The sequence below is a fragment of the Bacillota bacterium genome (genome assembly GCA_012727955.1).
Lineage (GTDB): Bacteria > Bacillota > Limnochordia > DTU087 > JAAYGB01 > JAAYGB01.
This window is the reverse complement of record JAAYGB010000053.1, coordinates 1-57,671: the sequence shown is the minus strand read 5'-3', so window position 1 is coordinate 57,671 and position 57,671 is coordinate 1. Positions and strand designations below refer to the sequence as shown.

60 protein-coding genes and 1 riboswitch (1 of these 61 running past the window's edge) are annotated in these 57,671 nt (G+C 54.3%); of the genes, 52 read left to right on the top strand and 8 right to left on the bottom strand.

Features of this window, described 5'->3' with window-relative positions; translation table 11 throughout:
• Positions 1-39, bottom strand: partial view of a CBS domain-containing protein gene (locus tag GX030_09345; GenBank protein NLV92579.1) — the beginning only. 603 nt of this gene lie to the left of the window's left edge; only the first 39 of its 642 coding nucleotides appear in the window; it begins with the start codon at positions 37-39; its stop codon lies beyond the left edge, outside the window.
• A gap of 195 nt (positions 40-234) precedes the next feature.
• Between GX030_09345 and GX030_09340 the strand changes: the two genes are divergently transcribed.
• The 13 genes from GX030_09340 (at position 235) to GX030_09280 (ending at position 15,220) form a co-directional block, all read left to right on the top strand.
• Complete coding sequence (locus tag GX030_09340; GenBank protein ID NLV92578.1) at positions 235-1,842, top strand: EAL domain-containing protein; 1,608 nt, start codon at positions 235-237, stop codon at positions 1,840-1,842.
• A 99-nt stretch (positions 1,843-1,941) separates the two neighbouring features.
• Positions 1,942-2,053, top strand: a riboswitch (SAM riboswitch).
• An 87-nt stretch (positions 2,054-2,140) separates the two neighbouring features.
• Positions 2,141-3,181 carry a methionine ABC transporter ATP-binding protein gene (locus tag GX030_09335; protein NLV92577.1) on the top strand — a complete coding sequence of 347 codons (1,041 nt, stop codon included), beginning with the start codon at positions 2,141-2,143 and terminating at the stop codon, positions 3,179-3,181.
• A gap of 16 nt (positions 3,182-3,197) precedes the next feature.
• A complete protein-coding gene (locus GX030_09330; GenBank protein ID NLV92576.1) occupies positions 3,198-3,830 on the top strand; it encodes an ABC transporter permease in 633 nt (210 codons plus the stop codon).
• Positions 3,831-3,882: 52 nt separating this feature from the next.
• On the top strand, positions 3,883-4,674 hold the full coding sequence (locus GX030_09325; GenBank protein ID NLV92575.1) for a MetQ/NlpA family ABC transporter substrate-binding protein: 792 nt from the start codon (positions 3,883-3,885) through the stop codon (positions 4,672-4,674).
• A gap of 926 nt (positions 4,675-5,600) precedes the next feature.
• On the top strand, positions 5,601-6,302 hold the full coding sequence (locus GX030_09320) for an FMN-binding protein (GenBank protein NLV92574.1): 702 nt from the start codon (positions 5,601-5,603) through the stop codon (positions 6,300-6,302).
• 197 nt (positions 6,303-6,499) lie between these two features.
• Entirely contained in the window at positions 6,500-7,300 is an 801-nt protein-coding gene (locus GX030_09315; protein NLV92573.1) for an S-methyl-5'-thioadenosine phosphorylase, read from the top strand.
• Positions 7,301-7,394: 94 nt separating this feature from the next.
• Complete coding sequence (gene vanZ / locus GX030_09310; GenBank protein NLV92572.1) at positions 7,395-7,754, top strand: VanZ family protein; 360 nt, start codon at positions 7,395-7,397, stop codon at positions 7,752-7,754.
• Positions 7,735-8,919, top strand: a complete 1,185-nt coding sequence (locus GX030_09305) for a hypothetical protein (protein NLV92571.1) — start codon at positions 7,735-7,737, stop codon at positions 8,917-8,919. Before vanZ ends, GX030_09305 begins: the two co-directional genes overlap by 20 nt.
• A gap of 33 nt (positions 8,920-8,952) precedes the next feature.
• Positions 8,953-9,675 (top strand): response regulator transcription factor, encoded by a 723-nt coding sequence (locus tag GX030_09300; protein NLV92570.1) that lies wholly within the window; start codon positions 8,953-8,955, stop codon positions 9,673-9,675.
• Positions 9,676-9,745: 70 nt separating this feature from the next.
• Positions 9,746-10,036 (top strand): DUF192 domain-containing protein, encoded by a 291-nt coding sequence (locus tag GX030_09295; protein NLV92569.1) that lies wholly within the window; start codon positions 9,746-9,748, stop codon positions 10,034-10,036.
• A 128-nt stretch (positions 10,037-10,164) separates the two neighbouring features.
• Positions 10,165-12,372: an ATP-dependent RecD-like DNA helicase gene (locus tag GX030_09290; protein ID NLV92568.1), complete on the top strand. Its 2,208-nt coding sequence runs from the start codon at positions 10,165-10,167 to the stop codon at positions 12,370-12,372.
• A gap of 44 nt (positions 12,373-12,416) precedes the next feature.
• Positions 12,417-14,279 (top strand): DEAD/DEAH box helicase, encoded by a 1,863-nt coding sequence (locus tag GX030_09285; protein NLV92567.1) that lies wholly within the window; start codon positions 12,417-12,419, stop codon positions 14,277-14,279.
• A gap of 281 nt (positions 14,280-14,560) precedes the next feature.
• A complete protein-coding gene (locus GX030_09280) occupies positions 14,561-15,220 on the top strand; it encodes a hypothetical protein (GenBank protein NLV92566.1) in 660 nt (219 codons plus the stop codon).
• Between the two features lie 61 nt (positions 15,221-15,281).
• On the opposite strand, the gene xylB is transcribed toward GX030_09280, so the two are convergent.
• Positions 15,282-16,808: a xylulokinase gene (gene xylB, locus GX030_09275; protein ID NLV92565.1), complete on the bottom strand. Its 1,527-nt coding sequence runs from the start codon at positions 16,806-16,808 to the stop codon at positions 15,282-15,284.
• Positions 16,809-16,956: 148 nt separating this feature from the next.
• Between xylB and pfkB the strand changes: the two genes are divergently transcribed.
• The 13 genes from pfkB to GX030_09210 all read left to right on the top strand — a co-directional run bounded on the left by pfkB (position 16,957) and on the right by GX030_09210 (position 25,674).
• Positions 16,957-17,907, top strand: coding sequence for a 1-phosphofructokinase (pfkB, locus tag GX030_09270; GenBank protein ID NLV92564.1), 951 nt, complete (start codon positions 16,957-16,959; stop codon positions 17,905-17,907).
• Between the two features lie 125 nt (positions 17,908-18,032).
• Positions 18,033-18,296: a hypothetical protein gene (locus GX030_09265; protein NLV92563.1), complete on the top strand. Its 264-nt coding sequence runs from the start codon at positions 18,033-18,035 to the stop codon at positions 18,294-18,296.
• A gap of 61 nt (positions 18,297-18,357) precedes the next feature.
• The gene (locus tag GX030_09260; protein ID NLV92562.1) at positions 18,358-19,131 is read left to right on the top strand and encodes a ComF family protein; all 774 of its coding nucleotides are present in this window, start codon (positions 18,358-18,360) and stop codon (positions 19,129-19,131) included.
• Complete coding sequence (locus GX030_09255; GenBank protein NLV92561.1) at positions 19,128-19,562, top strand: MerR family transcriptional regulator; 435 nt, start codon at positions 19,128-19,130, stop codon at positions 19,560-19,562. Before GX030_09260 ends, GX030_09255 begins: the two co-directional genes overlap by 4 nt.
• 119 nt (positions 19,563-19,681) lie before the next feature.
• Positions 19,682-19,975: a flagellar biosynthesis anti-sigma factor FlgM gene (gene flgM / locus GX030_09250; GenBank protein ID NLV92560.1), complete on the top strand. Its 294-nt coding sequence runs from the start codon at positions 19,682-19,684 to the stop codon at positions 19,973-19,975.
• Positions 19,976-19,999: 24 nt separating this feature from the next.
• Positions 20,000-20,545 carry a flagellar protein FlgN gene (locus GX030_09245; GenBank protein ID NLV92559.1) on the top strand — a complete coding sequence of 182 codons (546 nt, stop codon included), beginning with the start codon at positions 20,000-20,002 and terminating at the stop codon, positions 20,543-20,545.
• Positions 20,546-20,618: 73 nt separating this feature from the next.
• Positions 20,619-21,851, top strand: a complete 1,233-nt coding sequence (gene flgK, locus GX030_09240) for a flagellar hook-associated protein FlgK (protein NLV92558.1) — start codon at positions 20,619-20,621, stop codon at positions 21,849-21,851.
• A gap of 51 nt (positions 21,852-21,902) precedes the next feature.
• Positions 21,903-22,073 carry a hypothetical protein gene (locus tag GX030_09235; protein ID NLV92557.1) on the top strand — a complete coding sequence of 57 codons (171 nt, stop codon included), beginning with the start codon at positions 21,903-21,905 and terminating at the stop codon, positions 22,071-22,073.
• Between the two features lie 6 nt (positions 22,074-22,079).
• Entirely contained in the window at positions 22,080-23,012 is a 933-nt protein-coding gene (gene flgL / locus GX030_09230; GenBank protein ID NLV92556.1) for a flagellar hook-associated protein FlgL, read from the top strand.
• Between the two features lie 57 nt (positions 23,013-23,069).
• The gene (locus tag GX030_09225; GenBank protein NLV92555.1) at positions 23,070-23,633 is read left to right on the top strand and encodes a hypothetical protein; all 564 of its coding nucleotides are present in this window, start codon (positions 23,070-23,072) and stop codon (positions 23,631-23,633) included.
• 12 nt (positions 23,634-23,645) lie between these two features.
• A complete protein-coding gene (locus GX030_09220; protein ID NLV92554.1) occupies positions 23,646-24,092 on the top strand; it encodes a flagellar assembly protein FliW in 447 nt (148 codons plus the stop codon).
• 39 nt (positions 24,093-24,131) lie between these two features.
• The gene (gene csrA / locus GX030_09215; protein ID NLV92553.1) at positions 24,132-24,389 is read left to right on the top strand and encodes a carbon storage regulator CsrA; all 258 of its coding nucleotides are present in this window, start codon (positions 24,132-24,134) and stop codon (positions 24,387-24,389) included.
• 124 nt (positions 24,390-24,513) lie between these two features.
• A complete protein-coding gene (locus GX030_09210) occupies positions 24,514-25,674 on the top strand; it encodes a hypothetical protein (protein NLV92552.1) in 1,161 nt (386 codons plus the stop codon).
• Here GX030_09210 and GX030_09205 read toward each other — a convergent pair.
• The gene (locus GX030_09205; GenBank protein ID NLV92551.1) at positions 25,646-26,641 is read right to left on the bottom strand and encodes an aldo/keto reductase; all 996 of its coding nucleotides are present in this window, start codon (positions 26,639-26,641) and stop codon (positions 25,646-25,648) included. The two genes, GX030_09210 and GX030_09205, sit on opposite strands and share 29 nt — an antisense overlap.
• 321 nt (positions 26,642-26,962) lie before the next feature.
• On the opposite strand from GX030_09205, the gene GX030_09200 reads away from it, so the two are divergent.
• The 10 genes from GX030_09200 to GX030_09155 all read left to right on the top strand — a co-directional run bounded on the left by GX030_09200 (position 26,963) and on the right by GX030_09155 (position 36,104).
• Entirely contained in the window at positions 26,963-27,850 is an 888-nt protein-coding gene (locus GX030_09200) for a hypothetical protein (GenBank protein ID NLV92550.1), read from the top strand.
• A gap of 43 nt (positions 27,851-27,893) precedes the next feature.
• Positions 27,894-28,442 (top strand): hypothetical protein, encoded by a 549-nt coding sequence (locus tag GX030_09195; protein NLV92549.1) that lies wholly within the window; start codon positions 27,894-27,896, stop codon positions 28,440-28,442.
• Between the two features lie 126 nt (positions 28,443-28,568).
• The gene (locus GX030_09190) at positions 28,569-29,789 is read left to right on the top strand and encodes a hypothetical protein (protein NLV92548.1); all 1,221 of its coding nucleotides are present in this window, start codon (positions 28,569-28,571) and stop codon (positions 29,787-29,789) included.
• Positions 29,790-29,852: 63 nt separating this feature from the next.
• Positions 29,853-31,070 (top strand): type II and III secretion system protein, encoded by a 1,218-nt coding sequence (locus tag GX030_09185; protein NLV92547.1) that lies wholly within the window; start codon positions 29,853-29,855, stop codon positions 31,068-31,070.
• Positions 31,071-31,073: 3 nt separating this feature from the next.
• Entirely contained in the window at positions 31,074-32,492 is a 1,419-nt protein-coding gene (locus GX030_09180; protein ID NLV92546.1) for a hypothetical protein, read from the top strand.
• Between the two features lie 73 nt (positions 32,493-32,565).
• Entirely contained in the window at positions 32,566-33,093 is a 528-nt protein-coding gene (locus GX030_09175; protein NLV92545.1) for a prepilin peptidase, read from the top strand.
• Between the two features lie 95 nt (positions 33,094-33,188).
• Positions 33,189-34,376, top strand: a complete 1,188-nt coding sequence (locus GX030_09170) for an MFS transporter (protein NLV92544.1) — start codon at positions 33,189-33,191, stop codon at positions 34,374-34,376.
• Positions 34,377-34,517: 141 nt separating this feature from the next.
• Entirely contained in the window at positions 34,518-34,889 is a 372-nt protein-coding gene (locus GX030_09165; GenBank protein ID NLV92543.1) for a flagellar protein FlaG, read from the top strand.
• A 40-nt stretch (positions 34,890-34,929) separates the two neighbouring features.
• Positions 34,930-35,346 (top strand): flagellar export chaperone FliS, encoded by a 417-nt coding sequence (gene fliS, locus GX030_09160; protein NLV92542.1) that lies wholly within the window; start codon positions 34,930-34,932, stop codon positions 35,344-35,346.
• A gap of 11 nt (positions 35,347-35,357) precedes the next feature.
• Positions 35,358-36,104 (top strand): N-acetylmannosamine-6-phosphate 2-epimerase, encoded by a 747-nt coding sequence (locus tag GX030_09155; GenBank protein ID NLV92541.1) that lies wholly within the window; start codon positions 35,358-35,360, stop codon positions 36,102-36,104.
• Between the two features lie 141 nt (positions 36,105-36,245).
• On the opposite strand, the gene GX030_09150 is transcribed toward GX030_09155, so the two are convergent.
• Positions 36,246-37,337, bottom strand: coding sequence for a uroporphyrinogen III decarboxylase (locus GX030_09150; GenBank protein ID NLV92540.1), 1,092 nt, complete (start codon positions 37,335-37,337; stop codon positions 36,246-36,248).
• A gap of 175 nt (positions 37,338-37,512) precedes the next feature.
• On the opposite strand from GX030_09150, the gene GX030_09145 reads away from it, so the two are divergent.
• The 12 genes from GX030_09145 to GX030_09090 all read left to right on the top strand — a co-directional run bounded on the left by GX030_09145 (position 37,513) and on the right by GX030_09090 (position 49,112).
• Entirely contained in the window at positions 37,513-38,757 is a 1,245-nt protein-coding gene (locus GX030_09145; protein ID NLV92539.1) for an MFS transporter, read from the top strand.
• 41 nt (positions 38,758-38,798) lie between these two features.
• Entirely contained in the window at positions 38,799-39,791 is a 993-nt protein-coding gene (locus GX030_09140; GenBank protein ID NLV92538.1) for a class I mannose-6-phosphate isomerase, read from the top strand.
• Positions 39,792-39,943: 152 nt separating this feature from the next.
• Entirely contained in the window at positions 39,944-40,357 is a 414-nt protein-coding gene (locus GX030_09135) for a VOC family protein (protein ID NLV92537.1), read from the top strand.
• Positions 40,358-40,371: 14 nt separating this feature from the next.
• On the top strand, positions 40,372-40,893 hold the full coding sequence (locus GX030_09130) for a nitroreductase family protein (GenBank protein NLV92536.1): 522 nt from the start codon (positions 40,372-40,374) through the stop codon (positions 40,891-40,893).
• A 114-nt stretch (positions 40,894-41,007) separates the two neighbouring features.
• Positions 41,008-42,006, top strand: coding sequence for a Gfo/Idh/MocA family oxidoreductase (locus tag GX030_09125; protein ID NLV92535.1), 999 nt, complete (start codon positions 41,008-41,010; stop codon positions 42,004-42,006).
• A 22-nt stretch (positions 42,007-42,028) separates the two neighbouring features.
• Positions 42,029-42,775 (top strand): sugar phosphate isomerase/epimerase, encoded by a 747-nt coding sequence (locus GX030_09120; GenBank protein ID NLV92534.1) that lies wholly within the window; start codon positions 42,029-42,031, stop codon positions 42,773-42,775.
• A 108-nt stretch (positions 42,776-42,883) separates the two neighbouring features.
• The gene (locus GX030_09115; protein NLV92533.1) at positions 42,884-43,432 is read left to right on the top strand and encodes a methylated-DNA--[protein]-cysteine S-methyltransferase; all 549 of its coding nucleotides are present in this window, start codon (positions 42,884-42,886) and stop codon (positions 43,430-43,432) included.
• Between the two features lie 110 nt (positions 43,433-43,542).
• Positions 43,543-44,853: an MFS transporter gene (locus GX030_09110; GenBank protein NLV92532.1), complete on the top strand. Its 1,311-nt coding sequence runs from the start codon at positions 43,543-43,545 to the stop codon at positions 44,851-44,853.
• A 128-nt stretch (positions 44,854-44,981) separates the two neighbouring features.
• On the top strand, positions 44,982-46,340 hold the full coding sequence (locus GX030_09105; protein ID NLV92531.1) for a flavin oxidoreductase/NADH oxidase: 1,359 nt from the start codon (positions 44,982-44,984) through the stop codon (positions 46,338-46,340).
• 114 nt (positions 46,341-46,454) lie between these two features.
• Positions 46,455-47,504: an iron-containing alcohol dehydrogenase gene (locus tag GX030_09100; GenBank protein ID NLV92530.1), complete on the top strand. Its 1,050-nt coding sequence runs from the start codon at positions 46,455-46,457 to the stop codon at positions 47,502-47,504.
• 27 nt (positions 47,505-47,531) lie between these two features.
• Positions 47,532-48,182 (top strand): methyltransferase, encoded by a 651-nt coding sequence (locus GX030_09095; protein ID NLV92529.1) that lies wholly within the window; start codon positions 47,532-47,534, stop codon positions 48,180-48,182.
• A 201-nt stretch (positions 48,183-48,383) separates the two neighbouring features.
• Entirely contained in the window at positions 48,384-49,112 is a 729-nt protein-coding gene (locus GX030_09090) for an outer membrane beta-barrel protein (protein ID NLV92528.1), read from the top strand.
• A gap of 129 nt (positions 49,113-49,241) precedes the next feature.
• Here GX030_09090 and GX030_09085 read toward each other — a convergent pair whose 3' ends face one another.
• The 4 genes from GX030_09085 to GX030_09070 form a co-directional block, all read right to left on the bottom strand.
• Entirely contained in the window at positions 49,242-50,381 is a 1,140-nt protein-coding gene (locus GX030_09085; GenBank protein ID NLV92527.1) for a Gfo/Idh/MocA family oxidoreductase, read from the bottom strand.
• 107 nt (positions 50,382-50,488) lie between these two features.
• Positions 50,489-51,337, bottom strand: a complete 849-nt coding sequence (locus tag GX030_09080) for an aldo/keto reductase (protein ID NLV92526.1) — start codon at positions 51,335-51,337, stop codon at positions 50,489-50,491.
• 108 nt (positions 51,338-51,445) lie between these two features.
• Complete coding sequence (locus GX030_09075) at positions 51,446-51,754, bottom strand: DUF4363 family protein (protein NLV92525.1); 309 nt, start codon at positions 51,752-51,754, stop codon at positions 51,446-51,448.
• 68 nt (positions 51,755-51,822) lie between these two features.
• Positions 51,823-52,521, bottom strand: coding sequence for a DUF421 domain-containing protein (locus tag GX030_09070; GenBank protein NLV92524.1), 699 nt, complete (start codon positions 52,519-52,521; stop codon positions 51,823-51,825).
• Positions 52,522-52,691: 170 nt separating this feature from the next.
• Between GX030_09070 and GX030_09065 the strand changes: the two genes are divergently transcribed.
• The 4 genes from GX030_09065 to GX030_09050 form a co-directional block, all read left to right on the top strand.
• Positions 52,692-53,432 carry an SIMPL domain-containing protein gene (locus tag GX030_09065; GenBank protein ID NLV92523.1) on the top strand — a complete coding sequence of 247 codons (741 nt, stop codon included), beginning with the start codon at positions 52,692-52,694 and terminating at the stop codon, positions 53,430-53,432.
• Between the two features lie 57 nt (positions 53,433-53,489).
• The gene (locus GX030_09060; GenBank protein ID NLV92522.1) at positions 53,490-54,488 is read left to right on the top strand and encodes an aldose 1-epimerase; all 999 of its coding nucleotides are present in this window, start codon (positions 53,490-53,492) and stop codon (positions 54,486-54,488) included.
• Positions 54,489-54,659: 171 nt separating this feature from the next.
• Positions 54,660-56,774, top strand: coding sequence for a DEAD/DEAH box helicase (locus GX030_09055; protein NLV92521.1), 2,115 nt, complete (start codon positions 54,660-54,662; stop codon positions 56,772-56,774).
• Between the two features lie 40 nt (positions 56,775-56,814).
• Positions 56,815-57,671, top strand: an 857-nt coding sequence (locus GX030_09050) for a M20 family metallopeptidase (protein NLV92520.1), incomplete at its 3' end; no start/stop codon positions are given.

Genomic DNA, 57,671 nt, shown 5'->3' with positions numbered 1-57,671 from the left:
CGTTACGGGGTTGGCGGTCATTCTGTCTCTAACAAACATCAGGGTTTCCTCCTCTAGACCAAATTGGAGCAGTGCCCTCTGGTAGTATGGACTTTCTCTACAGGTGTTTTGTCTCCTGCTAGGTACATACCCGACTCAGGCATCGGGCTAACTTGAATTCTTCAAACCTTCACAAACATATGATATTCTCTTTGTTAGGCAGACTAGCCAAACCGGGGACCGGGGGTGGAGCAATTGCCGATTCCAGGCAGGGTCTTAAAGCCGGCGGGGAGGAAAACCCAGCCGGCAAATGTTGGAAGTGAAGCTCGTAGGATCATTCTTTGGTATCTGATCATCGGCTCACTTTGGATTCTCATCTCCGATCATTTAGTTCTTTTTTTCTTCACCGAAGCGGAGCATATCAAATGGGCCCAATCCTATAAGGGCTGGTTCTATGTCGCTACCACCGCACTGATTTTCTATTTTATCGTTAACAAACGAATCTCACTGTATCGGGACGTGGTGATTCAGCAAACTCGAATGGCCGACGAGATGTACTTATTAGCCTATTATGATAGCATTACTGGACTGCCTAACCGAGCGATGCTGAAGGAGCAATTGCGGGAAGCAATCTCTGCCGGCGGCGAGGACCTCCGGTTCGCCTTTGTAGTCATTGACATCGATGACTTTAAGCACATCAACGATACCAAGGGGCATACCGTTGGGGATACTTTCCTGCGGCAGCTAGCGGAAACCCTGCTTCGGGAAGTCCGGGCTCCCCATCTAGTGGCGAGACTTGAGGCCGATGAGTTTGCGGTTGTCTTGATGGGGATGGAGGATGGGCCGCAGCTGGTGGCGGAATTGGAGCACCTGCGCAGGGAACTGCAGCGAACTTGGCGCTTGAATAACGAGAGCTTTGTTCTCACGGTGAGCATGGGAGTGGCCATCTATCCCCTGCACGGAAGGGATTACCCAACCCTGGTTCAGAATGCCAGTACCGCCATGCACCATGTCAAAGGCAATGGCAAAGATGGGTTTAGTGTCTTTGATCCTGAGATGCGGGCCAAGAGTATCCGCTATCTGGTGATGCAGGAGCAGCTCAATTTAGCCCTTCGCAACGGGGAGTTTACTTTGTATTATCAGCCCCAGATAGACTTGAAAACCGGTTATGTTCGGGGAGTGGAAGCCCTCACCCGGTGGCAGCATCCCGTGAGGGGCAATATCCCCGCGGGGGAGTTCATTCCCTTTGCCGAAGAAACCAATTACATCGGGAATATCGGAGAGTGGGCCATCGCCAGTGCCTTTGCTCAAAAACAGCAGTGGGAGTCCCAGGGTTATAACGACATCAAGATTGCCATCAATGTGTCGGGAAGTAATTTAACGGAAGCCGCCGTGGTGCGCTGTATTCGAGACAATATACGGAAATACCCCGTGGATTATAGCGGCATAGAGATTGAAGTGACGGAAACCACCGTCATCGAAAACATTGAAAGCGCCATTGTTGCTCTGCAGCAGTTAAAGGAGATGGGGATTAGTATCGCCCTCGATGATTTTGGGACCGGTTATTCCTCCTTGACCTACTTGCAGAGACTGCCCATTGATATCGTGAAAATCGATCGGGAGTTCATCTCCCGGGTCAGCAGCGACAGCGAAGAAGCCCACATCCTCAAGACGATTATCCAATTGGCCCACAAACTGGGACTCAAAGTGGTGGCCGAAGGAGTGGAGACCAAGGAGCAATTGGCTCTGCTGCGGAAATACAAATGTGATTACGGCCAGGGGTATTTCTTTGCTCGCCCCATAGCCGCCGGGGATTTGCCCCAGTATTTTGCTAAGAATTTCTATAGTCAACTTCCATCGTAATCCGATTAATTTCTGTTGACGGGTCCTATGAATATGTATATACTAGTGCTTACAAAGGTAAATTCCTGATTTGGGAATCACTGCCTACATATAGTGCAGAGCTCATCAAGAGAGGTGGAGGGACTGGCCCGATGAAACCCGGCAACCGGCGCTGAAGCAGCGCAAGGTGCCAATTCCTGCTGGGAGGACTGGTTACCCAGAGAGATGAGGTTAAGGTATAGTACTGCTTTGTGTGGTGCGTTCTTGATCCTCTTCCTGTCTTCTGGGAAGGGGATTTTGTTTTGTAGGGGGGAGCTAATTGATTCAACTTAAGGGCCTGACTAAGGTCTTTACAGATGGTAAGCACCGGGTGACGGCCTTACAGGACGTAGACCTGGAAATTAGGGCAGGGGAGATCTTCGGGATTATCGGTCTCAGTGGGGCCGGCAAGAGTACCCTAGTCCGTTGTATGAACTTACTGGAGCGGCCCCAGCAGGGTGAGGTTTTCGTCGATGGTGTTAATATGACCGCCCTGTCGAAGCAGGAGCTGCGGGAGGCCCGCAAGCAAATCGGGATGATCTTTCAGCACTTTAATTTACTTAGCTCCCGGACGGTCTACGGCAATGTGGCCTTTGCCTTGGAGATTGCCGGCAAGCCCAAGGCAGAAATCCGTCCCCGGGTCCTGGAGCTGTTGGAGCTGGTGGGGCTGTCGGATAAGGTCGACGCTTATCCGTCGGAGTTAAGCGGCGGGCAGAAACAGCGGGTGGGCATTGCCAGAGCCTTAGCCAACGACCCCAAGGTCCTGCTGTGCGACGAAGCCACTTCTGCCTTAGATCCTGAGACCACCCAATCGGTGCTGAATTTGCTGCAGGATATCAATCGGCGGATGGACTTGACCATCGTGATTATCACCCACGAGATGCAGGTGATCAAAGAAATCTGTGATCGGGTCGCGGTGATCGAATCCGGCCAAATCGTGGAGTTGGGGTCGGTGCTGGACGTATTTACTGCTCCCAAGACCGCGATTGCCAAGCGGTTGATTCGCGGCGTCATTGACTTGAAAATCCCCGAAGAATTGATCAACTCCAAGGGGGTTAACTCCTCGGAAGGTGGCAGCGATGGGCGGATCTTAATCAAGATCTCCTTTATCGGCGCCTCCGCTGGCAAACCGGTGATTTCTACCCTGGTAAAAGAATGCAATGTCACCGCCAACGTCCTCTTTGGTAAGATCGATCACATCAGGGAAACTCCCTTTGGCACTTTGGTGGTGGAGCTTACCGGCGAAGCCGACGACGTACAACGGGCCCTGGTAGTACTTCGGGAGCAGGGTTTGGAATGGGAGGTGCTCAACGGTGCTTAGTCCAATTGTCTGGCAGATGTTGACTCAGTCGCTCAAGGAAACGGTATACATGGTGGGAATATCCGTGGCTTTGGCGGAGTTAATCGGAATTCCCCTGGGAGTGATCTTGGTGATTACCGCCAAGGATGGAATCGCTGAGAATCCCTGGCTCAATCGATTGCTATCGGCGATAGTGAATATTGCTAGATCCATCCCCTTCATTATCCTGTTAGTGGCAATTATTCCCTTTACTAGGATGGTTGTAGGTACCTCCATTGGCACGGCGGCAGCCACCGTCCCCCTCACTGTGGCAGCAATTCCCTTTGTTGCTCGGGTGGTTGAGACCGCTCTCAATGAAGTGGACCCTGGAGTAGTGGAGGCAGCGGCTTCAATGGGAGCCTCTACCTGGCAAGTGATTACCAAAGTGCTCTTGCCGGAAGCCCGCCCTTCCCTGGCAGCAGGGGTAACTCTAACAACGATTAACCTCATTGGTTATTCGGCAATGGCCGGTGCCGTCGGTGGTGGAGGCCTAGGTGACTTGGCAATTCGCTATGGCTACCAGCGCTTTCGCGGGGACATTATGTTTTTGACGGTGCTGGTGTTGGTGTTACTGGTGCAGCTGCTGCAAATGGTGGGGGATATCATCGTAGCTCGGCTCAGTCACAAATGAAGGTGACTGCCTAGATAGTTTCAGCATCTTAGAATCAAAGGAGGACAACAAAGTGAAAACTAGAGTGTTGACAGTTCTCAGTTTGGTCGCATTAGTCTTTGTAGTTGCCATTGGTGCAGTCTCAGCCGCAGAAAGGGTTAGGGTGGGAGCCACTCCGGTACCCCATGCCGAGATCCTGGAGTTCATCAAACCTGCGATGGCTGAGCGGGGCTATGAGCTGGAGGTCGTGGAGTTTACCGACTATGTGCAGCCTAACCTAGCCCTTAATGATGGGGATCTGGATGCTAACTTCTTCCAACACATTCCCTATCTTGAGGATTTTGCTGCTAGCCACCGATTGAATATTACTTACAACGCCAAGATTCATATTGAGCCCATGGGCGCCTATACCAAGCAGCTGCAGAGCATTGATGATCTAAAATCCGGAAGCACCATTGCCATTCCCAACGACGCGGTCAACGGCGGGCGAGCCCTGCTGCTGTTGCAGAGTAAAGGGCTGATCAAGCTGGATCCGGCAGCTGGAATTACCGCTACCGTCTTTGATATTGTCGACAATCCCCTGCGGTTGCGGTTTGTCGAACTGGAGGCTCCTCAGCTTCCTCGGTCCCTGGATGATGTGGCCTTGGCCATTATCAACACCAACTTCGCCCTAGAGGCTAATTTGGTTCCCACAGAGGATGCTCTCTTCATCGAAGATAGTCAATCTCCCTACGTGAACGTAATTGCCGTCCGTCAGGGCGATGACCGTGAGGGAATTCGGGTTCTGGCTGAAGTACTGCAAAGCGATGCTGTGCGCGAGTTCATTCTCAACAACTATGACGGCGCTGTAGTTCCCGCTTTTTAAAACAAAACAGCATGGGATAACTTTTTAGGGATACCGGCGACCTGCCTTTAGACAGGTTGCCGGTATTTTTGGTTTGCCCCGGATGGGTATAGTCTAACGGGTGAAAGTCTCGAACACGTTCTGATAGTGGTAAGTGTATAGCTGAAGGCAAGGGTGTCCTTCGCGAGGAGGAATCTGCATGAAGTCGTAGGCAAAGCTCTGGTCTAACGGACAGAAATCAGCATGCCGGGTAAGGTTGCCAAACAAACTGAAGCCGATAACTATCCGAAGGTATGCTGTGCAAATGTGGCAGATAGGTGGAGCGAAAGACTATACGCCTTAACGGGGAAGGTCAGTATGGACGCTTTGCAAGGCGATGATGATATATTCGCCTCTTAGTAACCTCCATATGAAAGGTGGAGCTGAACATGCAGAAGTCAGTTCGAGTCGTAGTACCGTAGAAACTGGTGAAAGCCAGCGGAGGAAAGGACTCGATGGCGGCAGTTGCTCGGGCGAGGTTGCTTATCTGAAAGTAGGTTGGAAACCGAGGACGAAGGATAAGAACGCTTAGTGACCGAGGATAGACTGTGCAAGACATAAGTTAGGTTTACTGAAGGCGAACCGCCGCTTGCGAGATCTGCATGAGCGGTGGTGTGAGAGGACTGGGGTTAGCCACCCCCTCCTACTCCATTTATCCTTGGAACAAAATGACTATGTACACCTAGTAGATCCTGTGGTATTATCTAGGTGTGTTTGAACTAAATGTTTAGACTAGGTGTTTGTGGTAGGCAAACTTCGCCTCAGTTTGTGAAGTTTGTTGCTACCCCTAGTAAATACTCCTGTCGGGGGTATTCATCACTGGGCGTCAAGGGATGGGAAGAGGGTGGAATGCTGCCGGGTAGTATCGTGTCTTACTAACTTTTTTACATCAGGAAGGGGAGTTTCTAGTGAAGAAAGTTATTTCTATCGCCTTGGTAGTCATGCTGCTGGCTGCTACCAGCGTTGCCTTCGCCGGTGAGAAGTATCGCGATGGTTCCTTTATTGGTTTTATCGGTAATGCCAGAGGCGACATTATTGTCGATATCAAGATTAAGAATGATCGCATCGTCGGCGCTGAGATTCTAAACCCGGTCAAGCCCGAGGGAACCTATAGCTATCAGCTAGGTGTCGATGCCTTTGCGAAGTTCCCCAGCGAAATTATCGCTAAGCAGGGCCCTGCCATGGACCTGATCACCGGTGCTACCGGTAGCGTCAATGATTACAACAAAGCTACCGCTCTGGCCTTGGCCATTGCTTCCGACAGTTACACCGGTAACGTTTTCTACGGTGTAAGCCGTAACTATGCTCACGGTCACACCGTGGCCAGGGTTGTCGTTGACAAGGAAGCCAACCGCATCGTCGATGTTCAGTTGGTTCCTGCCCAGAACACCGGTGCCAATGAGACCCGGGAGGCCAATAAGCCGGCAACTGGCTATCCATGGCCCCAGGCAGTCCAAGCCTATAAGGAAATTCCAGCTAAAATCGTGGCAGAACAGAAGCTAAATGTTGACGTTATTGCCGGTGCTACCCACAGCTGTGAAGCCTACGCTGCTGCCGTGAAGCACGCTCTGCAGCAAGCCGGGATGAATCCCGACAACTTCATTAAGTAAATTGCCAAACTGGCAAGAATAATACTATAGGGGTATTTCCCCCCTCTTTCCCAATTGACTGAAAAGCCTTGGAATGTATTCCGAGGCTTTTTCCCTATCCTGCTCTGGGAAGGAGGTTTTCGCTGTTTGGTCGAAGCTAAAATCGATTCTCATTCATAGGGATTTCAATTCAGAAGCCCTGTTAGGAGGCTCAGGTAATGCGACCGAAAATCGAAATCGGTGTCTTTGGTGGTTCTGGATTCTATGAGTTCTTGGATGATGTTGAGGAACATTGGGTAGATACTCCCTATGGAGCCCCCAGTGACAAAATTGCCGTGGCTACCGTTGCTGGACGGGCGGTAGGCTTCTTACCTCGCCATGGCAAAGATCATCAGTTACCGCCCCACAGAATCAATTACCGGGCCAATCTTTGGGCGATGAAGCATCTTGGTGCGACCCAAGTGATCGGTCCCTGTGCTGCTGGTAGTCTGAAACCAGAGATTAAGCCAGGAGATTTTGTCGTTACCGATCAGTTCGTCAACCGGACCTGGGGAAGGGAAGATACCTTTGTCGAAGGGCCGGTGGTGACCCACCTGACCGCGGCGGAACCCTACTGTCCTCGGCTGCGTCGACTGGCAGTGGAGGAAGCCCAGAAGTTGGGAATTACCGTTCATCCCCAAGGCACCGTGGTAGTGATTCAAGGCCCCCGTTTTTCCACCCGGGCCGAGAGCAAGGAATACAGCAGTCATGGTTGGGACGTAATTAATATGACCCAGTACCCCGAGGGGATCCTGGCCCGAGAACTAGGTCTGTGCTACGTGAATATAGCTTTGGTTACCGATTACGATGCCGAGTTGGAAGGGCATCCTGACATTGCTCCCGTCACCCATGAAGCTGTACTTAAGGTCTTTAGTGAAAACAACGATAAGTTGAAGCGGTTGCTGATGGCGATGATTACCAACATGCCCCAAGAGCGTGATTGTGACTGTTCCACGGCGGCAGGGGCCCTGGTAGATTAGGTGAATCTAATTGAAAACCTTGCTGAGCAGGATCCATGCAGCTATTTATCAGCGGAGGGTAGCCTGGGTATGGTGGGTCCTGACCGCTGCCTATATGGGTTTGATCTTCTATCTGTCGGAGCAGCCGGGATCGGAGATCCACCTCCCGGCTCCCGATTATTTGCTCCACGCCCTTGCCTTTGGCGGTCTCAGTTTCTGTCTCTACTCGGCGCTGCGAAGCAGTGGGGCTAGCTTGTTGGTTGCCCATGGAGTGGCGGTGCTGGGCACACTGTTATATGGTATTAGTGATGAACTGCACCAAATGGTGGTTCCCGGGAGAGTGGCCTCGGTTAGCGATGTGATTGCAGACTTGGTGGGAGCCTTAGTTGTGCAGACAGGGTTGTGGCTCCTGACTCGGGTGGTACCTAAAGAAAAAAGGGGTGGGCCAAAGGAAAGTGACATCCATATCCGCTAAGGACATCTTTGGGGAAACCCTTGATCAACTGTTGGAGACTGCCTTCCGCACCTTGCAGGAGGTTCGGGAACAGGTCTTTTCTCTGGCGGAAAACGCCAGGACCGAGTATGACCAATTGCAGCAGCAAGTGAAAGAGATTAGGGAGCAGGTGTCGGATCACGCTGAGTACATGGCTGCCTTGGAGGAGAAGTGGCAGCGGACCCAAGAGGCATTGACCGATGTGAAGGACCACCCCGGTAAGAATCAAGGGTCGGCCCTCGTCCAGACTTATCAGGATGCCCTTCAACTTCAGGCCTCCCTGGAAGAGGCCAGAAAAATCGGGAGGATGCTGGGGCAGCGGCAAGGGCAACTGGAGCAGGACCTGCAGAATCTGGCGAGTTTGCTGCGCCGGGCAGAACGTACCGTAGGCCAGGTGGGATTGGCTGCAGAGATTTTGACCGGGGGTGGAGATGCTGCCAGTTTGCAGGTCTCGGATCTACGGAAGCGGGTGGAGATTGCTGCCCACGTGACCGAGGCCCAGGAGGCAGAGAGAATGCGCATCGCTCGGGAAATTCACGATGGGCCAGCTCAACTGATGGCTAACATTGTCCTGCGTTCGGAAATCTGCCAGAAACTATTGGAGCGCAATGAAATCTCTCAGGTGCTGGCAGAGTTAGAGGAATTGCGCCAGGCGGTGAAGATATCTCTGCGGGAAGTTCGGCGCATCATCTTTGATCTAAGGCCCATGGCCCTAGACGATCTAGGGTTAGGTCCGGCCCTACGACGATATATCGAGCGATTCAACGACAGTGAACCCGGTATTCAGGCTAACATTACCCTGTCTGGACTGAAGGGGCGGTTGCCTCAAACCCTGGAGATTTCCGTTTTTCGCCTAGTGCAAGAGGCCCTCAACAATGTGCGCAAACATGCCAAGGCTACCGTGGTGCAGGTATCGGTGGAAATAAGTGGAAATGAATTAAAGATCAGGGTCAGTGACAATGGCATCGGATTCGATGTGACCAAGGTAAGGGCTCACCAGCAAAATGGTGACCACTACGGACTGATCTCGATGATCGAGCGGGTAGAGTTGTTAACGGGAACAATCATCATCGACAGTTCGCCGGGATTAGGTACGACGATTAACATCCGGCTCCCTCTCAAAGGGGGGAGGGGACCTATTAGATAATGGTTGTTGGCCCTGGAAGGGTGGTAGTAAGCTGTGATTCGAGTCTTGATTGCAGATGATCATCCATTGCTGCGCAGTGGACTAAAGCAGATTCTCAGCCTAGAGTCAGATATTGAGGTGGTAGGTGAAGCAGGGGATGGTCAGGAGGCAGTGAGCAAAGCGATGCAGCTGCGTCCCGACGTCCTAGTCCTGGACATTAACATGCCGAAAATGAATGGCATTGAGGCCACACGCTGGCTCGCTGACCGATTGCCGGAGACCAAAATCATTGTCTTGACGATCCACGACGACAAGGAGTATCTGCGGGAGGTAATGAGCAACGGTGCTTTGAGCTACCTGCTCAAGGATTCCGAACCCGGTAAAGTCGCCGACGCCATTCGGAAGGCAGCCCAGGGAGAGCCCTATTTGTCTGGAAAACAATTGGACGCCGTTCTAGAGGATTATCGGGATTTGAGTCAGCGCTATGAAGCCCCGCAACGGGTGAAGGAAACCCGGGAGCAATACACCGCGGTGATGGATGGGGGCAAGTTGGGGCTCTTGACGGAACGGGAGTTTGAAATCCTGGAGCGAATCGTCGCCGGTTGCACCAACCGGCAGATTAGCCAAGACCTATATATTAGCGAGAACACGGTCAAAAATCATCTCAGCAGTATCTTTCGGAAACTAGACGTCAATGACCGCACCCAAGCGGCTATCTATGGAATCCGGCATGGAGTAGAGCCAAAGGGGATGGAGAAAGACCCATGGGATAAATAAGGCCAGGTCCCAAACCTTTGTCAAGGTATGGAACACTACTACTGGAGAGCTGATTGGAGATCGGATTAGGTTGGCGGATTCCTTTCTCACTCGTCTAGTGGGTCTGCTGGGGACCTCGCACCTCAATCCCGGCGAAGGTCTTTTGCTCACGGGATGCAACGGTATTCACAGTCTAGGGATGAAATTTGCCTTTGACGTGGTCTTTCTCGCTGCCGACGGGACTGTCCTCCGGAGCGTCAGGAATATCCGTCCCAACCGATTGGGACCGGTGGTCTGGCGGGCCAAATACGCTCTGGAGCTGCCGCTTAATACGGCGCAAGTTGCCGTCGGAGAGCGGCTCGCGTGGGAAGTTGTCAATTGAATTCTTCCAACTTTGGTGCTCGCCATCGGTGTGGCGAGTTTTGTTTTTAGCAAACAGCGCCTACGGCAGGTACCGCAGGGAAGGCGGGGAAGTATTGACACTACCGGTCAAAGGGGGAGGTGTTGGCAATGACGGAAATTCGAGGGATGGTGGAGCGAATCACCTACCGCGATGAAGCTACTCTGTACACCGTAGCCCGATTCCGGGAAGAGGGCAAACCGGGAGTCACCACCGTGGTGGGTAATTTCCCGGCGATTAGTGTCGGCGAGCACCTGGTATTGACCGGAGAGTGGATTAATCACAGAGAGTATGGGCGCCAGTTTCAGGTAAGCCAGGCACAACCCATGGTACCGGTATCCATAGCTGGGATTGAAAAGTATCTTGGGTCCGGGTTGATCAAGGGCATCGGGCCCGTCACGGCCCAGAAGTTGGTCGCCCATTTTGGCGTCGATACCCTTGAGATCATCGATCAGGCCCCGGAGCGGTTGATGGAAGTTGAGGGAATCGGGAAAAAGAAGGCCCAGGCCATTGCCACGGCCTGGCAGGCGCAGCGGGATATTCACGCCATCATGGCCTTTCTGCAAGGATGTGGAGTAAAACCCAGTATCGCGGTCAAGGTGTATCAAAGGTACGGTCCTGACGCGATCAGGATAGTTAAGGCTGATCCCTATCGGCTGGCGTCGGAGGTCTTTGGTATTGGTTTTAAGACCGCAGATGAAATCGCCGCCAGTCAGGGCCTGGCACCCACTGCTCCAGCTAGATTGGCCGCAGGATTGAAGTATGCTTTGACCCAGAGTGCCGGCGAAGGCCACACCTTCTTGCCCCGACAGGAGCTGCTCCAACGGGCCGCCGCGGTTCTCAACGTCCCCGAGGACAGTTTGGATCCAGTTCTGGATGAGCAGATCCAAGGGGGGCAGCTGATTCAGGAATCCTTGGCCGATGCCAAGGAGCAGATGGAGTGTGTTTATCTGCCGGCCTTTTGTGGAGCGGAAAGGATGGCTGCTCAGCGGGTGGTTAAGCTCCTGCGGGATGTCAGGGAGCAGCAACTTCCTCTCATCGGTGATCTTCGCCAGCAAATTCAGGAGGTGGAGGCTCAAACGGGGCTGACGCTGGCCCCGGGACAGCGGCGGGCGGTGGAAGCTGCTTTGCTGGGACAGGTAGTGGTGATCACCGGGGGCCCCGGTACCGGTAAGACCACAATCGTTAAGGTTCTACTGCAAATGCTGGAGCATCAGGGCCAACGGTGCCTGCTCGCGGCTCCCACGGGAAGGGCAGCAAAGCGCCTGAGCGAGGCCACCTCCCGTCCGGCCAAGACCATCCACCGGTTGCTGGAGTTTGGAGTGTCAGAAGGGGGGACGATGGGTTTTCAAAAAAACGAGTCCGATCCCCTAGCCGCCGATGCGGTGATCGTCGATGAGGCCTCGATGTTGGACATCATCCTATTCAATCATCTCTTGAAGGCCCTGCAGCCGGGAACCAAGCTGGTGCTGGTGGGGGATGTGGATCAGTTACCTCCCGTTGGTGCCGGTCAAGTGCTAAAGGATCTGATTAACAGCAATTCTGTGGTTGTGGCCCGATTGACGGAGGTCTATCGCCAAGCTGCGACCAGCCTGATTGTGACCAATGCCCACCGGATTAATCAAGGGGAATATCCCCGGCTCAATCAGTTCGATGGTGACTTTTTTTGGATCGATGCCGAGGATGGGGAAAGGGCAGCCGACACCATTGCGGAGCTGGTCACCACCCGATTGCCCAACTATTACGGATTGGACCCTATGGAGGATATCCAGGTCTTGACTCCCACCCGCCGCAGTGTCATCGGAACGGAAGCGCTGAATCAGCGATTGCAAGGGGTGATCAATCCCTTGGGCCCCGGACAGGCACAACTGCAGTATGGCGAGACGAGTTTTCGTATCAAGGATAAAGTGATGCAGTTAAGAAACGAGTATGAAAAGGGAGTCTTCAACGGTGACGTCGGTACTGTCATCGCCCTATCGGAGGAAGAGGGAGAGCTGACGGTGGCCTTTCCCGATGGCGATGACCTGCGAGAAGTTGTCTACGACCGGGTAGAGCTAGATCAGCTGTCCCTGTCCTATGCCATCTCGGTGCACAAAAGCCAAGGAAGCGAGTACCCAGCGGTGGTGATGCCCATTACCTTTGTGGCACCGACCCTGCGAACCCGCAATCTGCTGTACACGGCAGTGACCCGGGCCAAGGGGCTGGTGGTCTTAGTGGGTTCCCAGCGGGCCCTGCGGTCCTTTATCGGCAACGTTGATGAATCCCGCCGTTACTCCGGCCTTGACCTGAGAATCAAGGCAGCTATGCTAGCAGAGTAAGCCTTCAGCCATGCCCTTCTCACAACTGGTGGGGAGGGAGTCCTGTGTCTCAACTTTATTACCTCTATGTGTCCTTAGATTGCAACGACAGCCTTTTGTGGCATCCGGTGCGGACACCGCTGGTATGGGAGATTTTCCAAGGGATGCTCGCCAGGAAGTCCGGGCACTCACCAAAGCCTCTGATGGTCGCGGGACCGCTGCCGATGTGGGCGGTGTGGAATTTGATGGCCCATTTACAGCAGGCAGGATACCGAAATTCTCGGCGAAGGAGTCACTGGAGGTTGTCCAGGTGGCTGCGCCGAGAGGCCAAGGCGTCCCTGCGAGTCTTGGGCCTGAAGGCCTCGGTGTCTGCGGGATCTTGGCCGGGAAGACTCCCTTCCATCGCGGCTGGGGACTGGGACACCACGGGTGTCCCTACCGGTGAAGACCTTGCGGCTGAGGTGGAAGGATTAGTTAGTCTCCTTTATGGTCGGCGCCTGTTAGAGGATGAAGCCCTCGGCCAGATCCGCCGGCAGGGGATTGATACTTCCTTGCCGGTGCCCTATCTCTTGGAGCTGGCGGGATTGCTGGGATTGGTGAGGCAGGAGCCAGGGGTAATGCTATCCCCTGGGGTACAGTGGCAGTGCAGCCGCTGTGGGTCCACCACGGACTTAGTTGTTAGTCCAGGCCGGTGTCCCACCTGTGGAGCCGTTGGTTGTCGCCGGTGTCGAGCCTGTGTCAACTTGGGCCAGGTCTGTGCCTGTCGACCCCTCTACGACTTTTCCCGGTTGCCTTCGGGGAGGGCAGCGCAGCGGAGCTGGGCTTCGGGGAACGAGGAGAAGGGTGGCAAGGAGCCAGTTCTGGCCTTTACCCTAACGGGACCCCAGGCCGCGGCCTATGACGACTTGGTTAGATTTGTCACCGAGCCTGGAGCCCCAGATAACTGCTTAGTGTGGGCGGTGTGTGGGGCCGGGAAGACCGAGGCCTGTTTTGGCGCGATAGCTGCCACCTTAAGCCAGGGCAAGCGGGTGCTCTTTGCAGTGCCCCGGCGGGAGGTGGTTTTGGAGCTGGTGGACAGAATTCGCCGGGCCTTTCCCCAGCGTCGGGTTTCCCTGCTGGTGGGAGGGCAATCCCAGGTAGGTCCCCTGGGACAGATCGTTGTGGCTACCACCCATCAGACCCTGCGGTTTGCGGCGGTTTTCGATTTGGTGGTTTTAGATGAAGCCGATGCCTTTCCCTATCAAGGTGATCCCATGCTGGCCCGGGCCTTGAGCCGGTGTTTTGCCCCAGGCGCCCAAGGGATAACCATGACAGCCACCCCCAGTGAGTACCACTGGCAGCAGGTGCATCAGGGAAAGTGGGCCATGGTGGTAATCCACCAACGCCATCATGGACAACCCCTACCGGTACCCCAGGTGTGGCTCCAGGGAAATGGGCGGCAAAGTTCGGTGGGTAGTCCCCAGCTGTTTCCCCCGGAATTAGAGGAACGCATTCTGCGCAGGGAACTATCTCCTTTACTGATTTTTGTTCCTACGGTGGTCGCAGGTAAAACCTTGACGCGGTATTTGCAGCAGCGCTGGCCCGACTTGCGGCTGGATCTCGTTCATGCCGGAAAACAAGAAAACCGGAAACTACTGGAAGGACTGCGGAGCGGCCAACTCGATGCTTTGGTTACCACCACCCTTTTGTCCAGGGGGATAACGATTCCAGGGGTGAACGTGATCGTAGCCCAGGCCGATACCGAAACAATCTTTTCCTGTGCCACCCTAGTACAAATTGCCGGCCGAGTGGGGAGAACTCCTGAGCAACCCTCGGGAGAGGTCTGGTTCCTGGCTGCCAAAGAAACTAAAGCCATGACGGCAGCTGCGGCAATGATCCGGGAGGCCAATGCCCGGAGCCAAGGAGCACTCTCATCCTGGGTTCGCTAAACAAGGAGATTACCCAAGCAACACCGAACAAATCCTACAACCATCGGGGTTGTCAATTTCTGGGATTACGCAGGAGTGCTTGATGGAGAAACAAGGGGTTTTCTGCAATCAAAGCGAAGGATTTCCCAGAGAAGGGAAATTGTATCGCCACCGGATGGGCTTTGGCGGCCGATGCCGGCGTCGAGATCCCAACGTCCCCAGGAAATTGGCAAGGTAGAGGGAGAGGCAGAGTTGATCCGCGACCAAGATTTTATGTCGTTAACAGAAGAGGGGGGTAGCGGTTGCGGCTATTTGACAAGATTTTCTATGTGAATCAAAGGATAGAGCTCACCTGGCTGGGAGCCGAAAAACGCCGCTATCTCAGTCGCATTGAGGACATCGGGGCCGACACCGTTACAGTAGCTGCTCCTATGCAGCAAGGTAATTTGGTCTATACTCCAGTGGGAACGAGAATCACAGGGTACATTCTCAGTGAGGGCAGTCGCTACAGTTTTACAGGGAAACTGCTGCGAACCAGCATTGGCAAAATTCCCTACTGGGAATTGGAGAAACCCAGGGAATTGATACCCGTCAACCTTCGGGAGTTTTTCCGACTGGAGGTAAACCTGCCGGTCCAAATCGCTCCCGTGGAGTCCGCGGAGGTGGAAGAGGAGTGGCTCGATGCCACCGTTGTGGATCTAAGTGGTAGCGGAATGTTGTTGGCCATCGATGCCAATCTCTGGAATTCCGTGCCTGCTTTGGCCATCGCTTTGCCGCTGTCCGGTAAGCATTTGTTGCGATTGACGGGAAGGGTAGTGCGCACGGAACTGACCGGCAATTTCTCCGGAGGAATTGCCCGGGGCGCCGTTGCCTTCGAGGATATCAGCACACAGGAACAGGACCTCATCGTCGGATTCTTGTTCGAGGAGCAGAGAAAACGCAGAGCTCGCGGGTTAGTATGATCAGCAAGGACAGAGAAGGGGCAAAGGGTGCCTATCTCTGTCCTGTATTCTTTTCTGTTGATTAGGATAGCTGCGCCATGCGGGCAAAGGAGTCCCTGAGGACTGGGTACAATGCACGATATTCCCGGTAGTAAGCTTCATAGACGGCCACGGCCTCTGGATTGGGAGTAATGATTGCGGTAGTGGTGATGGACGCCTCCGCTGCCTCAGCCACAGAAGCATGGACCCCGGCGGCGACGCCGGCCAGTAACGCGGCACCGAAGGCAGGCCCTTCGTCCACGTTGAGGGTGGCGATCTTCACGTTCATCACGTCGGCCTGAATTTGGCTCCACAGTCTGCTCTTGGCCCCTCCGCCGATGGCCCGAATTTCGTCGACGGTGGTCCCCAGCTCCTTAATAATCTCTAGAGAATCCCGCAGCGCAAAGACAACGCCTTCCAAAATGGCCCTAACGATATGGCCCTTGGTATGTCTGGGGCTTAGTCCACACAGCACGCCTCTGGCATTGGCGTCTCCGTGGGGTGTTCTTTCTCCCGTTAAGTAGGGAAGGAACAGGAGGCCCTCAGCGCCGGGAGGGATGTCTTCGGCCTGGGCCGTTAACAGGTCATAGGCATCATAGCCCGACAATGCCTCCACTTGTTTTTCCAGGTGACCGAGGTTGTCCCGAAACCATTTGAGGGATAGCCCCGCGGACAAGCTGACTCCCATGTTGTACCACCGGTGGGCAATTCCATGGTTGAAGGTATGAACCTTGGCTTCAGGATCGGGATTGGGATTGTCGGTCTGCACCAGGACTACTCCCGATGTACCGATACTAGAGAGAGCTCTTCCTGTTTTGACAATGCCGGCTCCCACGGCACCACAGGCGTTATCCGCGCCCCCGCCGGCTACGGCGATGCCCGCGGGTAGGCCTGTGCGGGCGGCTACTTCTTGGGTCAGATAGCCACAGCAATCGCCGGATTCCTTGACCTCCGGTAGAATGTTTGGATCAATATTTAGGCGGGATAGGACTGCCTCCGACCAGCGACGGTTGGCAACGTCGAAAAGCAAAGTGCCCGCGGCATCGGAGACCTCTGTGTAGATCTCTCCCGTTAACCGCATCCGTACGTAGTCCTTGGGCAGCATTAGCCACCGAACCCTGGCGTAATTCTCCGGTTCCTCTTCCCGCAGCCAGATAACTTTGGGCGCGGTAAAACCTTCCAAGGCCTTGTTGGCGGTGTGGCTAATCAGCTGGGCTTGGCCCACCTCTTGGGTAATCCACCGACACTGGCGGGCAGTGCGCCCATCATTCCACAAAATGGCTGGTCGGATTACCTGTCTGTTCCCGTCGAGGAACACCGAACTGTGCATCTGCCCCGAAAGGCCGATTCCTTTGATTTCGCTAGCTCTACTTCCCAGTTGGCCGGCGACATCCTGTAAAGTCTCTAGCGTCGCTTGCCACCAGTCCTCGGGATCTTGCTCAGTCCAACCAGGCTTGGGCTGACTGAGGGGATATTCGCGAAAGGAGCGGGCGCAAATCTGGCCCGATTCGTCAACGGCAATCGTCTTGACTCCTCCTGTCCCAACGTCGATCCCAACTAACAGTGCCATAAGCAACCCTCCTCTTGCATGTTTCTTCCGGATCGCGGCGGTTCTTCCTGCTTAAGTGTAGTCTGGGCAGGAAGGAAAAGAATCTGTTGGGAAAGATCAAGGAGGAGAAAATCGCCAAGGAGGTGTCGGACCCTTTGGTCCAATTCCTATGATTTATACAGTAACCCTTAATCCCGCAGTGGATCGTACTCTGTTATTGCCATCCCTTCGTCCCGGAGAGCTAAACCGAGTCCGGCAACGGATCGATAACGCCAGTGGCAAGGGAATTAACGTATCTTTGACCTTAAGAGAACTGGGAGCCGAGACCACCGCCCTGGGTTTCCTTGGCGGAGACTCCGGCCGGTGGATCAAGGCGGTGCTGGCCGCCAAGGGGATTGGTGGAGCCTGGGTCGAGGTTCAGGAAGAGACCCGGATGAACATCAAGGTGAGGGATCTGCAGTCAGGCGAAACCACGGAATTGAACGAACCCGGTCCCCAGATTACCTCCGACGAATGGGCCCAGTTGGTGGAGTTGCTGCAATCCCTGGGCACCTCATCAGTAGAGAAAAAGCAGCGGGACATCATTGTGTTCGCCGGCAATCCGCCCCGGGGGCTGCCTAAGGATGTCTACGTCCAGCTAATTTCCCTGATGAAGGAGCGGGGTTGGTACACGGTACTAGATACCAGCGGAGACTACTTGGCAGAGGGTATCAAGGCGGCTCCCGACGTGATTAAACCTAATTTGGAAGAGTTAAGCGATCTAGTGGGTCACAGGTTAGAGACCCTGGAAGAGGTGGAAGGGGCAGCCCGCGAGATCCTGAATGAGGGTGTTTCCTTGGTGGTAGTATCCCTGGGGTCCCAGGGTGCGCTGTATTGTCAAGCCACGGAAAGTCTTCTCGCCCGACCGCCCGCGGTGACGGTGCGGTCCACCGTAGGTTGTGGCGATGCGTTGGTTGCTGGCACCGTGTATGGGATCTGGCAAGGCTATTCCCTGGCCGATGTGGCCCGGTGGGGAACTGCCTGCGGCAGCGCTACGGCCACCACCGAGGGGACGGAACCCGGCAGTCGAGATCTAATCGAAGAGCTGCTTCCTCAGGTTGAAATCGAGGGCGCTAACTAGGTCCTTTGAACTAGGTCTTTGGTCAAGTTTGAAGGATTTGACCAGTTTGCAGGGAATAGTCATTGCGATCAGAAGTATAGGGCGAACCCAACGTACTCCTACCTCGAGGGAAGGAGGGCTGCCCCATGTTTGTTCTTCGGTTTGAGCGCAGAGATATTTCCCGACACTTGCTTCGTTTCTTGGAAGCGGAAAACGCAGGTCATGTTAGCGCCGTGGAGTTCGAAGTGGCCAAGGAGCTAAAGGGGATGCCCGCCGGAGTCAAATTGCTGCGATTCGATGACCAGATGATGTTCGTAACGGGACCGGGCGAGGACTTGATTCGCATGTTCCCCATGGCCCACGTGATTAAGGTAAGGATAGAGACCGCTCCGGCCGATCAGTTGCAGTGAACCTGCCACACTCCAGCCATCGCCGAAGGGCACAGAATGTGTCTCTGGCAGAGGTGGGAGGGTGGTTGTTATTCTGTCTCCATGGCAGAGATGGTTGACGGCACTCAGGCAGTGGTGGGATGAGCTTCGGCTTCCCCAGGATCGCTGCTTGGTTTGTGGAAAAGCTTTACCCCCGTTGGTGACAGTGTTCCTTTGCCGCAAGTGCTTTCTCCAGATACCCTTAGTAGGCACCAGTTATTGCCATCGGTGCGGACGCCCGGTGCAAGAGCGACGACTGTGTTATCATTGTCAAGGGGCTTGGCCGCGCTATTATGCTCAAGTTCGCGCCCTGTGCCTTTACGATGATCCAGTCCGAGACTGGTTGCATGCCATGAGGTATTTGGGGCAGTGGGAATTGGCCTATGCTTTAGGAGAGCTCATGGCTCTGCGACTAGCTGACCACCAATTCCCTGTAGACTGTGTGATCCCTGTCCCTTTATATCCTCAGCGCTTGCGGCAGCGGGGGTATAATCAAGCTGAACTCTTGGCAGAACGCATAGCCGTCGGTAATTGGTTGCCGCTGTATTCCCAGGTGGTGGGGAGAATCCGGGATACGAGACCCCAAGCAGGATTAAGTGGTGGTCAACGGCGAAACAATGTCAAGCAGGCCTTTGCAGTGTTTGAACCGACCCTGATTCGTGGTAAGACTATACTGCTTGTCGATGACATTTATACTACAGGAGCTACGATTAATGAACTTGCTCGGGTATTGTTGCGGTCAGGGGCCAGTAAGGTCTATGGTTACTGCCTGGCGGTGGATGCCAATGACCACGACTTGGAGGTAGGAGACACATGAGTCTACGGAATTGTAATCGCTGTGGCGTCGTCTTTAGCTCGAGGGGTTCGCGGATCTGTCCCCGCTGTTTACAACGGGAGCAAGAGGAATTTGAAATAGTGCGGGATTACATCCGGAAAAATCCCGGAGCTACGGTGGCTGAGACCAGCATTGCCACCGAGGTACCGGTGGAACAAATCAATCAATTTGTGCGGGAAGGTCGGCTGATTTTGTCTCGACCGGAATTGCAGTGCCAGTCCTGCGGTGACTTGATTGCCAGTGGAAGGTTCTGTACCAAGTGTCTTGCTGCCATGAGAAGAGACTTGGGCCGGTCTCAACCCCAATTCCAATCCCAAGGGAAATCCGAACCGACGGTAGGGAAAGGAGATCCCCCGTCGAAGCGGGAGCGCTTCCACAGCAAGGCTGCCATCATTCGTAGGCAGGATCGATGATTACTTATCCCGAAGCCAGGAGGTTGGTTTCGGGGTTTTTTCTTTTATGCTAAAGACTGATCCAGAAGGTGACGATACTACTAATAGGTCGAGCAACAAGCTTTGATGAGGTGACTTCGATGAAGGTTGTGCCAGGACAGGTTTCCCGGATTGCCAAGCTGTATCACAAGAGACAAATCGAGTACGGAGGAAAACCGGGACAAGTTTCCTTGGGCAAAGATTCCGTGGACTTGTCCACCGAAGGGAAACGGATTCAGGCTCTGAAACAGCATATTTCGCAGTTGCCGACAGTGAGAGAAGAGAAGGTAGCCCAGTTGAAGGCAAGGATTCAGGCGGGAACCTACCAGGTATCGGCGGAGAAAGTGGCGGAAAAGATGGTCGAGGAATTCCTTGCCGCTAAGAGAGGAAATTGAGTATTCGGGAGCGATCGTGACCCCATGGAATATAATCGGCATTTAGCAACAACAAAGGACAGCCAGGTGTATACCACACTGGCTGATATTTTATCCCAACAAGTTGAGGTATTAGCAGACCTAGTGCAACTGGGGCAGGCCAAAACCGAAGCCCTTACTCAGGACGATCCCGTTACCCTGGAGAGGATTGCCCTGCAGGAGGCAGCTAAGGCCCAAGAGCTAGAAGGAATCGAAGAGCAAAGGCATCGACTGATTACCGCCTTGGAGCAGCAGGCGGCGGACTTAACAGGGCAACGGATTGAGCTGACCTTGGGGGATTTTATCTCCCTGGCTCCGGCGCCCTGGAATGAGAGGCTAGAGGAGTTGCAAACACAACTTACTACTCTAGTTACCGAGATAAAAGAGACCATGGAGTTCAACCATCGGCTGTTGCTTCATTCCTTGGCCTTGGTCAACTTCTCCCTAGAAGTTCTCACCGGGGGAGAGGAAGAGGCTGCCACCTACGGAAAGCCGGGAGAGGGCAAGGGAGTTCAGAAGACTGCAGCCCGTGTACTTGATGCCAAGGCCTAGGCCGAAGGGGGCTCATCACCGGCTGGTTTAAGCCAGCGGGCAGGGCCATGGGAAGAAGGAGTGGGGATTTGACATGAGATCGACCTTTTCAGGAATCTACGTTGGGTTAAGCGGAATGAGAGCCCAACAGGCGGGTTTGGATATTACCGGACATAACATCGCCAATGCCAATACCCCGGGATATTCCCGGCAAAGGGTAGTGCTGACACCGAATAATCCCTATACCGTTCCGGGACTGAATCGGCCAATTTCGCCGGGGCAAATTGGCACGGGAGTGCAAGTAGGCGCGATCCAGCGGGTGCGGGATCAGTTCGTAGAAACCCAGCTGAGAACGGAAAACGCCACCACCGGCCAATGGCAAACGATTCAGGCGGGCTTGGAAAAGCTGGAGATGATTTTCAACGAGCCATCGGAGAGCGGGATCAGTATGGCTTTAGATGAGTTCTTCCAGGCACTGCAGACCTTGAGCCAACGCCCCGATGATGCCTCGGCTCGCGCAGTGGTCAGACAAAGTGCTGCGCTGTTGACGGATTCCTTCAACCACGTAGCCCGGCAGACCCGTGAGTACCAGCAGGAGCTCAACGCGGAGCTGGCGGTAAAGATCGGCACCGTTAACCAATTGGCCGAACAAATTGCCGATCTGAACCAGCGAATTGTGGCCATTTCGGTTACCGGGGACAATCCCAACGACCTATTGGATCAACGGGACCAGTTGATTTTCGAGCTAAGTCAGCTCACTAACATCAGCGTCCGGGAACAGCCCAACGCTTCCATTACCATCAGCATCGGCGGCAGCACCCTAGTAGACTATGCGACGGTTCGTCGCCTAGAGGTGATTCCCGCTACCGAGCAAGGGGAGATGCCTCAGCTGCGGTGGGAAGGTCAGGGAGAGGTTACACCGCAAATTACCGATGGAGCCATCAAGGGCCTTCTGGAACTGCGGGACCACTATATCCCCAAATATAAGGAACACCTGGATAACTTCGCTAAAGCCCTAGCCCATGAGATTAACGAGGTTCACAACAAGGGATATGGCTTAGGCGACACCTATGGGATTGAGGGCCGAAAACCTATCGACTTCTTTGTCATTGACGAAGACGATCCCCGGGGTGCCGCGGAGGTAATTACTCTATCCAAGGACATTCTTGATAGTCTCGATGCCATTGCCGCTGCCAGTGCTCCCACGGTGGGAGGCACCGATCCCGACAGTGGTCCGGGAGATAACCAAAATCTTTTGGAGATCATCAACTTGCAGCATACTGCCAACATTTCCTCGGACTTCTACGCTGGGATTATGGGAGAATAGGGAGCCGATACCCAGCAGGCCATTCGGATCTCCGATAACCAAAGGGTGTTGATGGAGCACCTGGAGAATCAAAAGGAAGCGGTCTCCGGCGTGTCCCTGGATGAGGAAATCGCTCACATGATTCAGTATCAGCATGCTTACAGTGCTGCGGCGAGACTAGTAACCGCGGTGGATGAAATCTTAGATGTGATTATCAATCGGATGGGATTAATAGGCAGGTGAATTTAGGTGCGAATTACCAATAAAATGCTGGTGAACCATTCCCTGAGCAACCTACAGGGGAATCTCAGGCGGTTAAGCAGAACCAATGAGCAGCTGGCCTCGGGGAAGAAGATCCTGCGGCCCTCCGATGATCCCGTAGGAATTACCAACGTCCTCAAGTACACTGCCAACCGGAGGGAAATTGAGCAGCATCTATCCAATGTGGATCGGGGAATCGGATACTTAGAGACCGCAGACTCGGCATTGGCAGAACTGGGAGAAGTGCTCCAGCGGGGTCGGGAATTAGCGGTGCAGGGTAGTAACGGGGCTTTGGACGAAAGGGCCCGGGCGGCCATCGCCGATGAGGTTCAACAGCTTCTCGACCACGTCATCCAGATCGGCAACAGCACCTTTGCCGATGAGTATATGTTCGGTTATGCCAAAACCGATACGGCGCCCTTCCAGTTGGATAAGGATGGTAATATTCTCTTTCTGGAAAGAGAACTGATCAGTGTCGACGGCGTAATTGATGACACCTACCTAGGCAAACTTGCCTCGGTCCAGGGTTCTGGCATTGAGATTGGGGTAGGGATTACCTTGGACTTTCGTATCGGCGGTGATGATGCCTTTACCACTGCCATGAGTGCCTTGCTCCAGTTGAACCACGCGTTGACCAACGCAGATGGTGACGTCAATGCCACCCTTTCACAATTTGATGTGGCCATCGACGATGCCCTGCGCAGTCGCTCGGAGGCCGGAGCCAAAGTTAAGCGGTTGGAAGTAACGGCCACCAGGCTAAAGGATTTGGAGCTCAGCACTCGAACTTTACTGTCTAAGGTTCAGGATATTGATGTAGCCGAGACTATCATGAATCTGAAGATGGAAGAAAATGCCTACTACTTAGCATTGAGCTCGGGGGCAAGGATTATCCAACCGACTTTGATGGACTTTCTCCGTTAGTCTGAAGTTGTTTTAGCCACTACTTGTCAAACTTGCGGGCAGGGGAGGGAGACTGCTGTGGTACGACTGGAGATATCTCAGACTTGGGGACGGCTGGCCCTACAGCAGCATCCGGCACAGCTAGAGATTCGTACCTCGCTCCCTCAAGTGGCGGTGCGGCAGGAGCCAGCACAGCTGAGGGTAAGCTCCGAAGCTGTGCAAGTGGAGATTGACCTGACCAAGGCCCACGCCGACATGGGCTTGAAAACCCCGGAGCTTTTTCAAGGGGAGCAAGCCGACGTCGGGTGGATCAAAAGCACCGAGGGAATCGCCCGTTGGGCCAGGAATGGAGATCGGATGGCCCAAAGCCTTGGTACAGGAGCCAACATCTTGGCTGAAATGGGAAAGGAAGCCATGGCTCCAGCCCCTGAAGTCAATGTTGATGCGGTGCCCAAGCATCCTCCGGAAATTTCCTTTTCCGGCGACATCTGGGTAGACTTCACCGATCCGCAGCTGGAAGTTACTGCCTCTACCCAGGCACCTCAGATTACCTACACTCCGGGAACCGTACAATTGGAAGTCGACCCCAGACCAGAGATTGAGATTGAGGTCGTGGGGCGATTCATAGATATCATCATCTGAGGAGGTGAAAGAATGGAAATTACCACCACCAGGTTTGGAAACCTTGAAGTTGACCCCAGCGATATCATCACCTTCGAACGGGGCATACTAGGCTTTGAACACCTGCGGGATTACATCCTCCTGAACTTCGATGGCAAGAGTCCCTTTAGCTACTTACAGAGTGCAGAGGATCCCGATTTGGCCTTTGTGGTCCTTGACCCCACGGCAGTTTGGCCGGATTACCGGGTGAAGTTGGCCCAGGAGGAAGTGGCGGACCTGGGGATTGAGTCTGACGCGGAGGCAGCGGTTCTGGCCATTGTCACCGTACCGTCGGAGGTCAGGTTGATGACCGCTAACCTGCAGGGGCCGTTGGTAATCAACCCCAAGACCAGGAAGGGAAAACAAGTAGTGTTAACCGGTGATGAGTATACTACTCGGCATCGAGTATTTCCACCCAAGGAAGACACCCGCTCGGCATAATACTTTATCCGACGGAAAAAGTCCAAGGAGGGACTTTCTATGTTAGTTTTGACCAGGAAGGTCGATGAAAGCATTATTATTGGCGATGATGTAAAGATTATCGTGGTTGAGGTGCGGGGCGACCAAGTCAAGATTGGAATAGATGCTCCCCGATCAATCACAGTTCACCGCGAAGAGGTATACCGAGAGATTCAAGCAGAAAATCGGCGAGCTGCCCTGGCCCAGCGGGAGTTGGACATTAAGCAGCTGGATGAACTGTTACCGGGAAGATCCCCTTCCGGGGAACAGGAACAGTGATATAGTTCTATCTTGCTATTATTTGCCACTACCGCGGTGCGGTAGTTTTTTATTTAGGATTTACAGGGACTGTCCGGCGTGATGGAGTCATACTAGGTCGAAGGGGTAACGGGAGGGGAGCAATTTGCAGGGCCAAAACCTTCTCAAAGTCTACGGATTTGGTCAATTTCGCGTTGAAATCGGAAACCGGGTACTCTCCGAACAGGACTGGACATCGAAAAAGGCACTGGACATGTTCAAGTATTTGCTGCTTTACCCTGGGCATGCCGTGGCCGATGATACCCTAATCGAGATACTGTGGCCGGAAATCGATGAGGAAAAGGGCAAAAGGCGTCTATACGATACCGTCTATCGCTTGAGAAGCATCATCGACGTCCCCGGTGCCGATACCTACATCGTCAAAGGGGTTACCCGATACAGCCTAAATCCCCAAAAACAGTACTGGTTTGACTGGAGAGAGTTTGAAGAGCATTATCATCGGGTGTTCAAGTTCAGAACCTGGGAATCTCCCGAGGAAGAGCGTTCCTTGTTGGAAAGGGGTATTGAGCCTTATCGTGGGCCCTTACTACCCAGCGACATTTATCAAGATTGGACGGAAACCCATCGGCAAACCTATCGAGACATGTTCCTGGACATGCTCCTGCGGTTGGCTGGGATACTGCAGCAGCAGGGAGAGTCAGCCAGGGCCCTGACACAGCTCAAGAGGGGGATTGGCGAGGATCGCTTCCGTGAGGATTTCTACATACTGGGACTGGAGATCCTTGCAGCGCAAAATAACCTGAGTGAGGCCATTCATCTTTATCGCCACTATGAGAAGGTAATGGAGGATGAGCTGGGGATTCCACCGTCGGTTCGGGTTAGACAGATCGTTGAGGATCTCGATGATCAAGGTGGAGACTTAAGGGATTTGCTGAGTTCGGCACAGATTGAAGCAGGGGCTATGGTGTGCCGCTATGAGGTATTCCGCAGTATTTGTGAAGTAGAGATTCGTCGCTTGTCCCGGCAGGAAGGAAAGTCCATATTATTGACGGTGAAAATGGCCCAACCTTTGGCCTCTCAAGATATGGAGACACTGGTAGATAACCTCAGGCAGGAACTGAGGCGGGGGGATGTCATCACCCACAGAAGACTGGATACCCTCTACGTCCTGCTCTATGGAACATCCCTGGACCAACGCCGCGCTATTGCCCGGCGGATTCAACGCTGGCTCTCTCCCAAGGTGATTGGCACCATTGCAACTCTGCAGTGGCAGGAGATTACCGCTGCTGGCGTAGCTCTGCCATAACGCCCACCAATCTATGGGGTACATAGGGTTCCTCCAAATAGGCAAGCTCCTCATCGGTTAGTTTCAGATCCAGGGCCTTGACGGCACCCTCAATATGATGCACCTTGGTGACTCCCACCACCGGAGACGTGGTTTTTGTCAACAGCCAAGCCAGAGCTACTTCCGTCATGGAAACGCCGTGCCTTTCAGCTAGCTCTGCTACCCGGCTGATGATTACCGCGTCCTGTTCTGCCGTGGCGTCATACTTAGACCTTGCGTAGGAGTCCTCCTCAAACCGCTTGGAGGTCTCACCGGGATGCTTAGACAGCCGCCCACCGGCCAATGGGCTGTAGGGAGTCATTGCAATATTGTCCTCCTCACAGAGAAGGGCCATTTCCCGTTCCTCTTCCCGGAAAATGAGATTGTAGTGTCCCTGCACCGCCACGAATTTCGGAAAGCCCTCCCTTTCCGCTAGAGCATTTGCCTTTGCCAGCTGATAGGCATAGCAATTAGAGATGCCGATATAACGCGCTTTTCCGGATTTAACTGCGTTGTTTAAGCCCTCCATAATCTCATACAGGGGAGTGTGAAAGTCCCACATGTGATAGATATATAAATCTACGTAATCCATACCGAGGTTTTCTAGACTTCGGTTAAGCATAGTTTCAATATGTTTCTGTCCACCGATTCCCGCTGCGATTTGCTCCCGGCTGCGGGGTGGGAATTTGGTGGCCACAACGACCTCATCCCTCCGGGCAAAATCTCGCAACGCCCTACCAAGATACTGCTCACTGGTACCCCCCTGGTACACAATCGCGGTATCAAAGAAATTCACACCTAGATCAAGCCCACGCTTAATGATTTCCCGGCTTTCCTCTTCTCCCAGCGTCCAGCTGTGTTGACCTGCTGCTGGGCTGCCAAAGCCCATACATCCCATGCAGATACGGGAAACGATCAAATCGGAATTACCTAACCTCCTGTATTCCATGAAAAGCCTCCTAATTTAGGTTTTGCCAAATGGGCAGTGTAGGAACGAGTTTAGTCAGAATCATCTAACCTATCTTATCCTTCTGGAATCTTTCTGGATACTATTGGGTCTTTCCTTGTAGTGGTCCCAGTAGTACTGGCCATTCATATTTTCATTTCCGGTGAAATTCCAGGAAGAAGAAGGCAAAATCGAGATTTAAACGAGATGCGGATCATACAATGGGTGTGAATTTGCTAAGCAGACTAGCTGGATGCGGATAGACCTATTTTCGGGACGGGTGAAACCGATGGGGTGAGGCATTTCCCAGGGAGGACAAGCAATGTGCGCATGGGCTACATGAAATTAATAGCTCTAGCGGCAATCTGGTGCCTAATCGGAACAGTCGCGGCGGCAGCCGGTGGACCAATCTCCCCCTTGGGAGAAGGAGGCGGCGAGCTGCAGTGGGCTTACCGGGACGAGCGATTGGGTATCGATTTGGAAGTCACTTCCGGGGGCGACGAAGTAATCCTCACTTTTCTCCGCCTCGGTGATGGCAGCTACAATTTCAAGTATCGCTTGGAGGAGATAACTTCCTCTTCCCCTACTTCGCTGTTGCTGGCCGCAGTGAGGGGAGCTCCCTTTCGGGAGTTTTCCCTGGGACAGGACTTCCATATCCAACTCAACAACGGTCAACCCCAAAGGCAACAGGTTCGATTTCGACTGGAATCCACCCCGGGAGAGACGGCAAGGGAATACCAATTCCTCCTGCGCCTGTCCCACCAAAACATGGAAAAGGGACTACCGGAGATTCGCCTTTGGCTGGGAACTCCGAAGGTCAGTCAAATCCAGGTAACTCCTACCCAGGTGGCCTTTAGCGCGGACGGAGGACCGGGAGTATATCCCCTAGCTCAGGCGGTTCAGGTGGAGGTAACCACCAACTACACCGGTTGGCACCTAAAAGTGACCGGAGAGCCCTTGGTGTACCAGGGACCGGAAAGCTCTCCGTCGGGTAAAGCTCCAAGTATCCCCCGAGATCGGTTATTACTGGCTGTGGGAGAGCATCAGGAGCCTCAACCCATTGGCGATGAGGGATTGTATCTGATTAGAAATTCCAAGAAAAACAACGCGTCGATAACGGTCTATTTGTACCTTAAGTCGGTACTAACGGACCCGGCAGGGAGGTATGAACAGGGTCGCATCAACTTTTCCCTCGTTGACCCTGGACAATAGTTGACTTACATATGGCATGGCAAAACAGGGAGGGCAATAAGCAATGAGAAAATTGATTGGTTTGATCTTAGCGCTGGCAATGGTATTGTCGATTGGAGGTACTGGCTTGGCTGAGCAGCCAACTGACCCGAAAACTGCAACTATCGAAGTTACAGCTGGGGTTGGACAATACGCAGCGGTTAAGCCAGAGCCTAACAAGGGTCTTGCATTCACCTTTATCGGTAAAGAAGGTGAAGAGCAGTCTGACAAAGTCTCCTTTACCGTAGAAACCAATCATTCCATTGATCTGACTGTCAGCGCCGAACCCTTGCGAAAGATCGACAATTACACCTCTACCGAAAAGGGCCCCTACATTCCAGTAAGATATCTTATCACGCGGACAAGTGTCGATGATATCTGGGCTATGGAGCTCAACACTGATGAGGACAGAGACACAAGAACCAGCGAAGCCGCACAAGATTGGTCCGACGGAAAAGTAGATTATACAATTTCGGCAATGGCTAAATTACGCGAGATTTCTGACCAACCTGCGGGTAATTACAATGCCCAGGTGATCATTACAGTGGCTGCCAGCAACGCCATCACCCAGTAGCGGCGCTGAAGGAACCAAGGGAGCGATGGTGAAAACAGCAATATACTGCGACAACTACGCGGCTTTTTCAAGCCGCGCTTTTGTTAGTAATCCGAGGTTGCAGCAATGGGAACCGGAGTGATGGCAGTGAGATCAGCTAAGTATCGGTGCGGGCTAATCCTTTCGGTGTTTTTCGTACTTGTTCTTTGTGAGGTAGCTCTTGGTGTCGGTGTGCAGCCCCTTGCCGTGGATTTCGATCTGCGACCGGGGCAATCTGCTCGTTTTACTTTGAGGTTGACTCCAACGGGTGAAGAAGAGTTGATTCATCTCAGCATCTATCGGCCAGTGCAGCTGCCCACCGGGAGCTTTGCCTTCGAACAGGGGGACCCTGAATCCTTTCCTGCCAGTCGGTGGGTCAAGCTTCCTTCTCAGCCTCTGCGGGTTGCCGGTAACCAGCCCAGCGAGATAGAGGTGCAGGTTAGTGTGCCCTTTGGTGTCTCTGGAAGTCACGTTCTCATCATCATGGTGGAACCGCAACCCGTTGGCGGGTTGCCGCCTGGGGGATTGCGGATTCGGTACGCCGTTCGAGTGGTGATTCGAGTGCCGGGACCAGCGGATCTTCCTCGAGCCAATCTGGACTTTCTCAGACTGGAGCAGGATGAGGCCGGTGATCCCGTGTTTGTCGCGCAGGTGAGTAACCCATCGAGTCAAGACTATCCCGCCACCGTTGAGTTGACCATTCGGGACGAAAATCATCGACTCGTTGAAAGATTGGCTCTGCGTACCCTGGTGGGGCATCAAAACAATGAGGATGCAACTCGGATCTATCCCGGTGCTAAGGTTCTTTATACCGGAAGTCCCCGCCGGCCACTGGCCCCTGGTACATACCATTTGCGGGCCCTGTTGCAGTATGCGGAGCGGGGACAGGGAGTCATCAACCAATCGATCAACATCCAATATGATGACTCCGATCTATCTCAACAGGCCGTTGCGGGACAGTATATTACCTTGGATCGAGAGGCAATCGAAGCTAGACTTAGGCCAAGGCAGCGGCAAATGGAACCCCTCACCATTACTAACCTGAGTCCACGGCCCTTGTATGCCCAGGTAAAGCTTGAATCACTGCCAGAGGGAGGTCCCTTGTCGGTGGCGGACTTTGTGACGGTCTACGGTCCCGAACTGCTACCACTGCGCTCGACCCATCCCAATCGAATAGTGTTGTCCATCCAGATTCCTCCCAATGCTGTCTTTGGGCACTATCGGGGTGTGGCAAAAGTAATTGTCTATACCGACCAGACCTTAACGGAAGTCTTAGAGGAACAGAGGATACCAATTGAGGTTTTCGTTGGGCATGAGACAGCAAACTAGTTTGTTCCAAAAGCTCTACATGAGCCTGCCAAGAAGATGGAGGGTAGGCAAGGAGAATTGATGGTGAAACAACTGCGAGTTCTGTACAATTCGATTTTCTGGATTTTCTTCTTAGTCCTTGGGGTAACAGCGGTGATGGTCGCCGGAGCCTCCTGGGCCCAGGAGCCGATGACCTCCCCCTTGGTCAGTGTGATGTTCTATGAGATGGACTTGCGGGAGGCCTTCAATGAGCTGGCACTGCAGACGGGTATCAATATCCTAGTCGATGAGACTGTTCAGGGGTTTGTCACCTTGACCGTCGACCAGGTTCCACTAGAGACTGTTATTCAGATGTTGTGTCTGCCGGGAGGGTATGCCTATCGCAACTACGGCAACTTCTACCTGGTTGGTCTTCCCGATCCCTATAATCGGGCCTTTTCCAGTCTAGTGGACACCAGGGTTATCTCGCTAAAACACATTTCCGCGGCTACTGCCCGGGAGCTGCTTCCCGCCTATGCCGATCAATACCTCAGCTTTTCCCGGGAGGAATCGCTGCTGTTGGTGACTGCTCCCCCGGACATAGCCCAGCGGATCACCGCCCTTATTGACAAGATCGATCGGCCCCGTCCCGTCACCCAATACCGGATTCGAGCTCTGATCACCGAGGTGGCCACCGCTACCTTGCAGCAGTGGGGGATCAACTCCCTTGAGGTAACTGGTTCTAAGGATGAGGGGCTGTGGGACCGGATCTGGTCAACATCGCTGCAGCTTCAAAGCGGTTTGGTAGGATTGGAATACAGAGATCCCTTTGAGCGGATTGTTGCCCTCTTTTCTGCTTTGGAGGAGAAAAATGAAGCGGCCATCCACGCCGATCCCACCCTCATAGTTGCTGAGGGTAAGCAAGCCTCTCTATTCAGTGGCGAGACCAGATTAGTCACCAGGCAAACCGACGATGGAACCCATCGCTATCAAAGCGTTGAGGCCGGGGTCAGGTTGACGGTTACCCCTACAGCCCTGGAAGGGGGAGTGATTCTCCTGGAGATTGCCCCGGAGATCAGCCACATTTCGGAAGTGAAGGATGATCCAACGGTGTATCAGAACCAGGTGCAAACAACCCTGAAGGTCACCGACGGTGAGGTGGTAGCCCTGTCGGGATTGACGGTGGAAAACACCATGACCAAGGACGCCAAGGTTCCCATCCTAGGGAGCCTTCCAGTGATCCGGTGGCTTCTTAAGTCCACGGCAAATTCTTCCAGTGATCGGGAGCTGTTGGTGTTTATCAGTGCCGAGGAGCTTAAGTAGCCTATGGGATATTGGCGGTTGTGGACGATTCTCTTGTTGGTTGGACTCTTAGGGGTGGGTCCAGGTTGGGTCGAGGCCTCGGAAGTATCTATGCAGCGCGAAGGTCTCAACCACCAGACCGCGGTGTATCGGGTGCCAGGAGGCAAGTTTGCCTGGGTCTTGGCTCAAGTGGCGGAATATCCCGTGGAAGTCTCATGGGACCACGGGTCAGGGCTGATCCTGGTGACGGGGCCCGGACCGCTGCTGGAGCAAATTGATGCCCTAGTCGCCGGGGAGATGGATCCCAGGGCTGTGGCCGTTGTTCGCTTTACCCTCGAATTTCTTCGCGTCGATGAGAGAGATTATCGTCGGCTTAGCCTTCCCCTTCCTCTGCCGGTGGAGGTGGGTTCCGCCGTCATCTTGAAAGTTCCTGAAGAGCTAGTAGAAGGTTTTGAAACTGGAACCACCACCCATTCCGCTTGGATGTCCACGGTGGTTGGCACGCCGGTATCCATCAATCACCGGCAATTGGGCCTAGGTCGAAGGGAGGGAGAGGGGGAACTGGGCATCACCCTCACACCGACCCAGGTTACCCTAGATGGCCTATTGACCTCAATGAAGCTGGTGGCTCGGGATCTCTCCGGCCAGAAAGCCAGCCTGATCACTGAAGTCAAGCTGCCTCTGGGACAACCCACGGCGGTGGCCCTGTTAGATCTTGCCTCCTTGCGTGCTCAGGATGGGCTAACCTCCCGACAAGGTGATAACTCAAGGGAGGTTTTTCTCTGCTATCTCACCGCTGAGATGCATCCTGTTCAATCCCAGGGCAGACCATCGGTCCCTTCCGATGTGAGGCTTGCCGGTGATCTCCAAGGGTTACAGGCTCTTTTGCAGGAGCCTGCATCGTCTCCTTCTCGGGAGCTGGCAGCGGTAGAGATGGGCTTTGACACCGGCGATGGCGCTAAGGCTTGGTCTCTAACCGCTTTCTTAGGAGACAACAACCAACTGCGGATTTCCCACCGGACAAGGGGATTGTCCCAGGTGCAATTGCATACTGGGCTGCAGGATCAATTGCAGCTCACTGCTGGCGTAACCCGCAGGGAGGAAACCGCTTGGTGGTTGGGCCTTACCGATCGCACCGAAGTCGCAGAAAGCGTCTATCTGGTGGCGACCTGGTTGCCCCTTTGGTATCGGGATTCCTCGATGGAGTTTGATGGCAGCCGCTGGAGTGCCGGAGTTGAGCTGCAGGGCCAAGCCCTCAGCCTGGGATACACAGTGGACAGGCTTTCTTCCGACCATCCCCTTCATGTTGTGGTTGCTCGTCTGCAGGTTTGGCCCACAATGGACATCTATTCCCGCTGGTATCAGCGTCCTGGTCAGGAAGATGCCTGGAACTGGCAGCTAGGCCTTCGCTTCTTCCTTAGCAGCCCTGGGGCAGGACAATGACCCCCCAATGTGAAAAACTATATAGCTCCAGGGTTCACTCCGGCTGTGTCCCCAGAGTGGTGGAGGTGCCTTAATGACTCGGTGGACGGTGGCGGTGTTGCACTGTGGGTTGTGGTTGGCAGTTCGGTGGCGGTATGGGATGACACCGGCGGCAGCCATCTATGCCCTGTTGCTGTCGTGGCTGGTGGTATTGTCGCTGGAGGATCTGCGCACCGGTCTGCTGCCCAATCGCCTCACCCTCTCGGGAACGGTGGTGGGACTGGCCTGCCGCTGGTGGCTGACAGCCTCTTTCTGGAGTGGACTGGGAGGCTGGAGTTTGGCGGTTACCATCATGGGGACCTTGGCGGCAGTGTCTCGGGGCGGCATCGGTTGGGGCGATGTCAAGCTGATGGGCCTCATCGGAGCCTTCCTAGGCTGGCGCCAGACGCTGACGGCCTTGCTCTTGGGGACCTTGCTGGGAGGTCTGGCGGGGGGTTGGTTGTTGGTAACCAAGCGAAAGCAGCGGCGGGACACCATTCCCTATGGGCCCTTCTTGGCGGCAGGAGCAATCCTAGTGGTGCTGGGAGATTTCGGGCTAGATTTTGGCCTTCCCTGGCCGTAGCCAAGGAAAAGCCGGGTCCGGTGTGTAAGTAGAGGATGTTGGTGGAGACAACCCACCGATTGTGATTCAGTGAAAATATGGGGAGGATATCAGAGTTGACCAGTGACTTGCGCAGGGACAGGAAGATCAAGCTAATCTACGCCGTTACCATCTTATATTGGTGCTCAATTTACATGTACGCTCCGATTCTCGGCCCCTATGTGGAACATCTGGGGGGTTCACTGAAAATGGTGGGCCTAGTGGTGGGATCCTATGGCTTTACCCAGATGCTGCTGCGAATTCCCCTGGGGATCTATTCCGACCGGTTGCGACGGCGTAAAATTTTTGTCAGTATCGGTGTGGCCCTGGGAGTGATCAGCTCCGTGGGTATGGGCCTGGTTAACAATCCCTGGTTGGTCCTGGTTTGTCGTTCCTTAGCGGGAGCCGCGGCGGCCACCTGGGTAGCCTTTACGGTGTTGTATTCCAGCTACTTTTCGCCGGAGGAGGCTCCAAGGGCGATGGGGGTAATCACCTTCTATTCCTCCATCGGGCAAATGGTGGCCACCACCTTTGGTGGATTTGCCGCGGATTATTTGGGATGGACCGCTCCCTTTGTCATCGGTGGTTTGGTAGGTATGGTGGGTCTGGTTCTCAGTGCCGGAATTCGGGAAAATCGGGAGGCCCAATCTCAGCCCATCGAGGTTAAGGAGCTTCTGCAAGTTGGCAGCGATAGAATACTGTTAAGCGCAGCCTTCTTAGCGATTTTGGTACAGGTGCTGAATTTCTCTACTTTGCACGGCTTTACACCCGTTTATGCCATGGGAATTGGGGCGTCGAAGAGCCAGCTGAGCATTTTGTCTTTGGTGCAGCTGTTGCCGGCGGCGATTACCTCCCTCAAAAGCGGAGACTGGGCCCAGCGGTTTGGCACCCAGCGGGTGGTGGCGGCAGGATTTTTGCTGGTATCGGTTTTCACGCTGATGATTCCCTTCTGCCAGACGGTAACGGGTCTGTTTGTAACCCAGGCATTGGCAGGCTTCGGGAGAGGTGTGATTTTCCCGCTCCTGATGGGCCTCAGCATTCGCTATATTGATAATTCGAAGCGGGCCACCGCCATGGGCTTTTTCCAGTCAATCTATTCCCTAGGGATGTTTGGAGGTCCCGTTCTAGTTGGGGCCATCGGTGATAGTCTGGGACTGACCGGCGGGTTTGTCACCGTGGGCATCATCGGCCTCGTTGCGGCGGGATTGACCCTGTACCTGCTTCGGGCCCAGCGGTTTGCCCATCACCCCTCCGTGGGAGCCTAGTTAGCCTCGATTTTGGTTCAAGGAAACCCTCCTTCTTGCCGATGGTAGTAACAGAGTCTTGGTGAGAACTGTTCAGTTCGCAAAGATACTGAGGCGTCGGCAACGGGAGGGCTGCGCCGGACAAAGCGAGGGATGACTTACATGGAGGTTACTAGAGTTGGAGTTGAGCCATTAGCTCGCATGACATCAGTTTCACCGATTAGCGAACGCAGTAAGACGATGGCTGCCTCGGAAAAACGGGCAGAAGAGGTCAACGGGGAGAATTTGGAGCATCCAGAGTATTATCTAGATCTGGACAAGGTGCGGGAAGTCATTAAAAGACTCAACGAGACCGCGGATACCTTCCACAAGCGGCTGAGTTTTGAACTGGATCATGAGATGGAGCAACTCCTGGTGAAAGTCATTGATACCAGAACCCAAGAGGTGATCCGACAGATTCCGCCGGAGGCGGCTTTGGAGGTATCCCGGAGGATTGATCAGTTAATCGGATTGTTTATCGATGAGAGAGCCTAATGTTTGTTTGGTGTAAACAGGGGCTAAGGAGTGCAGATAGATGAAACCCAATCCCTATCAAGCGTATCGGCAGACTCAAATCACGACAGCTTCGGGTCTAGAGCTGATCATTCTGCTCTACAACGGCGCGATTACCTTCCTGAAGCAAGCTCGAGTTGCGTTAGAGGAGAAGCAGGTGGAGCCTGCTCATCGTGCCTTGATTAAGGCCCAGGACATCATTACCGAGTTGAGTCTCTCCCTGAATCGGGAGGCCGGTGGGGAAATTGCCGATAGTCTGGGGCAGTTGTATGACTACATGGATCAGCGGTTGGTGCAGGCTAATATCCAGAAGGAAGTAGAGCCTGTCGATGAAGTGATTGGAATGTTAGAGGAGTTGCGGGATACCTGGGAGGCCTTGGGCAAGGACCCGCAGAGTCGGACTGCCCCGGCAATCGAGGGACTAAACATAGCCAAATAGGTATTGACGGGATGCCCCCGCTGCAAGAGATATCGCAGCGGGTCTTTTTCATCCTATGGCATGGGGATAGGAGGTCATTGCTGTTGTCGGTGTTAACGTCACTAGTAGGCGGATTGATCGTGTCTTGCCAGGCCCTGGAGCATGAGCCCTTGCATGGTCCCTGGCTGATGGCTGGAATGGCTTGGGCCGCCAAGATCGGTGGGGCAGCAGGAATCCGGGCCAATGGAGCCCAGGATATTGCCGTTATTAAGGAGACCACACAGCTGCCGGTGATTGGGATTGAAAAGCAGGAGGATGCTCAGGGCAGGCTGTGCATTACTCCCGACTTTGCCGCCGCCCGTCGGGTGGCTCAGGCGGGAGCCGATATCGTGGCCGTTGATTGCCGGCACAATCGGCCCTTTGGTGAGGACCTGGCCCAGCTGATCCCCCGGATCAAGGAGGAGCTGGACCTTCTGGTGATGGCCGATATCGCCACCGTCGACGAAGGAAAAGACGCTGAAGAGTTGGGTGTGGACCTGGTGGCCACCACCTTCGCCTTCAAAGAAGGGAGCTATGGTTCTGAGCCAGACTTTCCCTTGATTGAGCAATTGACGAAGTCTTTGTCGGTGCCGGTGATTGCTGAGGGAGGATTTTGGACACCGGAGCAGGTGGTCACAGCCCTGGATCTGGGGGTATTGGCCGTTGTCGTTGGCACTGCAATTACCCGGCCCCAGGATATCACTCGCCGATTTGTCCAGGCGATGAAGTCCCGGGGTTGATCAAGAGCAAGGGCAATGTGGACAGGAGAGAACTGGTAACAGGATCGAGAAAACGGCTGAGGCGACGGAGGAAGGGCTCCGTCGCCTCAGCTTTTCAGCCGGTTCACCAGACCGATAGGATTATTTCATCATCTCAGGCGTCTACTTGTAGCGTCCGTACTGGTCCACCGCGTAGAGCATCGTCTTGATATTCCGAAGGCTGGTTCCTTCAGATACGCTGCCGGCGGTGGCAATCACCAGACCGCCATCGGCTCCCACCTTATCGATATCGGAGCGAACCGCGGCGATAATCTCCTCTTCAGACCCGTTACGCAACAGCATCGGTGGAATCTGTCCGAAGATAACAGCCCTGGGCATTGCCGCCCGAATATCCCGGGCATCGATATTGGGCCCAAGATTCACCTCATTTACTCCTAGGCGATTGAGGGTGGGCATATGATGGGCCATATCACTGTCAGAGTGATGGTGGCGACGGTGCTCCGGTTCTGGAGCAAATTCCCTGAAGGCGGCGGCCAACATCGGTGCTCCCCAACGGTCATATTGCTCAGGGGAGACCAGACAGCAGTTGTCGTCAGTAATCCAATAGCCGGTGTCGGGAACGCCGGTTTCTTCCCGCAACAGCCTAATGTACTCCACTAACTTCTCCGTTAGTAGCTTGAAGAAATCATCCATCACTTCTGGATAGTCCATGGTAAAGGTGAGGAAGGGCATGGTTCCCAGGATGGATGTAGCCATGGTAATGGGACCACGGTTGCCGGCACCCAGGCGGAGGGGGGATCCGGCCCGCTCTTCATACTCCTGGGCACTCTGGGCCCAGCCCTCAGGGAAGACAAAGTCCTTCAAATTAAGTTTCTTTACCCGCTCTAACAGGGCCTTGACATCATCGATGTCTTTGACGTCAGACTCCAGCCAAGGGGTTCCCCCTTCAGTGAGCTCCTGGCGACTCTCAAAGACCTCCTCCAGCCGTTTTACACTCTTGCGGGGAATAACTTCGGGAAAGTGACGATAACCTAATTCTGCTTCAATGCGATCGTTACAGAGTTTGTGGATTTCCTCGCGGTAGTCCAGATCCTTGAAGTAGCGGACGGTGGAGGGAATCTGCATTTCGCCAAAGAGCCAATGGTCATCCATTGACAGACTCACCGGTACCATAGGTTTGTCGGTGGAAAAGGGCCTTTGCAGACTCTCGGCATTGTCCCGCCAAAACTTGCTCCAATCTAGTTTGTATTCCATGACAACCCAACCTTTTATCGAAATATCCCAAAATAGGCTGAATAATTGGTTCGCCTAGAATCCCTTGTTTCCTGTTATTCTGTGAGCTTTTCCCTGGGAGGAGGTTGAACTAACGGCAGCGTGGAATGAATCTTAGCGAAGATGGATTTACAACTAAAGGAAAAGGTGAAGTCATATGGCTAAGATGTCGGTAACGGCCCGGGAGCATCGGGTACAGCCTCCGCGGTGGGTTCGCAATCTCTTTACAGTGGGAGCTTGTTACGACCTGTGGATTGTGGGCCTGGTGATTAATACCCTCGGCCCCTTAATTCCCTTTTTCGTCAGGGATTTCTCGTTGACCCCGTCGGCGGTTGCTGTAATCTTCACGGCGCGGGGTCTGGGTTACTTGGTATCCGTTATTGCCGGTGGGTTGATTACCGATCTCTATGGTCGTAAGGTGGTGGTGGTCAGCGGTGGTTTCTTCATTGCCGCGACTTTGTTCCTATCGATCTGGGTGCCCTCATGGAACTGGATCCTGGTGCTGGCGACCATTACCGGGGTGGGCCAGGGACTAATCGATGGTGTTGCCAACGTAATCATGACGGATATGCATCGGAAAAATCCCGGGCGGGCCTTGAACTTCTTACATGTGTGGTATGGGGTGGGAGCCTTCGTTGGTCCGTTGATGGCCGGGTGGGTGCTCAACTCCGGGGGTAGTTGGTCCCAGGTTTTTGGCATAGTAGGGGTAGCGGCTCTGGGGTTGGTGGCCATATTCTTGCCCTTCCCCTATCCCAGGGAGTATTATCTGGGCGCCGAGCCTGATCCGTCGGAGGAGTCAGGGCAAGGTCAGTCGCAAGCCTCTCTACAGCAGGCCTTGCTGCAGTTTATCAACCACCCGACCTTTCTCCTGGTGGCGTCGATTATGTTCTTGCACAACGGGATCTCGGGGACTGTTTCCGGATGGGCTAACAGCTATCTCGGTGAAATCTTTGCCTTCTCCACGATGGAAGCCTCACTGACGGTGTCCATGTTCAGTGCCGGAATCTTGGTGGGTCGGCTGTTGATGGGTGTGATGGTGGAACAATTGGGCTATGGTCGTACCCTGTTGTTTGGATCCCTGGGTTCCTTTGTCTCCATTCTAGTCGCGGTCCTAGCTCCCACGGGATGGCTCTCCGCGGTGGGATTCACCAGTACGGGGTTCTTCCTGGCCAGTATATTCCCCACGGGATTGGCCGTTGCCGGCACTCTTTTCCCCGGGAACATGGGGGCAGTTAGTGGTCTCTTAGTTGGCGCCGGTGCCCTGGGTAGCATGTTGGTCCCGGGACTGATTGGAGTATTAGTTGATTTAATCGGCATGCGCCCGGCCATGGCCAGCAGCGGCCTGCTGTTGGCGGGGATGGCTGCGGCGGGAATTGCCGTTTATAAGACCCTGAAAAGGTAACAAATTAACTAAAGCTAGTAGATACCTCGGAGGTGCTAGCGTTGTATCCATTACTGTTTGAACCGATATACAAAGAAAAGATCTGGGGCGGCGACGCCCTGGAAGCTTTGTTTGACCGCAAGCTTCCCTCCCGAAGGGTAGGGGAGAGTTGGGAGATTGCCGCCCATTCCCATGGGCAATCGGTGGTGAGCAACGGCCCCTTGGCTGGGACAAAATTGGCGGATCTGATTCAGAACCGCCGCCGAGAGATCATGGGGGATACTCCCCTGGGTGACGATGGGCAATTCCCGCTGTTGGTGAAATTGCTGGACTGCAACGATTGGCTGTCCGTTCAGGTTCACCCCGATGATGACTATGCCCGCCAATATGCCCAGGGTGAACTGGGCAAAACCGAGACTTGGATCGTACTGGCCACCCAGCCGGGAGCCAAGATCGTCTACGGGACAAAGCCCGGCACCACCCGGGAACAGTTCGCCGAGGCCATCGCCAAGGGCACGGTGGAGGAGCTCCTGCAGCTGGTGGAAGTTCAGGTGGGTGAAGTCTACTCTGTGCCTGCCGGCACCTTACACGCCCTGGGCAGGGGAGTGGTGGTGGCGGAGATTCAGCAGAACTCCGACACGGTGTATCGGGTGTATGATTGGAATCGCTTGGGGGATGATGGCCAACCTCGCGAGCTCCACGTGAAGCAGGCCCTGGAGGTAATCGATTTCCAGCAGGTGGTACCGGCACCGGAGGAAAGGGTCAAGGGCGACAGCGCCCTGATCGAGACTACTTCCCAGTATCAACGCTCTCTGCTGGATGCCAATGATAAGTACGTCATCGAAGGAATCGAGTTGAAGGGTCAGTGGCGGGTGGAGCCGGAGAATCGGATGGAGATCTTTGTCCTCATCGATGGCCAGTGCACCATGTCCGGCGGTGGGGAAGAGGTGAAATTGCGCTCGGGAACCAGTGTCCTAGTCCCCGCAGCCGTCAAGGATCTGACCATCGAGGGTGCCGGCCTGTGGCTGCGCACCTTTGTGCCAACCCAGGAATAACTGCCGCAGTCTGCTTGGCTCTTCCAGTTTCGCCCCAAAGGAGCAAGCCGGGGAAAGAAGGGGAGAAAGCAGGAACCTGTAGAGGAAACGAGAAGTTAACAGGCGAGTATGGTTAGTTTTGGTAAGCAACTCTTAGGTAGGGGGCGTTTCCCGTGATTAGTGGAATCGGGCATGTGGCAATTCGGTGTAGCGATTTGGCAGAGTCCCTTCGGTTTTACACAGAAGTGTTGGGGTTGCGGAAGGCCTTTGAACTGACCCGTGACGATGGCAGTGTGTGGCTGGTGTACTTGCAGATCAGCAAGGATGTGTTCATCGAACTCTTTCCTGGGGGAAAGGATGCTAATGAGATCACCGGTTCCAGTATTGGGTTCACCCACCTCTGTTTGCAGGTGGATGATATGCAGGCCACCTTGGCTCACTTGGCAGCCAAGGGCCTTGACGTTGGTGAACCCACTATGGGGGCGGATGGAAATTGGCAGTATTGGATCAAAGACCCCGATGGGGTGCCCATTGAGCTGATGCAGATTATGCCGGATTCCATGCAACGCCGCCACAGCCGGTTTTAGGAGGGTGGGGCAAGTTGACTAAGGATGTTATCGCATGTATTGAGGAACGACGGAGTATCCGCCAATTAGGCGGAGAGGTTGACGATGCTACCATCGCCAGGCTGCTGGAGTCGGCAGTCTTGGCCCCCAGTGCCGGGAATCAACAGCCGTGGTTTTTCTACGTGGTTAAGAATCTGGAGATCAAGGAGCAGTTGGTTGAGGCTGCTCTGGGGCAACGCTTCCTAATGGATGCACCGGTTGTCATTGTGGTCTGTGTCGATCCCGAGGTGTCTGCGGCCAGGTACGGCGACCGAGGCCGGGAGTTGTACTGTATCCAGGATGCAGCGGCCGCTGCTCAGAACATACTATTGACCGCGACGGCCTATGGATTGGGCACCACTTGGGTAGGAGCCTTCTCGGAGGAAAGGGTGGCCGCGGCTTTGAACTTACCATCCAACCATCGGCCCCTAACCCTGATTCCCGTCGGAGTGCCCCAGGGTGAACCTAAGGCCAGACCACGGAAAAATCTAGACGATCTTGTGCAAGTAATCGAGTAGTTTTTGTAGTAATTGCTTCAGTTGATGGTATCCATTAGGGATAACATATCAGGGATGCTGGGAAGAAAACTTCCCGGACATTCCCAAGAGAGCTATTCAGGAGGGTATGTAAAAGTGATTAAAGTAGCGATGTTAAGTGGTTGGCACGTACACGCAAAGGGATATGCTAGACAGGCCAATAGTATCCCGGGAGTAGAGGTGGCAGCAATTTGGGACGAGGAGCCCAGTCGCGGTGAAGCCTGGGCCGAAGAATTGGGAGTTCCCTTCTATGCTGATCTCGATGAGCTGCTAGCTGTCGATGACATCGATGGCGTCATCGTCGATACTCCCACCAACATGCACCGGGAAGTGATCGTGAAGGCGGCCAAGGCCGGCAAGCATATCTTCACCGAGAAGGTATTGGCCCTTACCGTCGAGGATTGTGAAGCTATCGCCGAGGCGGTCAAGGAAGCCGGTGTCAAGTTTGCGATTTCTTATCCCCATCAAGTGATGCCTCGCATGATCTTCGCGAAGCAGGTACTGGACAGCGGAGTTTTGGGACAAGTTACTTTGCTGCGCATCCGTAACGCCCACAACGGTGCCAGTGCCGGTTGGCTGCCTCCCCACTTCTATGATCCTGTAGCCTGTGGCGGTGGCGCTTTGATGGACCTCGGTGCCCACGGAATGTATCTGACCCGCTGGTTGCTGGGAATGCCCGAGAGCGTCAATGCAGCCTTGACCTTTGTCACCGGTAAGGAAGTCGAGGACAACGCGGTCACCTTCATGAAGTATGAGGACGGATGTATCGCTATCCAAGAGACGGGATTTGTCTCCAGCCAGTCTCCCTTCTCCCTGGAGATTTATGGTACCGAGGGCAGCCTGTTGATTCAAGGTCCCAACCAGACCATTACCTTTGCCACCAACAGCTCCGGCGAGGGCGGCATTTCCGGCTGGATCGTTCCCAGTCGTCTACCACAACCGGGAGTCAGCCCCATGGAGCAGTGGATCGAGGGCATTCGCAACGACGCTCCCATCGACTTTGGCGTAGAGGATGGTATTGCCCTGACCCAGCTGATGGTCGCTGCCTATCAGGCCCATGAAACTGGAACTTGGGTGAAGTTAGCGGATCTATAATCTCTAAAATTGAGGTGGTATTGTGGCGAAGACACCGATTGGACTCCAACTCTTTACAGTGAGAGACCTGCTGCAGGAGGACTTTGTCGGAACTCTAGAAAAGGTAGCTGAGCTTGGCTACGACGGTGTCGAGTTTGCCGGCTACGGTGACCTGACACCTACGGAGTTGAAGAAGGTACTCGATGACCTCGGCCTGAAGGCCGCCGGAGCCCACGTCCCCCTGGAGATGTTGGAGTCGGACCTCGACCGAGTAATTGAGTATCATCAGACCTTGGAGAGCAAGTTCGTATCTTGCCCCTATGTCGTTGAGGAGCGAAGAAATGATTGGCCGGCCATTGCCCAATCTCTGGCGAAAATAGCTCCTCGCCTCAAGGAAAATGGAATTCAGCTACTGTACCACAACCACGACTTTGAGTTTGAGAAGATCGACGGACAATATGTACTTGATTACCTCTTCAGTACTTTGGGTTCAGACCTGATACAGGCTGAATTAGACATCTACTGGGTGACTCGGGCCGGCGAGGATCCCGCCGCTTACATTGAGAAGTACTCCGGTCGAGTACCCATCGTTCACCTCAAGGACATGGCCGACGATGAGAACCGGTCCTTTGCCGAGGTAGGCGAGGGAATTATCGATCTGGAGCCGATCTTTGCCGCTGCTGAGGCTAACGGCGTAGAGTGGTACATAGTTGAACAGGATATCTGTCAGCGTCCACCACTGGAAAGTGCCAAACTCAGCCTGGAGAATCTGCGGCGAATGGGTAAATAGTCTAAATATCTAACGAGAGTCTGTAAAAAGAGAGCGGGCTGTTTGCGGCCGTCAGCTCTCTTTTGTTAAACCCTCTGCTGGCAGACTCCGATAAGGATCTGAATTTCTATGAGTAGTGATAACTTAGTCCTTAGCCCAATTCATTGGACCGTGGCTGAATTTCACCAATGGAGATTCTATCTAGCTGCCACCCAGCGGGGGCTTTGCTCTAGTCAGGTGGCCATCTATGAGCAGGAGTTCTTGTTCCAGCTGCAGCGTCGGTATCCCGACTGTGAACTGGTCCCTGCAGCGGATCCGTTGGAGGAGTATATCCAGCAATTGGCGCAGTACTTTGCCGGGGTCCGGCAGCGGTTTGAGGTGCCGATGGATGTCACCGGAACGGACTTTCAACGGGCTACTTGGCAGGCCTTGCAGGAAATTCCCTATGGTGAGACGAGAAGTTACGGTGAGGTTGCTCGGAGTATCGGACGGCCCCAAGCAGCTCGGGCAGTGGGGGGAGCCTGTAACCGCAATCCCCTGCTGGTGTTCATTCCCTGTCATCGGGTGGTGGGACGGGATGGCCGCTTAGTGGGCTTTGGTGGTGGGCTGGAGCTGAAGCGGGCTTTGCTTCACCTGGAAGAGCGGAGAGAAGGGGCGGGGAACTTTAGCCGGGGTTAATAAATTGTTGCCGATGCAAGTTCAACTCCTCAAGGGCGTCTTGGTTCTGTATACTAATATAGGTATGTTCTAGCCTTTTCGAGGCTGTATATGTTTGAGGAGTGAAGTTCATGGCAGTGGTAGTAAACAAGAAGTTGCAGCGGCGATTGCTGCGGAGAAATACCCGGTTCTCCTTCCTCGACGGAATGTGGTTCAACGTCATGATGGGAGCTACCATTCCCTATATGGGTGTCTACATGCTGCGTCTTGGCGGAACCAAGGGGATGGTGGGTGGGATCACGTCGCTTCCCCCCTTCGTCAGTTTGTTGTCGGTTCTTCTGGCTGCTTCCTTGGTGGAGCGATATGTTCCCAGGCTACCGCTGATCAACAAACTGAACTTTACCTATCGCAGCCTTTTCCTGGTTGTGGCCCTGATTCCCCTGTTGCCTGCAGAGATCAGGCCAACGGCGCTGCTGTTGATGTGGGGATTGATCTACATCCCGTGGTCAATGGCATCGGTAGCTTGGACTCCAATGATGAGCACCATTGTTCCCGAAGAGGAGCGGGGGCGATTCTTTGGCAATCGGAACACCGCCGGAGGGTTAGTGGCCCTAGTATCCACCTTTATCGCGGGGCAGGTACTGGAGCGGGTTCCCTTTCTTACCGCCTTTAGCGGTGTTTTCTTCGTCTCTTTTATCGCGGTGATGGTGTCCCAGTACTATGTCATGAAGCAGCGGGAGCCCATTGAGATTATTCCCGGAGATCCGCCGGCGCCCATTTCTTTCCAGGGACGGATTAAGCGGGTATTCTCCCATCGGGAGAAGGGCAAGCTCTTTGCCTTTTATTGTGCCGGGATTTTGATCTTTCACTTTGGTTTGAGTTTCGGTTGGCCCCTGTACCCCGTTCGCCAAGTTGAGGAACTGGGTTTGAGTAATGGGGTAATTGGTCTGCTTTCCACCGTTGGCAGTGCCGCAGCCCTTTTCGGTCATTTTTTTGGAGGTCGCATTATTCAGCGGTGGGGATACTTCCGGTTATTGTTAGTGACCACCTTAGGTTCCGTAATCTCACCTTTGATCTGGACCTTTTTCTCCTCGCCCTGGATGTTGGCGGTAGCCAACATTTTTGGACAGATCTTTTCCGCGGGATACTTCCTGTGTCAGTTTAGTATTGTGATGGAGATCGCTCCCGAGGAACATCTCTCCGACTATACCGTGCTCAACAGCGCCACGGCCAATCTAGCCGCGGCCTTGGGACCCTTGGCGGGAACCGCGGTGGTGCAAACCATAGGTGTTGGCACCAGCGTTGGCTTTGTCCTTTCCTCGGCGATTATGTTTCTGGGAGTAGCGATGATTACTCGCATGCTGAAGGTAGAGAAGATGCAAAGAATGGCAGTGCCGGCAGCGGAGGCGCTGTCGACGGAGTCGATGGTGGAATCCCTTTGAGATGCCGGTAGATTTTGTCAGTCAGCCTCTGGGTCCTGAGGCGTCGTCAAAGGGGAAGGCAAACTTTGAAAGGAGGGGAGGCGCAGCCTTTGTACCGCTCCAACGGTGGAAGGGTTGTGCCCTGTGAGGTGGAGAATAAGCATCAGCGGTTTCGGTATCGCTCCCTGGATGAGCTTCGCCAAGATGTCGATGCCCTCGGCCTGGAACTGCAGTTTAGTGAAGATGTGGAGACCTTGTTGTCCCCATTAGAGTTGGAGGGACGCACCATTCCCAATCGCCTGGCCGTTAATCCCATGGAGGGGTGTGATGGCACTGCCGATGGCGCCCCCGGCGAACTGACCTTTCGTCGTTACCAGAGATTCGCCAGGGGTGGCGCTGGCCTAATCTGGTTTGAGGCCACGGCGGTGGTTCCCGAGGGCAGGGCTAATCCCCGCCAGTTGTATCTGCACCCCGGTAGTGCCCCAGCCTTTCGGGAGCTGGTGGATTCGACCCTGGCGGCGGCCCAAGATTCCCTCGGCGAAGATTTTCGTCCCTTGACGGTCCTCCAGCTAACCCATTCCGGCCGTTACAGCCGGCCCCAAGGTGAGCGGGCCCCTGTGATCGCCTTTCGGGACCCACTCTTGGATCCGGTAACGGGAGTGACACCGCAGCAGGAGCCTATTACCGATGATCAGTTGGACCAGCTATTGGATGAGTTTGTGGCTGCAGCTAAGCTGGCCCGGGATGTGGGTTTTGATGCTGTGGACTTGAAGCATTGTCATCGGTATTTAACCTCAGAATTATTGGCTGCCCATATCAGACCCGGTAAGTATGGGGGAAGTTTGGAGAATCGGACTCGCTTTTTCCTCGAGTTAGTGGACCGAGTCCGGGATGCCGTGGGTGATAGCCTGATCATCACCACCCGTCTTAATGTCTACGACGGCCATCCCTATCCCTATGGTTGGGGGGTTAAACCGGAAGAGGGCAGTACCGAAGTATGTTTGGATGAACCCCTTTGGCTGGTGCAGGAGTTGGCCCGCCGTGGCGTCGGCCTGATTAACGTCACCGCCGGCAACCCCTATTACACGCCCCATATCAATCGCCCCTATGATCAGCCTCTGCCCGGGGCCGATGTACCTCCGGAGCATCCTCTGGTGGGGGTCAATCGCCTGGTGCAGATCACTAAGGAGATCCAAAGGGCGGTGCCGGAGGTTCTCATCCAGGCCAGTGGATACAGCTGGTTGCGGCAGTTCTTCCCCAACGCCGGGGCCGCGGCGGTAAAGCAGGGCTGGGCCTCCATCATCGCAGTGGGTCGCCTGGGCTTTGCTTACCCGGATTTTGCCAAGGACTTGATGGAAAGGGGTCAGTTGGACCCAAGGAAGGTCTGCATCACCTGTTCCAAGTGTACCCAGATTATGCGTCTGGGGGGACAGGCGGGATGTCCCATTCGCGACAGTGAAGTGTACGTGCCTATTCTTCGAGCGGGTTTGGAAAGTTCTGATTCGTAACCGAGATAGAACCTAGGAGTGGCTGAACCGACAGCGGAAAATCCTACGAAGGAGCGATGGATTGTGCAATACAGCTTTTTCTTACCAACCCAGGTGATCCATGGAGAGAACTGTGTGCGTGACAATGCACAACTGGTGTCCCGTTTAGGTAAGAAGGCCCTGTTGGTAACGGGCAGATCCTCCGCCAAACTCAGTGGTGCTTGGGATGATGTCGTGGCGGTCTTGACCGACGCGGGGATCGAATACGAAGCCTTCACCGAGGTAGAACCCAATCCATCCCTGGCCAATGTCACCGCGGGGGGCAATAGGGCCCGGGAGTATCAGCCGGATTTTATCATCGCCATTGGGGGAGGCTCTCCCTTAGACGCTGCTAAGGCCATAGCCACCTTGGCGGTCAATGATATTCCCGCCGATGAGTTGTTTAGCAATCAATTTGCTCAGCGCCCCTTACCGATTGTTGCAATCCCGACAACCGCCGGGACCGGGAGTGAGGTGACGCCCTATTCCATCCTCACCGATCCAAAGCAGGAAACGAAGCGCTCCTTTTCCGTTCCCGAGGTATTTCCTGTGATTGCTTTTCTCGACTACCGTTACACTATGGGATTGCCGGTATCGGTAACCATTAATACCGGGGTCGATGCCCTGTCTCATTTGGTGGAAGGATATCTGTCTCTGCGGGCGACGGACTTTAGCAGTTTGTTGGCGCAGAGGGGAATTGAGCTGTGGGCCCAGTGTATTCCCGCGCTCAAGGCCCGGGAGTTTTCCGCCGAGGTGCGGGACAAGCTGTTGGTAGCCTCTACCCTCGGGGGCTTCACCATTTCCCATACAGGAACCACCCTGGTCCACGCCCTGGGGTACTCTCTGACCTACTACCACGGGCTTCCCCATGGTCATGCCAACGGGGTGCTGATGGGAGAGTACCTGAGATTTACCGCCCAGAGCACACCGGATAGGGTGGAGAAGGTCCTAGGCTGGTTGGGTCTAGGTTCCGTCGATGGGTTTATTGCCCTGATGGATCAATTATTGGAGACAAAACTGGAGCTGTCGGAGGCTGAGATTGGCCAATACGCGCAGAAGGCGATGAAGACCAGAAACATCTCCTTCTCCCAGGGCCAGCCGACGGAAGAGGATCTGCGCCAGATTCTCTCTGCCAGCTGTCGATAGATCCCTTTGCAGTGGGTGGGTGATGGAGTGAAGATTGCCGTTGACGTGCTAGGGATAAAGCTATCTTTGACCACCGATGAGCGGCTCTTTTCGCCCCGTGGTCTGGATGCCGGCACTAGAGCAATGCTGGAGACCGTCTCGGTCAGTCACGAGGATCGGGTGCTGGACTTGGGCTGTGGCTATGGAGTGGTCGGTTTGGCTCTGGCCAAGGCCTACCGTCCCCGGCAAGTGACGATGGTGGACGTGGACCCGGTGGCGGTGCAAGTGGCTGCCGCCAACGTTGCCGCCCTTGATTGGTCAGAGGGTGATACGGAAATAGAAGTCTTGGAAAGTGATGGTTTCGCCAATTTAGCCGGACGCAAGTTTACTCTTATTCTGTCTAACCCACCCTATCATACCGACTTTTCCGTCGCGAAGGAGTTTATAGAATCGGGATACTCCCACCTGGAGCCGGAGGGCTGGATGTATCTTGTTGTCAAGCGCCGGAAGTGGTATGAGAACAAGCTGCGCAGTGTTTTTGGTGGTGTTAAGGTCATCGCCCAGGATGGATACTGGGTAATGGCAGCGCAAAGGCGCAGGGAAGGGGTTAACAGACCTCACCCGGTGCAAACTAAAACCACCAGGAAGCATGCTAAGCGTCAAGCAAGAGCGATGAGCAGACGAGGCAGGCGTATGTAACCCTTACCCCTTGCCCCTAGACAAACACCCAGGAAGTTGAAGTGGAGAAGAAGTCGCCGAAGATCCGGCGGCTTTTTTTATCTTCATCAATCGAGAACGGAAGTTGTTCTAGGTGGATCCTTTGAGGAGTATACTGGAGTGTCAGAACAGCAAGAGTGTACAAGGCGTTTAGATTAGTGGAGATTATGGGGAGGGGTTTGGGTGAAAAAGGCAGTCTTGAGTGTAGGGTTGGTGGTTTTGTTAATGTGTACACTGGCGATTGGGGCTGCAGCTCAGACAGTGAGTGTGGGTGTTGATCGGTGGTTTGCTACCGCTGAAATCGAAGAAGAGGGATTGTCTGCCGAAGCATCGGGCAACCTGACTACCATCAAGGGTGAACTGAGGGCTACAGAAAGGATTGGAGTTAATCTTTCCTACAGTTTTGGGGAGACCGATAATTTCACAGCCGATGGTTATGAGCTTTCAGACTCAGCGCTGGAATTAGGCTGGCTGCAGTTTGGAGCAGACTATCTAGTTGCTCCAGGAGTTAAGGTGGGTGCCGGCTACCTGACAGGAGCAATGGATGATCGTGTCACTGAAGGGTCAGGGGACTATGGCCCCTATGCAGTAGTACCTATGGACGCTAGCTACTCAGAGGATGTCCTAGACTTCTCCGGGTTGTATCTTACCGCTTCCGGTGAGCTGCCGATAGCTCAGGGAATTACCCTGAAGGGTGAAGTGAAATATTCGCCTTTCATCACCGGTGAAGCCTTCGACGGCGAAGAAGTCGATATCACCTTCACAGCCTTTGATATCGGATTGGGATATCACTTGGGCGCCTTTGAAATCACCGGTGGGTATCGGTGCCAGAGCTTTGACGTGGACTTCGATGGGTATCCCGTCGACTTCAGTTACTCGGGCCTGTACCTGGGAGCAGTCTTTAGATTCTAAGAATACATCAGCCGCCGGTTGATTCCCGGCGGCTTCTTCGTTAGTGGTATCCAAAGAGATGCCATCCCGCGATGCCAGTGTTGTCGGTTGTTCTTAAGTCCGATGCCTTCTTCAGCGGTTGAAAGCTTTTTAGGACAGCGAATCTACAGCAACCCAAGCCCGGGTGGCATCGGACTCTTGGGCTGCCGTCAGTACCCTTTGGACCTGCAGCCCATCGACAAAGGTTGCTCCCAAAGCTTCTTGTCCCAGGCATCTTTGGATGAAGTCCGCCTGACTGGCGACATGGGTTTGCAGCCATCCCATTGGTGAGCGGCCGGCGGGGAACTTAGCCGGTTTGGGATAGCGGCTGCTGGCGGCCAAACGGGTAAAGCCCTTTGCCTGGCTGAGGGGTGCTCCGGGCTGAGCTCCATCGAACCAATCCAGCCAATTGGGCTCCATCAGGTGGAACCGAAGTGCTCCCTTCTCGCCGTAGATTTCAAAGCTGAGATCGTCCTCCGTTCCCGTGGCCAGCCGGGAGGCTTCAATGGTGCCCAGGGCACCGGAGTGGGTCTTTACTTGGAGGATCGCCACATCATCGACGTCCACTTCTCCCACCCCGCCCTCAGGCAGGGGTCTGGTCTTGATTTCTGTATGTAAAGTTGCGGACACCGAGCTGTACTCGTCGCCGGTGACAAATCGAATCATGTCGATAATGTGGGATCCCAGGTCGTAAAGGGCCCCTCCTCCCGAGAATTCCTTCTGCATGCGCCAGGTTAGGGGGCGGTTTCGATCCCAGTACCCACTGTGGTAATAGGCACCCCGAAATTGGACAATCTTTCCTAACTTGCCCTGGCGAACCAGTTCCCGGGCCGTCAATACCGCGGGAACAAAGCGGTAGTTGAAGGCAATCTGGTGGGGTACCCCGGAATTTTGGGCCTGCTGGGCTAGCTCCGCGGCCTCCGTCAGGGTTAGGGCCAAGGGCTTTTCACAGTAGATGGCCTTGCGGGAGTCCAGGGCCAACTTGGCTATGGGGTAATGGAGATGATTTGGAGCGCAACAGTCGACGATATCCACATCCTCGGCGATGATGGCTGCCTGGTAATCCTCGTGGCTCCAAAGAAAGTCGTGATCAGCTATTGCTTGCCGGCGACTGGACTCTGTTCTGGCTACCACTCCCACCAGCTGTGGACGGGGAAGGTCATAGTACAGATGGAGATTGCGGTACCCATAGGCATGGACTTTGCCGATTCCGCCATATCCAACGAGGCAGATTCGCAAACTTACGTTCATGGTAAGACCTCCTAAGAAAGAACTTGGTGATGATACCCTTACCGTAATTCACAAAGGCCGTCTAGGAGAACCCGACGGCCTGAGGTAGTTACTTGCGATGGACTGCGTCATTTGTGGAAAATGAGATCAACGCCCTTCCCTTTTTCTGCAAGCTCTGAAACTTCTCCTTCGGTAATGGGGGTGAAGTTCTCGGCAATATCCAGGGCGAGACGGAACAGACGGATGTCCCCCGGTGGGATCGCCGCGGTTACCGGTTGCGACAGGGTAAAGCGCAGGGCCAGGTCCGCTAGGTGCCCATCGTCGATGGGAATGTACCAGCAGTTGGGATAGGGTGTGCTTTCCCCTTGCGGCAGCGCGGATTTGGCCAGTGCCTTGAGACACAGGCGCCCGATATTCTTTTCCTGTGCCCTTTGCAGCACTGCCGGGCCGAAGTCCCCGTTGAGATACAACGCCCAGTTGATGGGAAAGAGAATCGTGTCGAAATCAAAGGCATCCATCAGCTGCAGAGCGGCGCTTTCCGAGTGGGAGGAGAAACCGATGTAGCGCACTAATCCCTCCTCTTGAGCCCGCAGCACTGCTTCCAGTGCACCCCGGGGGCCCAATACCTCCTGGACATCCGCGGCGGTGTTTACCGCATGGAGTTGATACAGATCGAAGTAGTCGGTCCGCATTTTCTCTAGAGAGGTTTGCAGCTCCTGCCAAGCTCCCGCCTGGCTTCTCTCCGTGGTCTTACAGGCCAGGAAAACATCCCGCCGGTAGGGCTCTAAAGCCGGGCCCAACATATCCTCGGCGTTGCCATAGGTTGGGGCAACATCGAAATAATTGACTCCCCGCTCAATTGCCTCCCTCACATACCCTGCGGCCTGTTCCTTGGTGGTATCCTTGACGATGATTCCCCCAAAGCCGATCTTAGACAGTTCTTCACCGGTTTTGCCAAGCCTTCGCTTTGCTAACAAACCCGCTCCCCCCGTGTTGGCTTTATTCCTTGCCAATATTATCTTCCTACTTACATTACGATTCACTACCCCCGTTTAGACCGAAGCAAACGGCAATGTATGGCGTCACTAGAGGAGATTGGATAATGTCAAGTGTTGCCCTCGGGACAGCTGGGTGAACATCACCTTGAGATTGGTGGCACTGATCTGGGCATTGAGGTGACTTTTCCCTTTGATCTGCTGGGTTAGGTCGGCCAGTTTGAGTTCAATGTCCTGGAGATAATTGTCGTTGAAAAACAGAGACCAGAAGGGTTCGATTCGGGTCCAACGGGAGGTTATCGCCTCTGCCTGCACCTTGGCAGTTTCCCAGTGCCCGGCGGCAATGACCTTCTGTAAAGCGTTTATCTCCTTGATGAGATCTGCCGTCGTCGTGGTCACATGCCAATGCTCCCACCAGGCCAAGCCAAGGATGATGGCACTGGTGATGATGATGAAGAGGATCGTTCTCAGTTTGCCTCCCTCCCTGAGGTAGCGGCATCTCGGGGCTGTAGGAATAGCTGTCCCTGGGAATTGAGACTGGCAAAGAAGATGTCCTTGGGACTAGAAAAACCCTGTTGCGATAGCTGCTCTTGCAGCCATTCTTCCGTCAAGTTGGTTCGGATCAGATTCCCTTTATGTACCACACCATCGAGAATGAGGGGATGGGATAAGCCTTCGTACTCCGTGGGAATTTGCAGATCCTCTGGGGTGACGGGGCGCTTCTGGGACTTGGGAATCACACTGAGCTGGCCGCTGGTTTCTAAAATCGCAAACTCGACATCTTCGATATTGTGGAATCCCTTGATCCGCAGCTGTTCCAGCAAATCGTTGAGATTGTACCGCATTTTCCTTAGTTCTGCTTCACAGATCTTGCCGTTGATGATGATGATTGAGGGACTGCCCGTCACCAGACGACGGAAGCCCTCCCGATGCAGGGACAGGTAGGAGATGGTCATTTCCATGATGGCCAGGATGGCCACGGGGATCAGGCCGTGAATCAGGGGCATTTCCGGCGACTCCATCGGTACCGCCGCTAGGTCCGCGATTAGAATCGCCACTACCAGCTCAAAGGGCTGCATTTCCCCCACTTGGCGTTTGCCCATGAAGCGGACGATGAACATGATATAAAGATACAGGATGAGGGAGCGGACCGCGATAATAGTCAAGGGAATCACCCCACTTTAGCAATTCTCCTCTAGCCCAGTGAGTTTTATCCTTCCTCTCGGCCAGCTAGGTTATACACTGCTTCCCAAAAAGACCATTCTGTCCCATGCAGGAACCGGATCAGGGGATCACGAAGTTCTGGATCAAGACAGGGAAAGGAGTGTTGCAGCAAATGCGGAAAGTAATAGTTGGCATTCTGGTGATTGGCCTAGCCATCGGTCTGGGTGCCTACGGCCTAGTCGTCGCCGATGGCGTTGGCAGTGCCCAGGAAGCGTCATCCCTGCAGAATCAAGCTAAACCCACTACCATTACGGTGTTGGGCTGGGGCGAGTCCCAAGGGGCTCCCGATGTGGCCAAGGTCACTTTGGGGGTTGAGACCGAGGGTGCTTCAGCGGTAGAGGCGCAAAATAAGAACAATCAAGTGATGGAGCAGGTGATTACAGCCCTGCGGGATCTGGGTATCCCTCAGAAAAACATCAAGACCGAGTATTTCTACCTGTATCCCGAGCGCCGGTATGATCCCGGGACCAGTCAACAGGAGCTGGTTGGTTATCGGGCTAACAACGAGGTAGTGGTGACCATCACCGACACCGATGGCTTGGGAGCCGTCATCGATGCCGCGATCATGGCCGGTGCCAACCGAGTCAACAGTGTAGAGTACGATATTCAGCGTTCGGAGTCCGTTCGGGATGCCGCTTTGCAAGCTGCCGTTGCGGACGCCACCCACAAGGCACAGGTGTTGGCCCAAGCCGCGGGAGTGAAGATCGTGGAGCTGGTTAGCCTGAAGGAAAGCGGCACCGCTCCCTACCACAATGTCACCTACGCCAAGGCCGATGCCCTGGGGGATACTCCCCTTCAGCCGGGCCAGGTGTCGGTGAAGGTTGGCGTTGAAATGGTGTTTGCAGTGCAGTAAGAACGGAAAAATAGCGGGCTCTCCCTGGGAGAGCCCCTCATCCAAGGAGGGGTTACGGTGAGTACATATCAAGTGGAGAAAACCACCTTTGATGGTCAAGAAGCACTGGTACTGACGGATCGGTCCAGCGGCATGTCGGCGATTCTGCTGCCGGGCTTTGGCAGCAATCTCATCGCTTGGCGCATGGCTCAACCAGAGGTCAAGATTTTGTATGAACCCAATTCCATGGCTGATCTGCACACCAAGGCCGTGGGTTGGGGTTTTCCCGTTTTGATGCCTCCCAATCGCATCGAAGCTGGGCGCTTCACCTTTGAGGGTCGGGAATACAAGTTTGAGATCAACGAGGCTGGTATCAACCACATTCACGGATTGGTAAACAAGTTACCCTGGCAGGTACGCTCGATTTCCACGGAAGGCGGGGCAAGGGTAACCACTGCCATTCGCTCCCAGGATCATCCCGAGATTCTGGAGTCCTATCCCCATGACTTTGAGCTGCGAATGACCTACTGTCTGCGGGACAATCGGCTGGATATCACCGTAGAGGCTGAGAACCTTGGGGAAGAGACGATGCCCTTTGGCATCGGATTTCACCCCTACTTCAACGTGCCCTTAACGACGGCCAGTGACAAGTCCCAGTGCACCGTACAGGTTCCGGCCAATCAGCGGTGGGAGCTAACGGAAACCTGCATCCCCACGGGGCAGAAATTGCCCTTGGAAGGGAAGGTGGACCTGAGGCAGCCCCAGGCCTTGGATAGTGTGCAATTGGATGATGTCTATACGGATCTGCAGTTTACCAACGGAGAATCGGTCTGTACCTTTGTCGATCATGGCAGTGGGCTGAAGCTGCTCTACGGGGCCGACGACCAGTTTAAACACTGGGTAGTCTTTACTGGAAAAACCCCCGATGCTCCCTTTGTCTGTCTCGAACCCTATACCTGGGTCACCAATGCTCCTAATCTCGATCTTCCCCGGGAAGAGACGGGACTGATTGCTCTGGCCGGTGGCGAGAGTTTTAGCGGCCAGATGTGGCTGGAAATCACCGACCAGCTTGATTAATGTCGAAGACTTTAGTCATGTGACTCAAATCACAGGCAGTTTGGGGAGAAGCAGCAGGCAGTAGGCTGCTTCTTCCTTGTTTGCGGATACTTTTTGGGGGAAGATACGAAGGGCGATAGGCATTGGTTGGTGATACACTAGACAGATTTTCGCGAATGAGAGGAGTTCAATGTGGAGCAACTGATGATCGATACTTACCATGGCTTAAAACTAGACGACTTTCAACGGGAGGCTATCTACCATCTGGACCAGGGGATGTCAGTGTTTGTATCGGCTCCGACGGGGACGGGAAAGACCTTAATCGCCGATTATATTATTGAGAAGGACTTTGCTGCCGGTTCACGGGTGATCTACACTGCGCCCATCAAGGCTTTGAGTAATCAGAAGTACAAGCAGTTTAAGGCCTTGGTGGGAGAGGCCAATGTGGGCCTGGTCACCGGTGACGTCGTTACCAACGAATCGGCACCGATTGTGTTGATGACAACGGAGATTTTCCGCAACATGCTGCTGGAAAGCAATGACTCCATGGAAGATGTGGCCCATGTGATCTTCGATGAGATCCATTACATCGCCGATGAAGAGCGGGGTTTTGTCTGGGAGGAAAGTCTGATTTTCATGCCGGAACATATGCAGTTCTTGGGGCTGAGCGCCACGGTGCCCAACGCCGATCAGTTGGCCCAGTGGATGGGGACTTTGCGGGCCGAGCCCATTAAGGTGGTCAAGGCCTTTGACCGAGTTGTCCCCTTGGAGCATCGCTTCTACTCGCCGGAGACCGGTATCTGTTCCCGCAAGACCGTGGTTCGGTACTATAAACGCCACGACCTGGGTCAGCTATCCTACCAAGAGCGACAGCAGCAACGCCGAGCCCGAATGCAAAACCCGCCCCATATCGGCCTGCTCAAGGAGCTGGGTCCAGACTACCTGCCGGTGCTGTTTTTTGTTTTCAGTCGCCGGGGAACGGAGCAGTTGGCCCAGGAGTTATCTGCGGTACAGGACTATCTTACTCCCGGGGAAAAGGCGGAAGTAGAGGCCACCATGGAGCGCCACCTGGAGGGTTTGTCGGTCCAGGGATTAATCAGTGTGGAAAGATTGCGGGATTGCCTGGTCAAGGGGATTGCCTTCCATCATGCGGGGATGCTGCCGGCCCTGAAGGAAGTTGTGGAGGAACTCTTTGAACGCCGCCTGGTGAAGGTTCTCTATGCTACCGAGACCTTTGCCGTCGGGGTTAATTTCCCGGTGCGCACCGTCTGCTTTGAATCCTATCGCAAGTTCGATGGCCGGGGATTTCGTGCTTTGACCAATAACGAGTACTTTCAAATGGCAGGGCGGGCCGGGCGCCGGGGGATCGATGTCAAGGGATATGTGTTTGTGAATGTTGCCTTCGATTTCTTCGACCCCAATGAGCTGATTCGTCCCAATGAGTCGAGACTGGAGCCGGTGCAAAGCCAGTTTGTGCTTTCCTATAACTCCGTGTTGAACATGATTCAAAATCACAGCGATGGGGAAATTCGGGAGTTACTGAAGAAGAACCTGTTGGTGTATCAGAGCCAATCGGAAGTGACGGCTTTGCAGGCAAAACTAGATGAACTCACTGCTGAGCTGGCGGAGGTAAGCAGGGGTGGAGCCGGCGGTAACGAAGGAAGGGATAAACGGGTACAGAGGAGAATAGCGCGGATCAAACGGGCTCGAAAGCGAGTGCAGCGAAAGCTGGTGCGGATGCCCAACGATGACCGCATCTATGAGCAATTTCAGCGGAAGAAGGAGCTCATGGAGGCCCTCCGTTATGTTTCCGGCCAGGAATTGACAGCTCGGGGTAAGATGGCGGCCAACATGCATATTCAGGAGCTGTTGGTCACCGAACTGTACTTTGCCGGGGTCTTTCACGATTTCACTGAAGATGAGATCAATGCTCTGGCGGTGAGCATTGATTATGAGCCCCGGAGAAATGAGATGCCGAAAGCCTACAAGCTGGTGGATTTTCGCAAGCCAGAGCGAATCGCTCGGCGTCTGCAGCGACTGGAGAACACCCTCCTGGGAGAGGTCACTGTCACCTTGGAGAACCATCTCCATGAGTTGGCTTACCTGTGGAGTCAGGGAGCGGACTTTGCTGAGCTGCTGGAGATGGAACCCCAGGTGACGGAGGGAGACCTAATTTCCGCTTTCCGGCGGGCCATCGATCTGTTGCGTCAGTTGCGCCGAGCCTGTCAGCAGGACAGGCCCCTGGCGGACAAACTGTCTCGCTGCATTGAAAAGCTCGACCGTGATGTGGTAGAAATTAGGTTATAGTTCAATATTGTGCAAAGCCAGTGAGATGGAGGAGAAACCCTTGACAGACAAGATTGCCTTACTGAAACAACGGGCCCAGGAGAATATCGAGGCCCTTGCGGATCAGCTCTGGGATATCGCCCTGGAGATCCACACCCATCCTGAGCTGGGATTACAGGAAAAGCGTGCCGCCAAGGCACTAACCGATGCCCTAGTCCAAGCAGGGTTTTCTGTCTCCCCCGGTACGAAGGAGTTGGAGACCTCCTTTGTCGGCCGCATCCAGGGGAGCCAGTCAAAGCCCGTTGTGGCGCTGTTGTGTGAATACGATGCTTTGCCGGAGTTGGGTCATGCCTGTGGTCACAATCTAATTGGCACCGCCAGTGTCGGCGCAGGGATGGCTTTGGCGCCTTTGATGTCGGAGCTGCCCGGTACCCTTCTAGTGGTGGGGGCTCCAGGAGAAGAAACCTATGCCGGCAAGGCGCAGCTGGTGGATGCGGGAGTCTTTGACGGCGTTGATGCCGCAATGATGTTTCACCCTTCCGCGGTGACCCAAGTGGGAAGCAGTTCCTATGCCCTGGATGCCTTGGAGTTTGTCTTTACCGGTCGGGCAGCCCATGCCGCATCCTCTCCAGAGAAGGGAATCAACGCCCTGGACGGCGCTATTTTCCTCTTCAATGGAATTAACGCTCTGCGGGAGCATTTGCCCGATGACGTTCGCATCCACGGCATCATCTCTGAAGGGGGAGTAGCTCCCAACGTCGTTCCGGAACGGGCGGCTGCTCGCTGCTACTTCCGTTCGGCCCGTCGCCGGATCCTCGATGAAATCCTGGTCAAGGTGAAAAGAATCGCCCAGGGCGCCGCAATGATGAGTGGGACCGAGGTCACCTGGCACAATTTCGATCCCTCCAACGACAACTT

Excerpts from the sequence above, each read along its gene's own strand:
- GX030_09330 (NLV92576.1), top strand. The coding sequence starts at position 3,198 with ATGTTGACTCAGTCGCTCAAGGAAACGGTATACATGGTGGGAATATCC.
- GX030_09315 (NLV92573.1), top strand. The coding sequence starts at position 6,500 with ATGCGACCGAAAATCGAAATCGGTGTCTTTGGTGGTTCTGGATTCTAT.
- vanZ (NLV92572.1), top strand. The coding sequence starts at position 7,395 with ATGGGTTTGATCTTCTATCTGTCGGAGCAGCCGGGATCGGAGATCCAC.
- GX030_09290 (NLV92568.1), top strand. The coding sequence starts at position 10,165 with ATGACGGAAATTCGAGGGATGGTGGAGCGAATCACCTACCGCGATGAA.
- xylB (NLV92565.1), bottom strand. The coding sequence starts at position 16,808 with ATGGCACTGTTAGTTGGGATCGACGTTGGGACAGGAGGAGTCAAGACG.
- pfkB (NLV92564.1), top strand. The coding sequence starts at position 16,957 with ATGATTTATACAGTAACCCTTAATCCCGCAGTGGATCGTACTCTGTTA.
- GX030_09265 (NLV92563.1), top strand. The coding sequence starts at position 18,033 with ATGTTTGTTCTTCGGTTTGAGCGCAGAGATATTTCCCGACACTTGCTT.
- GX030_09255 (NLV92561.1), top strand. The coding sequence starts at position 19,128 with ATGAGTCTACGGAATTGTAATCGCTGTGGCGTCGTCTTTAGCTCGAGG.
- flgM (NLV92560.1), top strand. The coding sequence starts at position 19,682 with ATGAAGGTTGTGCCAGGACAGGTTTCCCGGATTGCCAAGCTGTATCAC.
- GX030_09245 (NLV92559.1), top strand. The coding sequence starts at position 20,000 with ATGGAATATAATCGGCATTTAGCAACAACAAAGGACAGCCAGGTGTAT.
- flgK (NLV92558.1), top strand. The coding sequence starts at position 20,619 with ATGAGATCGACCTTTTCAGGAATCTACGTTGGGTTAAGCGGAATGAGA.
- GX030_09235 (NLV92557.1), top strand. The coding sequence starts at position 21,903 with ATGGAGCACCTGGAGAATCAAAAGGAAGCGGTCTCCGGCGTGTCCCTG.
- GX030_09220 (NLV92554.1), top strand. The coding sequence starts at position 23,646 with ATGGAAATTACCACCACCAGGTTTGGAAACCTTGAAGTTGACCCCAGC.
- csrA (NLV92553.1), top strand. The coding sequence starts at position 24,132 with ATGTTAGTTTTGACCAGGAAGGTCGATGAAAGCATTATTATTGGCGAT.
- GX030_09205 (NLV92551.1), bottom strand. The coding sequence starts at position 26,641 with ATGGAATACAGGAGGTTAGGTAATTCCGATTTGATCGTTTCCCGTATC.
- GX030_09195 (NLV92549.1), top strand. The coding sequence starts at position 27,894 with ATGAGAAAATTGATTGGTTTGATCTTAGCGCTGGCAATGGTATTGTCG.
- GX030_09180 (NLV92546.1), top strand. The coding sequence starts at position 31,074 with ATGGGATATTGGCGGTTGTGGACGATTCTCTTGTTGGTTGGACTCTTA.
- GX030_09175 (NLV92545.1), top strand. The coding sequence starts at position 32,566 with ATGACTCGGTGGACGGTGGCGGTGTTGCACTGTGGGTTGTGGTTGGCA.
- GX030_09165 (NLV92543.1), top strand. The coding sequence starts at position 34,518 with ATGGAGGTTACTAGAGTTGGAGTTGAGCCATTAGCTCGCATGACATCA.
- fliS (NLV92542.1), top strand. The coding sequence starts at position 34,930 with ATGAAACCCAATCCCTATCAAGCGTATCGGCAGACTCAAATCACGACA.
- GX030_09155 (NLV92541.1), top strand. The coding sequence starts at position 35,358 with ATGCCCCCGCTGCAAGAGATATCGCAGCGGGTCTTTTTCATCCTATGG.
- GX030_09150 (NLV92540.1), bottom strand. The coding sequence starts at position 37,337 with ATGGAATACAAACTAGATTGGAGCAAGTTTTGGCGGGACAATGCCGAG.
- GX030_09145 (NLV92539.1), top strand. The coding sequence starts at position 37,513 with ATGGCTAAGATGTCGGTAACGGCCCGGGAGCATCGGGTACAGCCTCCG.
- GX030_09115 (NLV92533.1), top strand. The coding sequence starts at position 42,884 with ATGAGTAGTGATAACTTAGTCCTTAGCCCAATTCATTGGACCGTGGCT.
- GX030_09110 (NLV92532.1), top strand. The coding sequence starts at position 43,543 with ATGGCAGTGGTAGTAAACAAGAAGTTGCAGCGGCGATTGCTGCGGAGA.
- GX030_09085 (NLV92527.1), bottom strand. The coding sequence starts at position 50,381 with ATGAACGTAAGTTTGCGAATCTGCCTCGTTGGATATGGCGGAATCGGC.
- GX030_09065 (NLV92523.1), top strand. The coding sequence starts at position 52,692 with ATGCGGAAAGTAATAGTTGGCATTCTGGTGATTGGCCTAGCCATCGGT.